This is a genomic window from Sphingomonas sp. PP-CE-1G-424 (assembly GCF_004341085.1).
GTDB lineage: Bacteria > Pseudomonadota > Alphaproteobacteria > Sphingomonadales > Sphingomonadaceae > Sphingomonas.
In genome coordinates, this window is sequence record NZ_SLXW01000004.1 from 335,712 (window position 1) to 392,913 (window position 57,202).

Annotated in this window: 52 protein-coding genes and 1 tRNA gene (2 of these 53 only partly in view); 35 read left to right on the forward strand and 18 right to left on the reverse strand. The window is 65.9% G+C overall.

Features of this window, described 5'->3' with window-relative positions:
* From rplP to C8J43_RS15830, 18 genes are all read left to right on the forward strand, one after another.
* Positions 1–263, forward strand: the 3' portion of a protein-coding gene (gene rplP / locus C8J43_RS15745; RefSeq protein ID WP_031393758.1) for a 50S ribosomal protein L16. The gene continues 172 nt to the left of window position 1, outside the view; only the last 263 of its 435 coding nucleotides appear in the window; the start codon falls outside the window, past its left edge; it ends in the stop codon at positions 261–263.
* 4 nt (positions 264–267) lie between these two features.
* Positions 268–474: a 50S ribosomal protein L29 gene (gene rpmC, locus C8J43_RS15750; RefSeq protein WP_055872644.1), complete on the forward strand. Its 207-nt coding sequence runs from the start codon at positions 268–270 to the stop codon at positions 472–474.
* A 10-nt stretch (positions 475–484) separates the two neighbouring features.
* Positions 485–757, forward strand: a complete 273-nt coding sequence (gene rpsQ / locus C8J43_RS15755; RefSeq protein WP_031393756.1) for a 30S ribosomal protein S17 — start codon at positions 485–487, stop codon at positions 755–757.
* A 301-nt stretch (positions 758–1,058) separates the two neighbouring features.
* Positions 1,059–1,427: a 50S ribosomal protein L14 gene (rplN, locus tag C8J43_RS15760; RefSeq protein ID WP_031393755.1), complete on the forward strand. Its 369-nt coding sequence runs from the start codon at positions 1,059–1,061 to the stop codon at positions 1,425–1,427.
* Complete coding sequence (rplX, locus tag C8J43_RS15765) at positions 1,427–1,744, forward strand: 50S ribosomal protein L24 (RefSeq protein WP_056047623.1); 318 nt, start codon at positions 1,427–1,429, stop codon at positions 1,742–1,744. The genes rplN and rplX overlap by 1 nt, the downstream gene beginning before the upstream one ends.
* A gap of 52 nt (positions 1,745–1,796) precedes the next feature.
* Entirely contained in the window at positions 1,797–2,360 is a 564-nt protein-coding gene (gene rplE / locus C8J43_RS15770) for a 50S ribosomal protein L5 (RefSeq protein WP_082441396.1), read from the forward strand.
* A 65-nt stretch (positions 2,361–2,425) separates the two neighbouring features.
* Positions 2,426–2,731, forward strand: coding sequence for a 30S ribosomal protein S14 (gene rpsN / locus C8J43_RS15775; RefSeq protein WP_056015537.1), 306 nt, complete (start codon positions 2,426–2,428; stop codon positions 2,729–2,731).
* A 10-nt stretch (positions 2,732–2,741) separates the two neighbouring features.
* Positions 2,742–3,137 (forward strand): 30S ribosomal protein S8, encoded by a 396-nt coding sequence (gene rpsH, locus C8J43_RS15780; RefSeq protein WP_031393751.1) that lies wholly within the window; start codon positions 2,742–2,744, stop codon positions 3,135–3,137.
* Positions 3,137–3,670, forward strand: a complete 534-nt coding sequence (gene rplF, locus C8J43_RS15785) for a 50S ribosomal protein L6 (protein WP_056047628.1) — start codon at positions 3,137–3,139, stop codon at positions 3,668–3,670. The genes rpsH and rplF overlap by 1 nt, the downstream gene beginning before the upstream one ends.
* Positions 3,670–4,026, forward strand: a complete 357-nt coding sequence (rplR, locus tag C8J43_RS15790) for a 50S ribosomal protein L18 (protein ID WP_031393749.1) — start codon at positions 3,670–3,672, stop codon at positions 4,024–4,026. The genes rplF and rplR overlap by 1 nt, the downstream gene beginning before the upstream one ends.
* A 3-nt stretch (positions 4,027–4,029) precedes the next feature.
* Positions 4,030–4,824 carry a 30S ribosomal protein S5 gene (rpsE, locus tag C8J43_RS15795; RefSeq protein WP_060524133.1) on the forward strand — a complete coding sequence of 265 codons (795 nt, stop codon included), beginning with the start codon at positions 4,030–4,032 and terminating at the stop codon, positions 4,822–4,824.
* 6 nt (positions 4,825–4,830) lie between these two features.
* The gene (gene rpmD / locus C8J43_RS15800; protein ID WP_055872633.1) at positions 4,831–5,007 is read left to right on the forward strand and encodes a 50S ribosomal protein L30; all 177 of its coding nucleotides are present in this window, start codon (positions 4,831–4,833) and stop codon (positions 5,005–5,007) included.
* Between the two features lie 120 nt (positions 5,008–5,127).
* Positions 5,128–5,670 (forward strand): 50S ribosomal protein L15, encoded by a 543-nt coding sequence (rplO, locus tag C8J43_RS15805; protein WP_056047631.1) that lies wholly within the window; start codon positions 5,128–5,130, stop codon positions 5,668–5,670.
* A 393-nt stretch (positions 5,671–6,063) separates the two neighbouring features.
* Positions 6,064–7,428 carry a preprotein translocase subunit SecY gene (secY, locus tag C8J43_RS15810; RefSeq protein ID WP_055872627.1) on the forward strand — a complete coding sequence of 455 codons (1,365 nt, stop codon included), beginning with the start codon at positions 6,064–6,066 and terminating at the stop codon, positions 7,426–7,428.
* A gap of 52 nt (positions 7,429–7,480) precedes the next feature.
* The gene (locus tag C8J43_RS15815; protein ID WP_056050247.1) at positions 7,481–8,131 is read left to right on the forward strand and encodes an adenylate kinase; all 651 of its coding nucleotides are present in this window, start codon (positions 7,481–7,483) and stop codon (positions 8,129–8,131) included.
* A gap of 397 nt (positions 8,132–8,528) precedes the next feature.
* A complete protein-coding gene (locus tag C8J43_RS15820; protein WP_133031707.1) occupies positions 8,529–9,221 on the forward strand; it encodes a response regulator transcription factor in 693 nt (230 codons plus the stop codon).
* Positions 9,218–10,564, forward strand: a complete 1,347-nt coding sequence (locus tag C8J43_RS15825) for a HAMP domain-containing sensor histidine kinase (RefSeq protein WP_056486867.1) — start codon at positions 9,218–9,220, stop codon at positions 10,562–10,564. Before C8J43_RS15820 ends, C8J43_RS15825 begins: the two co-directional genes overlap by 4 nt.
* Before the next feature lie 172 nt (positions 10,565–10,736).
* Positions 10,737–11,996, forward strand: a complete 1,260-nt coding sequence (locus C8J43_RS15830) for an MFS transporter (RefSeq protein ID WP_133031708.1) — start codon at positions 10,737–10,739, stop codon at positions 11,994–11,996.
* Positions 11,997–12,029: 33 nt separating this feature from the next.
* Here C8J43_RS15830 and rsmD read toward each other — a convergent pair whose 3' ends face one another.
* Positions 12,030–12,572, reverse strand: a complete 543-nt coding sequence (gene rsmD / locus C8J43_RS15835) for a 16S rRNA (guanine(966)-N(2))-methyltransferase RsmD (RefSeq protein ID WP_133031709.1) — start codon at positions 12,570–12,572, stop codon at positions 12,030–12,032.
* Positions 12,572–14,152 (reverse strand): pseudouridine synthase, encoded by a 1,581-nt coding sequence (locus tag C8J43_RS15840; protein ID WP_133031710.1) that lies wholly within the window; start codon positions 14,150–14,152, stop codon positions 12,572–12,574. Before C8J43_RS15840 ends, rsmD begins: the two co-directional genes overlap by 1 nt.
* Positions 14,153–14,270: 118 nt before the next feature.
* Between C8J43_RS15840 and C8J43_RS15845 the strand changes: the two genes are divergently transcribed.
* From C8J43_RS15845 to C8J43_RS15860, 4 genes are all read left to right on the forward strand, one after another.
* The gene (locus C8J43_RS15845; RefSeq protein ID WP_133031711.1) at positions 14,271–14,720 is read left to right on the forward strand and encodes a response regulator; all 450 of its coding nucleotides are present in this window, start codon (positions 14,271–14,273) and stop codon (positions 14,718–14,720) included.
* 178 nt (positions 14,721–14,898) lie between these two features.
* Complete coding sequence (locus C8J43_RS15850; RefSeq protein WP_133031712.1) at positions 14,899–16,233, forward strand: MFS transporter; 1,335 nt, start codon at positions 14,899–14,901, stop codon at positions 16,231–16,233.
* Between the two features lie 254 nt (positions 16,234–16,487).
* The gene (locus tag C8J43_RS22375) at positions 16,488–16,682 is read left to right on the forward strand and encodes a hypothetical protein (protein WP_243645603.1); all 195 of its coding nucleotides are present in this window, start codon (positions 16,488–16,490) and stop codon (positions 16,680–16,682) included.
* A 197-nt stretch (positions 16,683–16,879) separates the two neighbouring features.
* Positions 16,880–17,698 carry a response regulator gene (locus tag C8J43_RS15860; protein ID WP_133031713.1) on the forward strand — a complete coding sequence of 273 codons (819 nt, stop codon included), beginning with the start codon at positions 16,880–16,882 and terminating at the stop codon, positions 17,696–17,698.
* A gap of 167 nt (positions 17,699–17,865) precedes the next feature.
* On the opposite strand, the gene C8J43_RS15865 is transcribed toward C8J43_RS15860, so the two are convergent.
* The 3 genes from C8J43_RS15865 to moaA all read right to left on the reverse strand — a co-directional run bounded on the left by C8J43_RS15865 (position 17,866) and on the right by moaA (position 19,847).
* Positions 17,866–17,940: transfer RNA gene (locus C8J43_RS15865), tRNA-Asn, on the reverse strand.
* A 102-nt stretch (positions 17,941–18,042) separates the two neighbouring features.
* A complete protein-coding gene (locus C8J43_RS15870; RefSeq protein ID WP_133031714.1) occupies positions 18,043–18,822 on the reverse strand; it encodes an NAD kinase in 780 nt (259 codons plus the stop codon).
* A complete protein-coding gene (gene moaA / locus C8J43_RS15875; RefSeq protein ID WP_133031715.1) occupies positions 18,819–19,847 on the reverse strand; it encodes a GTP 3',8-cyclase MoaA in 1,029 nt (342 codons plus the stop codon). Before moaA ends, C8J43_RS15870 begins: the two co-directional genes overlap by 4 nt.
* Between moaA and C8J43_RS15880 the strand changes: the two genes are divergently transcribed.
* The 5 genes from C8J43_RS15880 to C8J43_RS15900 all read left to right on the forward strand — a co-directional run bounded on the left by C8J43_RS15880 (position 19,837) and on the right by C8J43_RS15900 (position 27,088).
* A complete protein-coding gene (locus C8J43_RS15880; protein ID WP_243645604.1) occupies positions 19,837–21,645 on the forward strand; it encodes an EAL domain-containing protein in 1,809 nt (602 codons plus the stop codon). The two genes, moaA and C8J43_RS15880, sit on opposite strands and share 11 nt — an antisense overlap.
* A complete protein-coding gene (locus tag C8J43_RS15885) occupies positions 21,645–22,070 on the forward strand; it encodes an SgcJ/EcaC family oxidoreductase (RefSeq protein WP_133031716.1) in 426 nt (141 codons plus the stop codon). The genes C8J43_RS15880 and C8J43_RS15885 overlap by 1 nt, the downstream gene beginning before the upstream one ends.
* Positions 22,071–22,100: 30 nt before the next feature.
* The gene (locus C8J43_RS15890) at positions 22,101–23,087 is read left to right on the forward strand and encodes a DUF2891 domain-containing protein (RefSeq protein ID WP_133031717.1); all 987 of its coding nucleotides are present in this window, start codon (positions 22,101–22,103) and stop codon (positions 23,085–23,087) included.
* Between the two features lie 81 nt (positions 23,088–23,168).
* Positions 23,169–25,292: a prolyl oligopeptidase family serine peptidase gene (locus C8J43_RS15895; protein WP_133031718.1), complete on the forward strand. Its 2,124-nt coding sequence runs from the start codon at positions 23,169–23,171 to the stop codon at positions 25,290–25,292.
* Between the two features lie 17 nt (positions 25,293–25,309).
* Positions 25,310–27,088, forward strand: a complete 1,779-nt coding sequence (locus tag C8J43_RS15900; RefSeq protein ID WP_133031719.1) for a DUF885 domain-containing protein — start codon at positions 25,310–25,312, stop codon at positions 27,086–27,088.
* Between the two features lie 139 nt (positions 27,089–27,227).
* Here C8J43_RS15900 and C8J43_RS15905 read toward each other — a convergent pair whose 3' ends face one another.
* Positions 27,228–28,250 carry a N(4)-(beta-N-acetylglucosaminyl)-L-asparaginase gene (locus tag C8J43_RS15905; RefSeq protein ID WP_243645605.1) on the reverse strand — a complete coding sequence of 341 codons (1,023 nt, stop codon included), beginning with the start codon at positions 28,248–28,250 and terminating at the stop codon, positions 27,228–27,230.
* A gap of 200 nt (positions 28,251–28,450) precedes the next feature.
* Between C8J43_RS15905 and C8J43_RS15910 the strand changes: the two genes are divergently transcribed.
* The 5 genes from C8J43_RS15910 to C8J43_RS15930 all read left to right on the forward strand — a co-directional run bounded on the left by C8J43_RS15910 (position 28,451) and on the right by C8J43_RS15930 (position 33,834).
* Positions 28,451–31,558 carry a TonB-dependent receptor gene (locus C8J43_RS15910; protein ID WP_133031721.1) on the forward strand — a complete coding sequence of 1,036 codons (3,108 nt, stop codon included), beginning with the start codon at positions 28,451–28,453 and terminating at the stop codon, positions 31,556–31,558.
* 131 nt (positions 31,559–31,689) lie between these two features.
* Positions 31,690–32,697 carry an NAD(P)-dependent alcohol dehydrogenase gene (locus tag C8J43_RS15915; RefSeq protein ID WP_133031722.1) on the forward strand — a complete coding sequence of 336 codons (1,008 nt, stop codon included), beginning with the start codon at positions 31,690–31,692 and terminating at the stop codon, positions 32,695–32,697.
* A gap of 14 nt (positions 32,698–32,711) precedes the next feature.
* A complete protein-coding gene (locus C8J43_RS15920) occupies positions 32,712–32,957 on the forward strand; it encodes a glutaredoxin domain-containing protein (RefSeq protein WP_133031723.1) in 246 nt (81 codons plus the stop codon).
* A complete protein-coding gene (locus C8J43_RS15925) occupies positions 32,954–33,493 on the forward strand; it encodes a TspO/MBR family protein (protein ID WP_133031724.1) in 540 nt (179 codons plus the stop codon). Before C8J43_RS15920 ends, C8J43_RS15925 begins: the two co-directional genes overlap by 4 nt.
* Positions 33,490–33,834 (forward strand): DUF393 domain-containing protein, encoded by a 345-nt coding sequence (locus C8J43_RS15930; RefSeq protein ID WP_060524149.1) that lies wholly within the window; start codon positions 33,490–33,492, stop codon positions 33,832–33,834. The genes C8J43_RS15925 and C8J43_RS15930 overlap by 4 nt, the downstream gene beginning before the upstream one ends.
* A gap of 13 nt (positions 33,835–33,847) precedes the next feature.
* Here the strand turns inward: C8J43_RS15930 and C8J43_RS15935 are convergent, their stop codons facing one another.
* From C8J43_RS15935 to C8J43_RS15965, 7 genes are all read right to left on the reverse strand, one after another.
* Positions 33,848–34,744: a glycosidase gene (locus tag C8J43_RS15935; RefSeq protein WP_133031725.1), complete on the reverse strand. Its 897-nt coding sequence runs from the start codon at positions 34,742–34,744 to the stop codon at positions 33,848–33,850.
* Between the two features lie 3 nt (positions 34,745–34,747).
* Complete coding sequence (locus C8J43_RS15940; protein ID WP_133031726.1) at positions 34,748–35,521, reverse strand: SDR family oxidoreductase; 774 nt, start codon at positions 35,519–35,521, stop codon at positions 34,748–34,750.
* 131 nt (positions 35,522–35,652) lie between these two features.
* Complete coding sequence (locus C8J43_RS15945) at positions 35,653–36,948, reverse strand: glutamate-5-semialdehyde dehydrogenase (protein ID WP_207893431.1); 1,296 nt, start codon at positions 36,946–36,948, stop codon at positions 35,653–35,655.
* 116 nt (positions 36,949–37,064) lie between these two features.
* Positions 37,065–37,361 (reverse strand): putative quinol monooxygenase, encoded by a 297-nt coding sequence (locus C8J43_RS15950; protein ID WP_133031728.1) that lies wholly within the window; start codon positions 37,359–37,361, stop codon positions 37,065–37,067.
* A gap of 64 nt (positions 37,362–37,425) precedes the next feature.
* Complete coding sequence (locus C8J43_RS15955) at positions 37,426–39,603, reverse strand: GDSL-type esterase/lipase family protein (protein WP_243645606.1); 2,178 nt, start codon at positions 39,601–39,603, stop codon at positions 37,426–37,428.
* Positions 39,600–40,823, reverse strand: a complete 1,224-nt coding sequence (locus C8J43_RS15960) for an endo-1,4-beta-xylanase (RefSeq protein ID WP_243645607.1) — start codon at positions 40,821–40,823, stop codon at positions 39,600–39,602. The genes C8J43_RS15955 and C8J43_RS15960 overlap by 4 nt, the downstream gene beginning before the upstream one ends.
* Positions 40,824–40,896: 73 nt before the next feature.
* Complete coding sequence (locus tag C8J43_RS15965; RefSeq protein ID WP_165899647.1) at positions 40,897–42,960, reverse strand: alpha-glucuronidase family glycosyl hydrolase; 2,064 nt, start codon at positions 42,958–42,960, stop codon at positions 40,897–40,899.
* A gap of 257 nt (positions 42,961–43,217) precedes the next feature.
* On the opposite strand from C8J43_RS15965, the gene C8J43_RS15970 reads away from it, so the two are divergent.
* Positions 43,218–45,533 (forward strand): glycoside hydrolase family 3 N-terminal domain-containing protein, encoded by a 2,316-nt coding sequence (locus C8J43_RS15970; protein ID WP_243645635.1) that lies wholly within the window; start codon positions 43,218–43,220, stop codon positions 45,531–45,533.
* A gap of 45 nt (positions 45,534–45,578) precedes the next feature.
* On the opposite strand, the gene C8J43_RS15975 is transcribed toward C8J43_RS15970, so the two are convergent.
* Positions 45,579–47,636, reverse strand: a complete 2,058-nt coding sequence (locus C8J43_RS15975) for a M13 family metallopeptidase (protein ID WP_133031730.1) — start codon at positions 47,634–47,636, stop codon at positions 45,579–45,581.
* A 364-nt stretch (positions 47,637–48,000) separates the two neighbouring features.
* Here C8J43_RS15975 and C8J43_RS15980 point away from each other — a divergent pair, with 364 nt between their 5' ends.
* Positions 48,001–49,542 (forward strand): alpha-L-arabinofuranosidase C-terminal domain-containing protein, encoded by a 1,542-nt coding sequence (locus C8J43_RS15980; RefSeq protein WP_121886223.1) that lies wholly within the window; start codon positions 48,001–48,003, stop codon positions 49,540–49,542.
* 47 nt (positions 49,543–49,589) lie between these two features.
* Here C8J43_RS15980 and C8J43_RS15985 read toward each other — a convergent pair whose 3' ends face one another.
* On the reverse strand, positions 49,590–52,235 hold the full coding sequence (locus C8J43_RS15985; protein ID WP_133031857.1) for a glycoside hydrolase family 3 C-terminal domain-containing protein: 2,646 nt from the start codon (positions 52,233–52,235) through the stop codon (positions 49,590–49,592).
* Positions 52,236–52,534: 299 nt separating this feature from the next.
* Between C8J43_RS15985 and C8J43_RS15990 the strand changes: the two genes are divergently transcribed.
* The gene (locus tag C8J43_RS15990) at positions 52,535–54,448 is read left to right on the forward strand and encodes an NPCBM/NEW2 domain-containing protein (RefSeq protein ID WP_060524158.1); all 1,914 of its coding nucleotides are present in this window, start codon (positions 52,535–52,537) and stop codon (positions 54,446–54,448) included.
* A gap of 107 nt (positions 54,449–54,555) precedes the next feature.
* Here C8J43_RS15990 and C8J43_RS15995 read toward each other — a convergent pair whose 3' ends face one another.
* The 3 genes from C8J43_RS15995 to xylB all read right to left on the reverse strand — a co-directional run.
* The gene (locus C8J43_RS15995) at positions 54,556–55,311 is read right to left on the reverse strand and encodes a FadR/GntR family transcriptional regulator (RefSeq protein ID WP_060524159.1); all 756 of its coding nucleotides are present in this window, start codon (positions 55,309–55,311) and stop codon (positions 54,556–54,558) included.
* Positions 55,312–55,468: 157 nt separating this feature from the next.
* Positions 55,469–56,779 carry a xylose isomerase gene (gene xylA / locus C8J43_RS16000; protein ID WP_121903487.1) on the reverse strand — a complete coding sequence of 437 codons (1,311 nt, stop codon included), beginning with the start codon at positions 56,777–56,779 and terminating at the stop codon, positions 55,469–55,471.
* Positions 56,776–57,202 carry the 3' end of a xylulokinase gene (gene xylB, locus C8J43_RS16005; protein WP_133031731.1) on the reverse strand. The gene runs 1,034 nt beyond the window's last position, so the window shows 427 of its 1,461 coding nt (coding positions 1,035–1,461); the start codon falls outside the window, past its right edge; it ends in the stop codon at positions 56,776–56,778. Before xylB ends, xylA begins: the two co-directional genes overlap by 4 nt.

Consider the following 57,202-nt stretch of genomic DNA (forward strand, 5'->3'; position numbering starts at 1 on the left):
TGAAGCGCCAGGGGCGTTTGTGGATCCGCATTTTCCCAGACCTTCCGGTCTCGGGAAAGCCAGCCGAAGTCCGCATGGGTAAGGGCAAGGGCGCGCCGGAATACTGGGCCGCTCGCGTCAAGCCGGGTCGGATCCTGTTCGAGCTCGACGGCGTCGACGGCAAGATTGCCGCCGAGGCGTTCGAGCGGGCGGCCATGAAGCTGCCGATCAAGGTAAAGGTCGTTGCCCGCCTGGGCGACACCTCGCATCTGGGAGGCGAGTAAGATCATGGCTCGTATCGACGACATGAAGACCAAGAGCGACGACCAGCTGTCGGAGTCGCTCGGCGAACTGAAGCGCGAGCAGTTCAACCTGCGCTTCCAGGCCGCCACGAACCAGCTCGAAAAGCCGAGCCGCGTTCGTGAGGTCCGCCGCGACATCGCTCGCATCAAGACCCTGCAGGCTCAGCGCACCAGCGCTGAAGCCGCGAAGTAAGGAACGTATCATGCCGAAGCGCGTGCTGACCGGTCTGGTCGTGTCCGACAAGGGCGACAAGACGGTGGTCGTGAACGTCGAGCGTAAGGTGAAGCACCCGCTCTACGGGAAGATCATCCGTCGCTCGAAGAAGTATCATGCTCATGACGAGAGCAACGAGTTCAAGCAGGGCGAGACCGTGCGGATCGAAGAGACCGCACCAATCTCCAAGCTGAAGACCTGGAAGGTGATCGAGCGGGTCAACACCCACGCGACGCCGGAGCGGGCTTCGGCCGAGGGCTGAACTGGTACGCTCCAAACCCCGTCATCCCAGCGAAAGCTGGGATCTCGTGGAAAGGGGTGATCGGCTCGAACCGGTTCCCGTCATCCTGACGAAAGTCAGGATCCAGAGCCAGGAGCGTAACGCTTCATAACTCTGGATCCCAGCTTTCGCTGGGATGACGGTTTACATTGGAACCTTGTGTTCCATCGATGGAACGGCTAAGCGGCCGCTCCTCCCCGCTGCGGTTCGTCCGTGGCGGGGTGATTTTTTAGGCGGGGTTCGGTCGGTATCGACCCCAGAGACAGAGAAGGGATACGGATCCATGATCCAGATGCAGTCCAATCTCGACGTCGCTGACAACAGCGGCGCGAAGCGGGTGCAGTGCATCAAGGTGCTTGGGGGTTCCAAGCGTCGGGTTGCAGGCGTTGGCGACATCATCGTCGTCAGCATCAAGGAAGCGCAGCCACGTGGCCGTGTGAAGAAGGGCGACGTTCACCGCGCGGTGATCGTACGTACCGCCAAGGATATCCGCCGTGCAGACGGTACGGTCATCCGCTTCGACGGCAACGCCGCGGTGCTGGTCAACAAGAACGAGGAGCCGATCGGCACCCGTATCTTCGGCCCAGTCGTTCGCGAGCTGCGCGGCAAGAAGCACATGAAGATCATCAGCCTTGCGCCGGAGGTGCTGTAATGGCGTCGCAGCGTATCAAGAAGGGTGACAAGGTCATCGTCCTGTCCGGCAAGGACAAGGGCAAGACCGGTGAAGTCACCGTCTCCATGCCGAAGACCGACAAGGTCGTCGTATCGGGCGTCAACATCGCCGTGCGCCACACCAAGCCGACTCAGGGTGACCCGCAGGGTGGCCTGATCCGCAAGGAAGCACCGATGCACGTTTCGAAGGTCGCGCACGTGACCGCCGACGGCAAGCCGACCCGCGTCCGCTTCGAGGAGCAGGACGGCAAGAAGGTCCGCGTCGCCGTCAAGACCGGGGAGAAGATCAATGGTTGATCAGAACACTGGCGCTGAGAACACCGGCACCGAGGCCGTCTACGTCGCGCGCATGCGCAAGCTGTACGACGAGACGATCATCAAGGCGATGACCGAGAAGTTCGGTTACAAGAACGTCATGGAGATCCCGCGGCTCGACAAGATCGTGCTGAACATGGGCGTCGGCGAAGCCACGCAGGACAAGAAGAAGGTCGACCAGGCTGCTTCCGAAATGGAGCTGATCGCCGGCCAGAAGCCTGTCGTGACGAAGGCCAAGAAGTCGATCGCGCAGTTCAAGCTGCGTGAAGGCATGCCGATCGGCGTGAAGGTCACCCTTCGCCGCGAGCGCATGTACGAGTTCCTCGACCGTTTCATCACGATCGCTCTTCCCCGCGTCCGCGATTTCCGCGGCCTCAACCCGAAGAGCTTCGATGGCCGTGGCAACTATGCCTGCGGTATCAAGGAGCAGATCGTGTTCCCAGAAATCAGCTATGACCGGGTCGACAAGGTCCGCGGCATGGATGTGATCGTAACGACGACCGCAAAGACCGACGACGAGGCTCGCGAGCTTCTCCGTCTGTTCGGTTTCCCGTTCCCGATCGAAGACGACGCTGCTGACGAGAAGAAGGCAGCTTAACTACCAACCGCCGCCCCTGACCTCGTGTCACGGGCGGCGCTTCAGGAAAGAAAGAACTTAAGTCGATGGCGAAACTGAGTTCAGTCAACAAGAACGAGCGCCGCAAGCGCATGGTCAAGCAGTATGCCCCGAAGTACGCGGCACTGAAGGCAATCGCAGCGGACAAGACGCTCGACGACGGTGAGCGTCTGATCGCTCGCCTCAAGATGGCGGCACTGCCGCGCAACGCGAACCCGACCCGCATCCGTAACCGGTGCGAGCTGACCGGTCGCCCGCGCGCCTATTACCGCAAGTTCCGGCTCTGCCGTATTCAGCTGCGTGATCTGGCCAACAAGGGCCTCATCCCCGGCGTCACGAAGTCGAGCTGGTAAGGACTAAATCATGGCAGTGACCGATCCCCTGGGTGATTTGCTCACCCGTATCCGTAATGGCCAGCGCGCGAAGAAGGACTCCGTCCTCACGCCGGCGTCGAAGCTGCGCGTCCGCGTGCTCGACGTTCTGCAGCGCGAAGGCTATATCCGTGGCTACAGCGAAGAGCAGATGGGCCCCGCGGCCGGCCTTCGCATCGAGCTGAAGTATTTCGAGGGCCAGCCTGCGATTAAGCACGTTGCGCGCGTCTCGAAGCCCGGCCGTCGCGTCTATTCCGGCTCGCAGGAACTCCCGCGCGTCCGTAACGGCCTCGGCATCACCATCGTCTCGACGCCCCGCGGCGTGCTTTCGGATTCCGAAGCGCGCGAGCAGAACGTCGGCGGCGAAGTCCTCGCGGAGGTGTTCTGATGAGCCGCATTGGTAAGAAGCCGGTCACCGTACCGGCAGGCATCACGCCGACCATCGAGAACAAGCAGCTGACGATGAAGGGCCCCAAGGGTACCCTCAAGATGCCGCTTCGCGACGAGATCAGCTACACGATCGAAGACGGCGGCATTTCGGTGCAGCCGGCCAACGACACCAAGCGTGCTCGCGCGTTCTGGGGCATGCAGCGGACCATGGTGCAGAACCTGGTCACCGGCGTGTCGGAAGGCTTCACCAAGAAGCTGCTGATCACCGGTGTCGGCTATCGTGCCGCCGCGCAGGGTCGCAACCTCAAGCTGCAGCTCGGCTACAGCCACGACGTCAACATCGACGTGCCGGAGGGGATCGAAGTCAAGACCCCCGACAACACGACGATCGAGATCTCGGGTTCGGACAAGCAGATGGTCGGTCAGCTGGCCGCGGAAATTCGTCAGTGGCGCAAGCCCGAGCCTTACAAGGGCAAGGGTATCAAGTACGACGGCGAGTTCATCTTCCGCAAGGAAGGGAAGAAGAAGTAATGACCAAGGGACTTTCTCTTTTCGCCAAGCGGCGTCGCCGCAACCGTACCGCGCTCCGCGCACGTGCAGGCACCCGTCCGCGGTTGTCGGTGCATCGCTCGGGCAAGCACATCTATGCCCAGGTGATCGACGATGCCGCCGGCACGACGGTCGCATCGGCCTCGACGCTGGAGAAGGACGTGCGCGGCACGTCCGGCGCCAACATCGACGCGGCGACTTCGGTCGGCAAGCGCGTCGCCGAGGCTGCCAAGGCAGCGGGCGTGACCCAGGTCGTGTTCGATCGCGGCGGCTTCCTCTACCACGGTCGCGTGAAGGCTCTTGCCGATGCCGCGCGCGAAGCCGGATTGGAGTTCTAAGACATGGCTGACGAAAACAACACGCCGGCAGTAATCGCTCCCGAGACGACCGCACAGGACGTCACGGCTCAGAATGTCCCGCAGAGCACTGGCTACCAGGGCAACAACGGTGGCGGTCGCGGTCGCGGCGGTCCCGGTGGCGGCGGCGGCGGTGGTCGTGGTGGCCCCGGTGGCAACCGCAGCGGTGGCCCAGGCGGCAACCGCGGTGGTCGCGACGGCGGTCGCGGTCGCGACAATCGTGGCGGTCGTCCTGGTGCGGACGATGGCGGCGAAGAGCTGATCGAAAAGCTGGTGCACATCAACCGCGTCTCGAAGACGGTCAAGGGCGGTAAGCGCTTCGGCTTCGCAGCGCTGGTCGTCGTCGGCGACGGCAAGGGTCGTGCAGGCTTCGGCCATGGCAAGGCACGCGAAGTGCCGGAAGCCATCTCGAAGGCGACGGCTGCTGCCAAGAAGAAGATGGTTCGCGTTCCGTTGAAGGACGGTCGCACGCTGCATCATGACGGCAACGGTCACTTCGGTGCCGGCAAGGTCACGCTGCGGTCGGCGCCTCAGGGTACGGGCATCATCGCCGGTGGCCCGATGCGCGCAGTCTTCGAATCGCTGGGCGTTGCGGACGTTGTGACCAAGTCGGTCGGCACGTCGAACCCCTACAACATGATCCGCGCCACGTTCGAGGCCCTTGGCGAGCAGACCTCGCCCAAGGCCGTCGCACAGCGTCGCGGCAAGAAGATCGCCGACCTGCTCGGCCATGGTGGTTCGAAGACCGCCGAGGCCGATGCAGCTGCGATCACGGAGTAAGCGATCATGGCAACCATCAAGATCACGCAGACCGGTTCGCCGATCCGCCGCGAGAAGGACCAGCGCGCAACGCTGATCGGTCTCGGTCTCAACAAGATGCACAAGACCCGCGAGCTGGAAGACAGCCCAGAGGTCCGCGGCATGATCCGCAAAGTGCAGCACATGGTGTCGGTAGAAGGCTGAGCCTTCACGCTACCTAGTGACAAATACCGGGAAGGGGGCTAACGGCCCCCTTTCTTATTTCCGGATTCGAACCCGGCGATTTCAAACCAGCGCGTAACAAGCGAAAGCGAGTGCATTACCATGAAGCTCAACGAACTCCGCGATAACGAAGGTGCCCGTAAGTCCAAGATGCGCGTCGGACGCGGCATCGGCTCGGGCAAGGGCAAGACCGCAGGCCGCGGCCAGAAGGGCCAGAAGAGCCGCGAGGGCGTGTCCATCGCCGGCTTCGAAGGCGGCCAGATGCCGTTGCACATGCGTCTGCCTAAGCGCGGCTTCAACAACATCTTCCGCAAGGACTTCGCAGAGGTCAACCTCGGCGCGATCCAGCTCGCGGTCGACGCCGGCAAGATCGAGGCTAACGCCACGCTCGACCACGACGCGCTGAAGGCCGCTGGCCTGGCACGCGGCGGCAAGGACGGCGTCCGCCTCCTCGCCAAGGGCGAGCTGACCACGGTCCTCTCGTTCACCGTCGACGGCGCGTCGAAGGGCGCGATCGAAGCGGTCGAGAAGATCGGCGGCAAGGTCGAGGTGATCCACTTCGTCCCCGCAGCCGAGAAGGCTGCCGCCAAGAAGGGCGTGAAGTACAAGGAGCGTGCGGCGCACAAGGCGTCGTTCAAGGCCTGACCTTGATGGGGGAGGGGGCGCCGAATGCGCCTCCTCCCTTTTCGTTTGTGGCGCCTGAGACGCTCCGCCGCGGCACCCTTCACCATCTCTCCCCATCCCGTTCGTGCCGAGTAGAGGTCGAGCGCAGTCGAGAACTCGTATCGAGGTACAAGACCCAAGCGGGCAGTCCTTCGATACGCCGTCTCGACAAGCTCGACGTCTACTCGGGACGAACGGGATGGGGTTTCTTGGTCCGGGGTAACCCGTGTGGCAGGGTAAATCGATGGACGAGATGGTTCCCCCACTCGTCCATATGCCACCTAGCCATTAGACAAGCGCGCCCGTGCGCCTATATGAGCGGCGGGGGCGGTCACAACGCATCCCGCCTTCTTTGTTTCCAGGACGATCACACGCATGGCATCCGCAGCCGACCAGATGGCGCAAAGCATCAGCCTTTCGAAATTCGCGAAGGCGACCGACCTCAAGAAGCGGTTGTGGTTCACGATCGGTGCGCTGATCATTTTCCGCCTGCTCAGCTATGTCCCGCTGCCGGGTGTCGACCCGACCGCGCTCGGCCTGCTCTCGCAGCAGACGCAGGGCGGCGTGCTCGATTTCTTCAACACCTTCTCGGGTGGTTCGCTCAGCCGCATGTCGCTGATCGCGCTCGGCGTGATGCCCTACATCACCGCCTCGATCGTGGTGCAGCTCGCGACTTCGCTGTCGCCGACGCTCGCCGCCATCAAGAAGGACGGCGAATCGGGCCGCAAGCGCCTCAACCAGTACACGCGCTACGGCACCGTCGGCCTGACCGCGGTGCAGGGCTATTTCATCGCCGTCGGCCTTGAGACGCTCGGCGCGGCACAGGGCATCCAGGCGGTCATCGAGCCCGGCATGATGTTCCGCGTCGCGGCGGTCATCTCGCTGATCGGCGGTACGATGTTCCTGATGTGGCTCGGCGAGCAGATCACCAGCCGCGGCATCGGCAACGGAGTCTCGTTGATCATCATGGCCGGCATCGTCGCGCATCTGCCCGTTACGCTGGTCAACCTGCTCGAAGGCGGCCGCTCCGGCTCGCTCGATCCGATCAAGCTGATCGGCATCGTCGTCGCGGTGGTCGTGCTGATCCTGTTCATCTGCTTCATGGAGCGCGCGCAACGCCGCATCCTGATCCAGTATCCCAAGCGCCAGACGCAGCGCGGCATGCAGGCCGATCGCAGCCATCTCCCGCTGAAGATCAACACTGCCGGCGTGATCCCGCCGATCTTCGCGTCGTCGCTGTTGCTGATGCCGCTGACGATTTCGCAGTTCGCCGGCCAGCGCGTCGCTGGTGAATCGAAGTGGGGTGACTTCATCATCACCCTCAACCAGTATCTGCAACACGGCAGCCCTGTGTACATGCTGCTGTACGGCGCCGGCATCATCTTCTTCTCGTTCTTCTACACCGCGGTCGTCTTCAACCCCGAGGAAACCGCCGACAATCTGAAGCGCAACGGCGGGTTCATCCCCGGCATCCGCCCGGGCAAGAACACCGAGAACTACTTCGATTACGTGCTGACGCGCATCACCGTGATCGGTGCGGCGTATCTGACGATCATCTGCCTGTTGCCGGAATATCTGGTGACCGCGTTGCAGATCCCGTTCTATCTCGGTGGCACCAGCCTGCTGATCGTCGTCAACGTGACGATGGACACGGTGACGCAGATCCAGTCGCACCTGCTGGCGCACCAGTATGGCGACCTGATCAAGAAGGCGAAGCTCAAGGGCAATCGACTTCGCTAAGCCGCGCGTCTAACGCGGTAAAAATCCTGCACGAACGAGGGGAGTGCGTTTCGTGAATATCATCCTTCTTGGACCGCCCGGCGCGGGCAAGGGCACCCAAGCCGCCACGCTCGTCAGCGAGCGCGGCATGGTGCAGCTTTCGACCGGCGACATGCTGCGCGCAGCGGTCGCCGCCGGAACCCCGGTCGGCCTTCAGGCGAAGTCCGTGATGGAGTCCGGTGGTCTCGTTTCGGACGAGATCGTCTCAGGCATCATCGGCGAGCGTCTCGACCAGCCGGACACCGCGAACGGCGTCATCTTCGACGGCTATCCGCGCACGGCCGCGCAGGCCGAAGCGCTCGACGGTCTTCTCGCCGATCGCGGTCGCACGCTCGACTACGTCATCGAACTGGGCGTCGACGAGGCCGCATTGATCGACCGCGTCGTCGGCCGCTACACCTGCGCCAAGTGCGGCACGGGCTATCACGATCGCTACAAGAAGCCGGTCGTTGCCGGCGTCTGCGACGTCTGCGGCTCGACCGAGTTCAAGCGCCGTCCGGACGACAATGCCGAGACGGTCCACAACCGCATGGCCGAATACCGCGCGAAGACGGCACCGATCCTGCCGATCTACGACGCCCGAGGCTTGGTCCACCGCGTCGACGGGATGGCCGACATCGCGCACGTGGGCGCTGCGATCGCTGCGATTCTAGACAAGAAGTAAGGGCGTTCCGCCCCCCTCTCCGTCATCCCGGCGAACGCCGGGACCCACGGATACGGCGGACCATGTGATGGCGCGCGACCACTACCCACTCCGCAACCATGGGTCCCGGCGTTCGCCGGGATGACTGGGAGGGGGATCGTGTGTCCGCGTCTTGAAGTGCTTTATCGAACAACCATCAACATGACGAAATTGTCACCCCTCGGTCATCGCCCTGACCCCTGCCCGATCCTAGAGCGAACACGGGGCCAGCAATGGCAACGCGAGTTTCCAGAGATCGGTGCCCGTCACTCCCGGGGGTACCGTGGGGGCCGGCGGGAAGGGTTCTTTCCGCCGGCCTTTCCGTTTATAAGGGCAGGAGATGGTGACCGAAATCGGTGGCAGGGAAGGTGATACCGCGTTGAGCCGCAAGATCCTGATCGTCGAGGACGACGCCTCGACATCCGCCTATCTTGCCAAGGGTCTGGCTGAGGCCGGCCATGCAATCGAAGCGTGTGCAGACGGCCGCGACGGCCTGTTCTTGGCAAGCGAAGGCATCTTCGACCTCATCATCGCCGACCGCATGCTGCCGGGCCTGGATGGCCTGTCGATGGTCAGCGCGATTCGTGCCGCCGGTATCATCACGCCGGTCCTGATCCTGTCCGCGCTCGCCGCCGTCGACGACCGCGTCGATGGGCTCAAGGCCGGCGCCGACGACTATCTCTGCAAGCCCTTCTCGTTCGCGGAACTCTCCGCACGAATTGAGGCCATGCTCCGCCGCTCCGACCGCGCCGCGACCGAGCCGCAAAAGACTAAGCTCTCCGTCGGCGACCTTGAGATCGACCTGCTCGCCCGCGCGGTCTCGCGCGCTGGCCGGTCGATCCCGCTCGGCGCACGCGAATTCAACCTGCTCGAATTTCTTGCCCGCCATGCGGGCCAGGTCGTCACTCGCACGATGATGCTCGAGAAGATCTGGAACTATCACTTCGACCCGGGCTCCAACGTCGTCGACGTCCATATCGGCCGTCTCCGCCGCAAGCTGGAGGAAGGTTTCCCGACGCCGATCTTGCACACGGTCCGCGGCGCAGGCTACCGGCTCGCCGTAGAAGGGTGATTCGCCTTTCGGTAACAGCCCGAATCGCGCTGCTTTCGATCGCGCTGGCGCTGATCTCCAATCTCGCGCTGGTCGGCTTCGTCTGGAAGACCACCAGCGCGGACGCGATCGACGCGATCCGGCGCGAGACCACCGAACAATCGGAAGCCCTGCGCGCGGTCTGGCGGAACGGTGGCCTCCCCGCGATCCGTCAGGCGATCGACAGCGCAGTCGTCCCCGGCGACGTCTCGCTGGTCCTCGCGGTGGTCGACCCGAAGGGCAGGGCCGTCGTCGGCATCGCGCCCGAACGGCTCGCAGTCCCGCTTCGCATCACGCAGTTCCGCATCGCACGACTCGGCGCCGACGAACTCTGGTCAGCACGCGAGACGGGATACGCGCTCCACCCGCTTGGCAGCTACTGGCTGCTGACCGGCCGCAATCTCGACCTCATTGCCGCGGAGGAACGCGCGATCGAACGTGCCCTCGCGGTTGCCGTGTTCCTGTCGCTCGCGCTCGGCGTGGTCGGCGGGCTGGTCCTCACGCGATACGTCAGCCGCAGGCTCGACGGCATCGCCAAGGCCATCGAGGCGGCTGGCGAGGGCGACCTCTCTCGCCGCGTCGATATGATCGCGGGCGGGGGTGACGCGTTCGACCGCCTTGCCGCCCGCCTCAACGTCATGCTGGGCAAGCTCGAAGGGGTGATGGCCGAACTTCGGATCGTCACCGACAGCCTCGCCCACGACCTCCGCTCGCCGCTAGCGCGTCTGCGCACGAAGACCGAGCAGGCGGTGCTCATCGCCGATCCCGACGCTCGGGAAGCTGCGCTGGGCGGCCTCCTGGTCGAAACCGACCTAGTGATGCGCATGCTGACGATGGTGATCGAGATCAGCCGCTCGGGCTCGGTCTCGCGCGATCGCTTCATTGAGGTATCGCCCGCGAACCTGCTCGAGGAGATCGGCGAACTCTACGCGCCGGTGGCGGAGGATGCCGGCCTCGTCTTCACGATCGCGATCGACGACCGCCCGCCGCCGATGAAGCTCCACCGCGAGTTGATCAGCCAGGCGATCACCAACTTGATCGACAACGCGCTCCGTCACGGCGCCGGCGGTGGCGAAGTCACGCTCCGGATCGTCCACCGCACCGACGGCGTGGCGATCCAGGTCGAGGACCGCGGCCCCGGCATTGCCGCCTCCGACCGCGCTCAGGCGTTGAAGCGCTTCGGCCGCCTCGACAGTGCGCGGTCCACCCCCGGTGCGGGCCTCGGCATGGCCCTGATCGAAGCCGTCGCGCGGCTGCACGACGGCCATTTCGAACTCGCTGACAACGCCCCCGGCCTCGTCGCCCGCATAGTCCTCCCAGTCTGATCCTCCCCCGCAAGGGGGAGGTGGCGGGCGCTTGCCAGACGGAGGGGGAGGAAAAGGTAACCTCGGTCGCGTGTCCTCCCCCTCCGTCGCTACGCGCCACCTCCCCCTGGCGGGGGAGGATTAGCAGTGGCAACCGGTTGACCTACACAGCGACCGCGGCGAGACCGTGCCCATGACGACGCTTGCCTCCCACCGCCGCATCCTCGCCGCCAGCTTGGTCGGCACCGCGGTCGAGTTCTACGATTTCTATATCTACGCGACCGCCGCGGCACTGGTGTTCGGGCCGCTGTTCTTTTCGGGCCAGTCCGCGTCGGCGCAGTTGCTGTTGAGCTATGCGACGTTCGGCCTCGCCTTCGTCGCCCGCCCTGTCGGAGCGATCGTGTTCGGGCACTTCGGTGATCGCATCGGGCGCAAGTCCACCTTAGTCGCGTCGCTGTTGCTGATGGGCGGATCGACCGTCGGCATCGCGTTCCTGCCGACTTACGCGCACGTGGGCTGGATCGCCCCCGCGCTGTTGTGCCTGATGCGGCTTGGGCAGGGGCTCGGGCTTGGCGGCGAATGGGGCGGTGCGGCGTTGCTCGCGGTCGAGAACGCGCCGCTGCACCGCAAGAACACCTGGGGCATGTTCCCGCCGCTTGGCGCCCCGGTCGGCTTCCTTGCCGCGAACGGGCTGTTCCTGATCATCGGACTCGTGCTGGACGAGGCGCAGTTCTTGGCCTGGGGCTGGCGCATCCCGTTCCTGCTCAGCGCGATCCTCGTTGGGCTCGGTCTGTGGGTGCGGTTGAAGCTGACCGAGACGCCCGCCTTCCTGGAAGCGGAGGCGACTGAGGCGCTTCCCAAGGTACCGATCGCGACGCTTCTCACGCAGCACCTCCGCGCGACGCTAGCGGGTACGTTCGGGGTCATCGCATGCTTCGCGCTGTTCTATCTCGCGACCGCCTTCGCGCTTGGCTACGGCACCAAGACGCTCGGCTATTCACGCGAGGCTTTCCTCGGCGTTGAACTCGTCGCGATCTGGTTCCTCGCGGGCGGCGTCATCGTAGCCAGCGTGCTCGCGGACCGGCATTCAGCAGCACGGATGCTCGCAATTGGGTTTGCCGGGTGCATTGGCGTCGGCGCGCTGATGGGGCCGATGCTTGGCTCGGGATCGCTGTTCACGGTGGGGCTGTGGTTGTCGGGCGCGCTGTTCGTGATGGGGTTCGCGTACGGGCCGCTCGGTGGCTGGCTGCCGAGCCTGTTCCCGGCGGGGGTGCGCTACACCGGCGTGTCGATGACGTTCAACCTCGGCGGGGTGCTCGGCGGTGCGCTCGCGCCGATCGTCGCGGAGGCGTTGGCCCCGCATGGGTTGTGGCTGGTCGGCGGGTATCTCATGGCGGCCGGGATGCTGAGCCTTGGCGGGCTGTTGATCCTCGGCCGCACGACCGACAAATAGCATGCTCTCCCGCCTCTGCGGGAGAGCATGCCTTTACATGGACACTGGCCGCAAGAGCGTCAGCCGCGCCTTGCCGTGCACGCGCGTGGCGTCGACCTCGAAACCAGCAAGTTCGACGACCTCGGCCTTCGCCGTCTCCAAGCTGATCCACGTCGCCGGTCCGACCCACCCAAGCCGCGACAGCTTGTCGAGCGCAACCAGTCCGGCGCCGGTGTTGTAGGGCGGATCCATCAGGATCACGTCGAGCGGCGCCGGTGCGGGCCCAAGCGCCATCACCGACGTTGCGCGGACATCACCACGGATCTCCAGCTTCGCGAGGTTGGCCTTGAGCGCGTCGACCGCCAGCTTGTCCGATTCGACGAACATGCACGTCGCCGCGCCGCGCGAGAGTGCCTCGATCCCGAGCGCGCCCGAGCCCGCGAACAGATCTGCGACCGCCAACCCCTCGAAGCTCCCGACGCGGCTCGTCAGCATCGAGAACAACGTCTCGCGCATCCGGTCCGCGGTGGGACGGGTGGAATCACCCTTGGGCGCGACGATTGGGCGCCCGCGCCACTGGCCTGCGATGATCCGCATCAGCGCTTCCCTCCCCGTGGTGCACGGGGCGGATGACCGCGCCCTCCCGACGGACCCTTGCCAGGCGCAGTAGGACGACTGCCGCGTTCAGGCCGCGCCGGACTCTCCGACCGCACTGGCCGTGGCTCGGCACCCGGACGACCGCTGGCACTCCGCGCCGCACGCTTGTCGAGCGAACTGCGCCCCCGCGTATCGTCGGCCTGCGGACGAAAGCCCCGCGGCTGCTCCTGACGCTGCACCGTAGCGCCCGCGCCGACGCGCGACGGCGCAGCTCGCTCCCGCGGTGGCTTGGCGGCGCGGAAATGCTTGATCTTGGGGCTCGTGCTCAGCTCCTCGCCGCGATCCGCACGCTCCTGCCGCACATACGGCTTGGACATCTCGCCACTCGTCGGCCGGGCGTGATGCGTTCCCGCCGGCCGAGCGGCGTTCCGCACATCAGGCCGCGCCCAGGGATCGTTGACGTCGCCGCGCTGCATCGCCGCGGTCGGACGGATCCGCTCCGGACGTGCCGGTCGCGAAGGCCGGTCGGTCGGTATCGCGCCGCTCGAAAAGCCCGAGCTTGCAGGCGCCGCATACGGACTGCGAACCGGCGTACGCGCACCAACAGCAGGCCGCGCACCCGAAACCGGACGCGCACCCGGCGCCGGTCGCGTCGTCGGAGCAGGCCGCGGCGCATTGCTGCCCCGCTGGCTAGACCGCGCGCCGATCCCGGCCCCCGCACCGGCACTCGCGCTGATCCCGATGTTCGCGCGCGCGCCCGGACCCTCGGGTCGACCCTTGGCCAGTTCCTTCTGGAACGCGACGACGTCGTGCTGCAGCACTTCGCCGATCTGCCCGGGCGGCAGGTCGCCGAGTACGAACGGGCCATAGCGCGTCCGGATCAGCCGCGAGACCTGCAACCCGAGATGTTCCAGCACGCGGCGGACTTCGCGGTTCTTGCCCTCGGTCAGGATCATCTCGATCCAGACGTTCGCGCCGGTGCGCCGCTCGATATTGGCATTGATCGAGCCATACCGCACGCCCTCGATCTCGATCCCCTCGATCAGTTCCTCGAGCTGCGGCTGCGTGATGTTGCCGTAAGCACGCGCACGATAGGCACGCTCGACGCCGGTCGCGGGCAGTTCGAGCTGGCGCTTGAGGCCACCATCGGTGGTCATCAGCAACAGGCCCTCGGTGTTGAGATCGAGGCGGCCGACGGGCACGAGCCGGGGTAGATCCTGCGGCAGGCGATCGTAGATCGTCGTGCGCCCCGCGGGATCACGCTCGGTGACGAGCAGCCCGGTCGGCTTGTGATACAGGAACAGTCGCGCCGAACTCGGAGCCTCGACCGGGTCGCCGTCGACCGTCACGCCGTTGAGGTTGCGCAGGATCGTCGCCGGCGTGTCGAGAATGCTGCCGTTGAGCGCGACGCGGCCCTCGGCGATCATCCGCTCGATATCGCGGCGCGAGGCGATCCCGGCGCGCGCGAGCAGCTTGGCGATACGGTCGCCCTTGATCGGTGCCGCCGGCGTTTCGTGGGAGGTTGCGGGCGCGTCGTTCGACGGGCTGGCAGTCGGGTTATCGTCTTTTGAAGTCGTCATGGCGCGGCTGATACTATGGATCGGCGTCCAGCGCGAAATATTTGCGACCGTTCGTGTTGCAGTGCGTTAGACCCACAAGCGTAACGATCGTTCGGCACGCTGTGGGGTCTCGACCATCATGTTGTTCGGCAAGAAGAAGCGAAACATCGTGCGCCTCCTGCTGGTCGAGGACGAGCCGCTGATCGCGTTCGACAACGAGCATTTCCTGACCGAGGCGTCCTACACGATCGTGGCGACGGTCGACCGCGTCGCCGATGCGCTCGCGATCATCGCCAACAGCACCGATGTGGAGGGCAATGCGGAAATTGATCTGGTGCTGGTCGACGTTCATCTCGCAGACGGCTCGGGTCTCGATGTGGCGCGCGCGGCGCAGGCGCGCGGCGTGCCGGTGATGTTCGTGACCGGCAACTTTCCGGACGAGGCGATGGCGCTGGCGACGGGTTGCCTGGCGAAGCCCTATGCGCCGCGCGACCTGATCGGTGCAATCGCGGTCATCGACGCACGGATCGGTGGCGCGACGCCGAAGCGCCTGCCGCCGGGGTTCAGGCTGTTCGCGACGCTGACCTAGCTGGCAACCATCGGAGCCGCGGGGAGAGACGGATTTCGGATCATGTCGAAACACGATCTTTCAATGCCCTCGCACTCAGGGCGCCGTCCGACTACTCTGGGCGTTGATCAGTGCCACGATGACCATCCGGCCTTGGCTTACTGCTTCCCTAGCGCGGACAGCGCGCTATTGTCAGCGCATGTCCACTGATACCGTCGAGCGCCGTTCCGTTCTTGCCACCCTCGCGCCGTATCTTCGGCCGAGACCGATAGCGGCCCTGCTGCTCGGCATATCTAGCGGATTTCCGCTCGCATTGTTGCTTGGTACGATGGGCTATTGGCTGTCGAAGGTCGGCATCGACAAGAAGACGATCGGGTTCGCGATCGGCCTCACCACGCCATATACGCTCAAATTCCTGTGGGCGCCGTTCATCGATAGGTTCGAGATTCCGGTGCTGACCCGCTGGGTCGGACAGCGCCGCGCGTGGCTGTTCGTGGTCCAGGCGCTGCTGTTTGGATCGGTCTGGATGCTCGGGTTCAGCGCGCCGCAGGAGCACCTCGGCGTGTTCGCGTTCTGGGCGATCGTCACCGCGTTCCTGGGCGCGACGCAGGATATCGTCATCGACGCCTACCGGATCGAGATCCTGCCCGAAGACGAACTCCCGCATGGCACCGCGAACAACCAGTTTGGCTACCGCCTCGGCAATCTCGCCGCAGGCGTTGGGACGATCGCGATTGCCTCGTCCGAAGGCCTCGGCCTCGGCTGGGCACTGGGCTACGGCCTGACAGCGTTTTGCGTTATTCCCGGCGCGCTCGCCGCTCTTTGGGCGGGCCGCGGCCTGCACGACCGCGTCCTGGCCAAGCAACCGCACGAGACCGGCGGGCGCTGGCTGGAAGACACGATCATCGGCCCGTTCCGCGAGTTCTTTCAGCGGCGTGGCGCGGTGCTCATCCTGCTGTTCGTCCTCATCTACAAGCTTGGCGACGCGATGGGGCAGGGGATGCTCAACCCGATGATCGTCGAACTCGGGTTCAGCGACACCGAATTCATCGCGATCAACAAGCTCGTCGGGTTCTGGGGGCTGATCGTCGGTACCGCGCTCGGTGCGCCTTTCATGGCGTGGCTCGGCCTTGGTCGCGCGCTGTTTGTATCGGGCGTGCTGATGATGCTGAGCAACTTCACCTTCGTGATCCTCGCCTGGCACGGCCATTCGAACGCGTGGCTGACGATCGCGGTGGCGACCGAGCAGGTTACCAGCGGGATCGGCCTTACCGTGTTCGTGACCTACCTGTCGGGCTTGTCGAACCTTGCCTACACCGCAACCCAATTCGCGTTGCTGTCGTCGTTCGCCGCAGTCGGGCGGACGTGGCTGGCAGCGCCGGCGGGCTATGCGGCCACCGCACTCGGGTGGCCGGGGTTCTGGATGCTGACGATGGTCGTCGCGCTACCCGGCCTAGTGCTGCTATGGATATTGTGGCGGCAGGGTTTTGTCGTCGAGAGCGTCCGACGGGCGAGAGCGGAGGGAGCCGCGTAACTCCATCCTTATCGGTCGCCCCTCATCGCGGCGCGCTCTCTCGTCCTGGCTGGCCCTCTTACACCGCGCGCCTCACGCGACGGTCGACCGCAAGGTCGAGCCGTTCGCTGTAAGCAAGATATCATGCGCGTAGAGATCAAGGGCGTGCCGACAGCGGCCACCGTGCCGTCGCAGGCTTTGCCCCCGCTGATCGACAACCCTTTCGCCCCGAAGTCTTCGCCACCGGGCTTGCCGGTTTTGCGAACCTGAATGGTGTGATCGTCGTGACCCTGAAAAGCGCAAGCTGCGATCATGCCAGCCAGCCACCGTCGCTCGAGCGTGTCGTCGTCGGGCGAGTCGCGTTCACCAGCGTTGCCGCGCAGGCGTTCGTGGCGGGGCTCAACCAGTTTTTCGAGCAGCAGGGGCTCAGTCCCAGCAAGGCGATGGCGAGCGGCGCGACGTTCCAGTGATCGCGCCGCGCCGATCTCTGGGCTCATGAAAGAACCGAGGGTCCTGCGCGCAAACCCTGCCTTGGACAGCGACGGCCGTGATCCCCAGCTGCATCACGTCGTTGCTGCATAACAGATCATCGCAAACCGTGTCGCGCGCACGACGTGAGCGTTACGCCTGAAATATCCCGGACAAACACGCGATGCAGGGCGTCGGCATGATCACACTCCATCCAGGCTTTCCCGAAAGCTCAGCCGCTCCGAGCGATGTCGATGACCATGTCGTCGGCGGTGCGCGGATCGTCATCGTCGACGACGATCCCGGTCTGCGGGAACTGCTCACCGAATTTCTCGTCGATCATGGCCTGCGTGCCGAGGCGGTCGAGAGTGGGGCAGCGCTACGCGCGTGGCTGGCGCATTATGCGTGCGATCTCGTCGTGCTGGACATGATGATGCCGGGCGAGGACGGCCTGTCGGTGCTTCGCGGTCTGACGCAAAGCGGCGATGCGCCGGCGGTCATCATGTTCTCGGCGCTTGCGGGCGAAGTGGACCGGGTGGTCGCGCTCGAGCTCGGCGCGGACGACTATGTAACGAAGCCGTCCAGCCCCAGGGAGATCCTGGCGCGAATCCGGTCGGTGTTGCGGCGGCGCGGGGCTGCGACGCCTACTCCCTCGGGAGCCCATGAGCCAGTAACGAGCGAGGCAGCGCATTCAGCCCGGGTCGAGGCCTACACGTTCGCTGGATGGACGCTGAACTGTCGCATGCGGACGCTGCACACGCCGGACGGTACCGCGGTTCGTCTCACCGACGGCGAGTTCCAGCTGCTCAACGTGTTCGTGTCGCAGCCGCAGGTCGTGCACACGCGCGACGACATGATCGCGCAGTCGGGCAGGGCGGAGAGCCTGTCGCGGGGGCGGACGATCGACGTGAACATCAGCCGCCTCCGACGCAAGCTGCAGGCGTTCGATACGACCGAGATCATCCGCACGGTGCGCGGCAACGGCTATATCCTGATGCCGGACGTCGTTCGAAGCTGATCGGAAAATAGCGACTGGCAGCGGCCTGGCGGTACGACGAGAAAGCGCGCCAGAGGCCGGAATTTACACGGCGCCAACGGCAAAGCTGTAAGATCAGCTCTTGAGGCCAAAGGCGCGCATCGCGCCGTTTTCGATATCGGCCAACTCCGCCCTTTTCCAAGGCGGGGTGGCTCCCTGAGTAGGATTCGAACCTACGGCCACTCGATTAACAGTCGAGAGCTCTACCGCTGAGCTATCAGGGATCGTTGCCGAGGGCGGCTCTATAACTGGCCCTCCGGATCATGCAAGCGGGTTTCGACGCAAATCCATAAACTTTCGTTCCGGCACTGCATCGGGCAACCGCGTCAGGAGATGAACTGCTCCATCGTGATGCGGTCGTCGAGCGCATGCTCCGGATCGAACAGCAGTGTCAGCTCGCGAGCGCGGTCCATGCAGATGTCGACGCGGGCGATATCGCGGATCTCACGCTGGTCGGCGACCACCGATACGGGCCGCTTGGCGGCATCGAGGACGCGGACGCCGATCCGGGCCTTGTCGGGCAGGATCGCCCCACGCCAGCGCCGCGGACGGAACGGGCTGATCGGGGTCAGCGCGATCATCCCCGAGCCCAGCGGCAGGATCGGGCCGTGCGCGGACAGATTATAGGCTGTCGAGCCGGCCGGCGTGGCGACCAGGATGCCGTCGCAGGCGAGTTCGGGCAGCACGATCCGCTCGTTTACCGTGATCTCCAGATTGGCGGTCTGGCGGGTCTCGCGCAGGAACGACACCTCGTTGATCGCGGGCAAAGTGTGGGTCCGGCCATCGACGCCGATCGCGGTCATCGTGAGCGGCACGACCTTGAACGGCTTCGCGCGCTCGAGACGATCGAGCAGGCCATGATGGCGCCACTCGTTCATGAGGAACCCCACCGTGCCGAGGTTCATGCCGAAGACCGGCACCGGCGGCCTGCGGCGCTCCAGCATGGCATGGAGCGTCTGGAGCATGAAACCATCGCCGCCGAGCGCGATGATCGCGTCGGCTTCGTCGACCGACACCCAGTCGCCCGTATCGGCAAGCTGGCCTTCGGCGGCGCGAGCAGGCGGTGTCGTGGATGAGACCAGCGCCAGCCGCTCGAACCGGCTCATCCTCCGGTGACGCTCATGTGACGCGATACCGCAGGGCGCTCACCGACGCCGATGCGGAAATCGTGCGCCTTTGGCTTCGCGAAGAGCCCGGCATCGATCGCTTCGTCGAGCCCGGCCGTTCCGCCCTCACGCAACGCGGCCTTCAGATCGACCTGATCATCGTGGCCGAGGCACATGTAGAGCTTGCCCTCGGTCGTCAGGCGAACGCGGTTGCAGCCGTCGCAGAAATTGGCGGTCAGCGGCGATATCAGCCCGAGCCGGGTGCGCGTGCCATCGACGTTCCAGTAGCGCGCCGGGCCACCGGTCTTGTACGCATCGCGCCCCAACGTGAACTGCCGGCCGAGCTCGTCGAACACCTTGGTCAGCGGCAGGAACCGATCGGTGCGGTCCTCGTCGATAGCGCCGAGCGGCATGGTCTCGATCAGCGACAAGTCGAAGCCCTCGTCGCGACACCATGCGAGCATGGGCGCGATCTCGTCTTCGTTGAAACCTTTCAAAGCGACCATGTTGATCTTGATCGCCAGCCCCGCATCGCGCGCCGCCATGATCCCGCCGATCACCTGCGATACGTCGCCGTGACGGGTGATGTAGCGGAACCGCTCCGGGTCGCGGCTGTCCATGCTGACGTTGACGCGGCGGATGCCAGCATCGACCATCGCCTCGGCATGCTGCGCGAGGCGCGTGCCGTTGGTGGTCATCGTCAACTCTTCCAAGCCAGATCCGATGTTGTGGCCTAGCCGCTGGACGAGTTCGGCAACATCGCGGCGGACGAGAGGCTCACCGCCCGACAACCGGATCTTGGTGACCCCGCGTGCGATGAACCGCTCGGCGATGATCGCGATCTCTTCGAGGCTCAGCAACTTGGCGCGCGGCAGAAAGGTCATCTGCTCGGCCATGCAATACCGGCACCGAAGATCGCACCGGTCCGTCACCGAAATCCGGAGATACTTGATCGTCCGGCCATGCGTGTCCCGCAACGGCTTTTGCGCCGGAACGCCGGGCAGGGGATTGGCGGTGTCGATCATCATAGACGAGCTAAGCACAGGCGGGGCCTCGAACAAGGCCGAACCGGACGGTAATGGATTGGCGGGCAGCGACGCTGCGGCTAGGCTCGCACCGATGGGGTGGGGTGCGACGGATATGGAAGACATGCAGACGGCAACGACGCTGTTCGCGGTATCGTTCCGTCAACGCGATGAGATCGCCAGGATTCTCGCCGATGCCGGCGCTGGCGCGGACTGGCATGCGGCAGTGACGAGCGATGCCGTGGCGATCGAAAGCCGCTTTCTCGCAAGTGGCGCGGCAGTGGCGCTGATCGACGCGCGCGGCGCGCTCGACGAGGGTATCGCAGCGACGCTTGCGCTGGGCGGGCTGGTCGCCACCAACGGCGCGGCGCTGCTGGTGCTGGTGTCGCGCGGCGATGTCGAGGCGATCGGCGAGTTCTTCGATGCGGGCGCAACGCAATTCCTGACAAGCCCGGCAGCCGATAGCGAGTTGATCCAGGCGCTCCGCTTCGCCGGGCGCCATGCAGTCCGCTCTTCTGGGAGCGCGGTCGACCGGCGCAGGATTCCTGGCGCAACGCTGTACGACCGCGAAACCGGCGACGTTCGCCGCTGGATCATCGGCCGGATCGCCGCCGACTGCCCGGTCGCGGTGGTGCTGGTGTCGTTGTCGCGGCTCGATATCGTCAACGCGGCACATGGGCGGCCGATGGTGGACGCATTGATCGAGACAGCGGTGCGGCGGACCGAGACGATCGCGCACGCGGCGATCGACGTAGATTCGATGGTCGCGCGACTTGGCGGGTCGGAATTCGCGCTGGTGATCGAGGCGTCGGGTGCAGCGGTGACGGCAGCGATCACCGCGCTCGACGCGGCGCTCGCGCGGCCGTTCGCTGTGGCCGATACGCGTGCGGTGCTCGGCTGTCGGTTCGGGGTGGCGCAGCGGCAGCCGGGCGACGACGCGGCGGCGTTGCTGCGCCGGGCGAGCGAAGCTCTGGCGGAAGCCAAGGCAAGTGACGGATCGGTGTTGCATGTCGCGCTGCCCGACGGCGTCGCGCCGATCGATGCGCTGGCGATCGACCTGCATCACGCGATCGAGCGCGACGAGATCGACCTGCGCTGGCAACCCCAGGTCGAGATCGCCAGCGGCCGGATCACCGGCGTCGAGGCGCTGGCGCGGTGGAGCCACCGGACGCTGGGGCCGCTCGGCGCGGATACGCTGTTCGATGCCGCCGACCGCGCCGACCTGGGAATCGCCTTGTCCGATCATATCCAGCGGCTCGTGCTCGCGCGTGCGGTTGCCTGGCCGGCGGCGCTGAACACGTTGCGGGTTTCGCTGAACCTGACCGCGGCGGATATCACGCGGCCGGGGTTCGCGGCGCTGTTCCTGGCACGGATCGACGAAAGCGGCTTTCCGCGCGGGCGGTTGACCGTCGAGATCACCGAGACCGGGCTGATCGAAGACCTGGCGGCGGCATCGGCGTTGCTGGCGGAGCTACGCGGGGCAGGGTGCCGCGTTGCGATCGACGATTTCGGCACGGGCTATTCGAGCTTGGCCTATCTGAAGTCGCTGCCGCTCGATTACGTCAAGATCGACAAGTCGCTGGTGCGCGATATCGACGGATCGGCGCGCGACCGGGTGGTGGTCGCCGGTGCGATCACGATGGCGCGGTCGCTCGGGCTCGCTGTGATCGCCGAAGGGGTGGAAACGCCGTCGCAGCTCGAATTGCTCACGGCGGGTGGCTGTGGTCTGTACCAGGGCTTCCTGTTTTCGGAGCCCGTCGACGAGCCGGCGCTGCTCGAACTGGTGGGGAAAGAATGATGCGTGCTCTGCTGGTGCCGATCGTCATCATGAGCGCCGCCGCGGCGCCTGTGCCTGCGCAGGTCCCGGCCGAGACCGCGATCCGCCAGACGATGGCGGACAGCGCGGCGGGCTGGAATGCGGGCGATCTCGCGCGGTTCATGGCGGTGTATGCCGACGATGCCGTGTTCGTGACGCCCAAGGGGTTGCTGCGCGGCAAGACGGCGATCGCGGCCAAATATCAGCCGAGCTTCCGCGGCGTCGGCAATGCGCGTGGCGCGCTGTCGTTCGCTTTCCTCGAGATGCGCGGGATCGATCCGCGGCATGCGATGCTGTTCGCACGCTGGACGCTGACCGGGGCGTCGACCGTGGAAAGCGGGATGACGACGCTGGTGTTCGAACGGCGCGGGACCGCGTGGCAGATCATCGCGGACCACAGCAGCTGACACCCGACCTGCACAATACGGGATGATGGAATGACCGATACGCTCGATCGCGCGACCGCGGCGCGGTTCGCCGGGCTGACGCTGGGGCATCTGACGCGCCAATGGCCGTACAAGCTCGATCAGGTGCTGGACGGCCCCGGCGACCTCGCGCTGCCGAAGACGCTGCACCCGGTATTCCACGGCAGTTTCGACTGGCACAGCTGCGTGCATGGCTGGTGGCAGGTGATGCGGCTCGCGCGGCTATATCCGGACATGCCCGAAGCCGCCGAGGTCGAGGCGCTCGCGGATCGGATGCTCGTTCCTGCGCTGATCGCGGGCGAGGTGGCCTATCTCGATCGGCCGGGCACCGGCGGGTTCGAGCGGCCGTACGGCTGGGGCTGGCTGCTCGCGCTGCACGACGAGCTGGCATTGCGGCCCGATCGGCCGTGGGCGGCGGTGGTGGAGCCGTTGGCACGCGCGTTCGCAGACCGGTTTGCGGCGTATCTGCCGAAGCTCGTCTATCCGGTGCGCAGCGGCAAGCACGACTGCACCGCGTTCGCGCTGGTCCACGCGCTGCGCTGGGCGCGGGGGCACGATGCGTCGCTCGCCGCACTGATCGAGACGCGCGCGCGGGACTGGTATGGCGACGATCGCGACTGCCGCCCGTTCGAGCCGAGCGGAGAGGATTTCCTGTCGGCGACGCTGTGCGAGGCGGCGTTGATGAAGGACGTGCTGGGCGACGAGTTCGCGCCGTGGCTGGCGGCGTTCCTGCCCGATCGGTTTGGTCCGGCGACGGCGTGCCTGCGCTCTCCCGCGATCGTCAGCGACCGGTCGGACGGCCGGCTCGCGCATCTCGATGGCGTGAACCTGTCGCGCGCGTGGTGCTGGCGGACGATCGCCGACGCGCTGCCCGACCCTGCCGCCGCGCGCGCGATTGCCGACGCGCACCTGGCGGAGGCGCTGCCGCATCTCGCGGACGATTATATGGGCGAGCATTGGCTGGCGACGTTCGCGCTGCTCGCGTTGGAGACAGACTGATCGCGAACTGCTTTGAGAGAAGGGGTTAGCAGAGTGGACTGCGCTGCCTAAGGTCGCATCATCGAACGAAAGAGAGTGATGATGCAAAGACGCCTGCCGTTCCTGGCCTTGCTGGCCCTTTCGACCACCGCGCTGGCACAGACGTCCGCACCGCCTTCGGCCGCCGACCCGAACACGTATCTCGAGGACATCCACGGCGCGCGGGCGCTCGATACGGTCAAGCGGTGGAACACGCGGTCGCTCGCCGCGCTCGAAGCCAAGCCGGGTTATGCCGCGTATCGCCAGCGCGCGCTCGATCTGCTGCAGGACGCGCGCCAGATCGCGACGCCCGATCAGATCCTCGGCGATCAGGTCGTGAACCTCTGGCAGGACAAGGCAAATCCGCGCGGACTGTGGCGGGTCGCGTCGCTCGCCTCGTTCGGCAGCGGTAAGCCGGTGTGGCGGACGCTGATCGACGTCGATGCGTTGGGCAAGGCCGAGGGCAAGAGCTGGGTCTGGAAGGGCGCGACCTGCCGATCGCCCTCGTACGATCGCTGCATGGTCGCGCTGTCGAACGGCGGCGGCGACGCGGTGGTCGAGCGCGAATTCGACATCCCCTCGGGCAAGTTCGTCGCGGATGGTTTCGTCGTGCCGATGTTCAAGTCCGGGGTGAATTGGGCCGGGCCGGACGCGCTGTATGTCGCGACCGATTTTGGGCCGGACAGCCTCACCACCTCGGGTCTGCCGCGGACAGCAAAGCTGTGGCGACGGGGCACACCGCTGACCGCCGCGACCGAGATCGCGAGCGCTGCGCCGAGCGATGTCGGGATCAATACGGCGGTCTTCACCGAGGGCGACCGGCGCTATGCGCTGGTGTCGCGCGACGTCGATTTCTTCCATTCGAAGCGTAGTCATGTCGCTGCCGATGGTCGGCTGGTGGCGACGCCGTTGCCTGACGATGCGGTTATCGACACGGTGCTCGACGGGCGGCTGATCGCGACGCTGTCTTCGGACTGGCGCGACATTCCTGCCGGCGCGGTGGTCGCCTATGCGATCGCCGACGTGCTGGCGGGCCGCGCACCGACGATCGAGCGCGTGCTGGTGCCGACCGCCAGACAGGCCGTCGAACAGGTCGATTCGAGCAAGTCGGTGCTGTGGGTAAAGATGCTCGACGACGTGTCGGGGCGGCTGGTGTCGCTGACGCGCGGCGCGGACGGTGTCTGGACCCAGTCGGTCGCGGCGTTGCCGACCGCGTCGACGATCCATCTCGAGGCGACCGCCGGCAAGGACGATCTGGCCTATGCGATGGTCGAGGGGTTCCTCAGCCCGCCTGCATTGTATGCGGTCCGGCCAGCCGCCAAGCCGGTCGCGGTCGACACGCTGCCGGCGCGGTTCGATGCGTCCAGGATGCAGGTCGAGCAGCGGTTCGCGACGTCGAAGGACGGCACCAAGATCCCGTATTTCCTGGTGCGGAAAAAGGGCACGCCAGGTTCAGCGGCGGTGCCGGTGCCGGCACTCGTCCACGCGTATGGCGGGTTCCGCAACGCGCAGACGCCGACGTATCTGGTCGATCAGCCCTATCGCTCGGGCCCGGCCGGGCTGTTCTGGGTCGAGGAGGGCAATGCGTTCGTGCTCGCCAACATCCGCGGCGGCGGCGAGTACGGCCCGCGCTGGCACCAGGCGACGCTGCGCGAGAATCGCCAGAAGGCGTATGACGATCTCCACGCGGTCGGCGACGATCTGGTCCGGACCGGCGTCAGCGCAAAACGGAAGATCGCGGTATCGGGCCGGTCGAACGGCGGCCTGCTGGTGGGCGTCGCGATGGAGCAGCGCCCCGATCTCTACGGCGCGATCGTGATGGGATCGCCGCTGCTCGACATGCAGAAATATTCGCATCTTTCGGCCGGCGCGTCGTGGATGGGTGAATATGGCGATCCCGACAAGCCGCAGGACTGGGCGTTCATCTCCAAATATTCGCCCTACCAGAACCTCAAGCGCGGCGTGAAGTACCCCACGCCGTTCATCTACACCTCGACCGAAGACGACCGCGTCCACCCCGGCCACGCACGCAAATTCGCCGCGAGGCTGGAGGCGTATGGCGACCCGTTCTTCTACTACGAGAACCCCGAAGGCGGCCATGCGGCGGGCGCCGACAAGATCGAGGACGCCAAGCGCGCCGCGCTCGTCACCGTCTATCTGAACGCGCAACTCGCGCCACAACGCTGATCGTCAGGAATTCCAAGATGCGTAATGTCCGTCTGTTGCTCGGCGCCGCGATGCTTGCGCTGCCCGTCTCGTCGATCCCCGCGCCCGTGCTGGCCGCGCAAGCCGAGACGAGCGCGTTCGCGTCGCTCTCGAAGCGCTATGTCGATGGCCTGGCGCGGCTCAATCCGTCATCGGCGACTGCGCTCGGCGATCACCGGTTCGACACGCAGATCACCGACATGTCCGCCTCAGGACGCGCCAGGCGAGAGGCGTTCTCGAAGGCGATGCTTGCCGATCTCGAGCGGATCGACCGCAAAGCCCTGTCGCGCGAGGAGCAGGTCGATGCGGCGCTGCTCGACAATGCGCTCCGCTACGACATCTGGGATACCGAGACGCTCGGCGGGTGGGCGTGGGATCCGCAGGTCTACAACGACATCGCCGGCAGCTCGCTCTATTCGCTCGCCGCACGCGATTTCGCGCCGTGGCCGCAGCGCCTGAACGCGGCGACCGCGCGGATGGTGGCGCTCCCCGCGTTGCTGGCACAGGCGCGCGCGAACATCGTGGTAGCGCGCGTGCCATCGATCTACGCGACGACCGTGGCGAAGCAGAACAGCGGCATCGTCGACATCGCCGAGAGCATGCTCGCCCCGCACAAGAGCGAATTGTCCGTAGCCGATGCCAAGCGGTTCGACGCGGCGCTCGTCAAACTGAAGGCGGCGGTCGCCGAGCATCAGGTCTGGCTCGACAAGACGCTCGTCCCCGGCGCGAAGGGCGACTTCCGCCTCGGCGCTGCGCTCTACGACAAGAAGCTCGGCTTCGCGCTGCAATCCGACCTCACCCGGACCGAGATCAAGCGCCGCGCGCAGGCCGCGATCGTCGACACGCGCGCGCAGATGTACACGATCGCGCGCCAGATATTCGGCGCCAAAAAGGGCGCGCTGCTGCTTCCCGACAAGCCGTCCGAAGCGCAGCAACAGGCGGGCATCCAGCTCGCGCTCGAACTTACCTACGCCAAGCGCCCCGCCCGCGACGGCATGATCGACGCCTCAACCAAGGCTCTGGCACAGGCGACCGCCTTCGTCCGCGACAAGGGACTGGTCGGGATGCCCGCCGGGCCGGTGAAGATCATCACCATGCCCAAATTCCAGCAGGGCGTCGCGGTCGCCTACTGCGATTCCCCCGGTCCGCTGGAGAAGAACCTCGGCACGTTCTTCGCCGTCTCGCCGATCCCCGACGACTGGACCGAGGCGCAGGCGACCTCGTTCCTCAGCGAATATAACGACTACATGATCCACGATCTCGCTGTGCACGAGGCGATGCCGGGGCATTACCTTCAGCTCGCGCATGCCAATGCGACACAGTCGACGCTGCGCGCGGTGCTCGGCTCGGGGCCGTTCATCGAGGGCTGGGCGGTCTATGCCGAGGGCATGATGGCGGACGAGGGCTTCATGAACGGCGATCCGCTGTTCAAGCTGACCGTGCTCAAGATGCGGCTGCGCTCGATCTCGAACTCGCTGCTCGACATCGGCATCCACACCGAAGGCATGACGCGCGAGCAGGCGATGCACCTGATGACGCACACCGCGTTCCAGCAGGAGCGCGAGGCGGCGGGCAAATGGGTCCGCGCCTCGCTCGGCTCGACCCAGCTGCTGAGCTATTTCACTGGTTATTCGGAGCACATGGCGATGCGTGAGGAGGCTAAGAAACGGCAGGGCCCGGCGTTCGACCTGAAGCGGTACAACGACGCGCTGCTGAACCACGGTTCGCCACCGGTCCGCTACGTCCGTGAACTGCTGTTCGACCTGCCTATCCAGTGAACGGCGTCATTCGGTCCAGTAGATCGCGACCGGGCCGCTGAACCCCAGTTCGCGATCGGACGACGGATATTCCGCCACAAGAAATTCTGTGGGGCGTGATTGGTATTGCGGTCAGTCGGCGGTCTGCTTCAATCTCGTGTCAGGCCTGAAACAGCGAAGCGGCCTTGAGAACCTTCGTTACGCCGTGCGCGTCGGTAACGGCGTATGTAAATCCCGGAAGCAGGCAGAACGCGCCGACATTGCCCTTCGGGTCGAGCGCGAGGAAGCCGACTTGGACGCCACGGATGGCGTCGCCGCGCAGATGGGCGATATGGCGCACGACCTCTTCGCACGCTTTTTGCGGGGAGGCGCCCGACCGCATCGATGCGACGACTCGCGCCGACCCTGCGACCCGGGTGACTTCCTCGCCTAGTCCGGTCGAGGTCGCGCCGCCGATACCGGCCTCGACATAGAGGCCCGAACCGACCTGCGGCGAATCGCCGACGCGGCCGCGCATCTTGAACGCCATCCCCGAGGTCGTGCAGGCGCCGGCGAGACGGCCGTCCGCGCTGCGGGCGAGCAGTCCTATCGTATCGTGGTCGAGCGCACCGCCGGGAGTGCGCGTGCGGTTCTCGCTATTGGCTTCGGGCTGATATTTCGCGGTCTTGAGCCAATCCCGCCACGCCTTCTCGGATTCGGGAGTCAGCAGAGATTGCTGGGGAAACCCCTGATCGCGCGCGAACCGCGTCGCGCCTTCTCCGACCAGGAAGGTGTGCGGCGTCCGTTCCATGACCCGCCGTGCAACGGAGATCGCATGGACCGTATTCTCCAGCGCCGCGACCGCGCCGACCCCGCCTGCATCGTCCATGATGACCGCGTCGAGCGTGACGTGCCCGTCGCGGTCCGGATAGCCGGCATAGCCGACGCTGTGGTTGGTCGGGTCCGCTTCGGGCACCATCGCGCCGGCCTCGACCGCATCGATCAACGTGCCACCTGCTCTCAGCTTGGCAAATGCCGCTGCGTTCGCCGCCGCGCCGAAATCCCATGTCGAGACGATCATCGCGCCTTGGCCCCCGGACGTGCCCCCGGGGGCGGGAACGCCTGCCGCCTGCGCGTAGGATGCGGCCAGTGACAGAGTTCCACAGGTTCCCAGACCCGCGAGCAGTGAGCGCCTTGTCGTCAACGGTCGATCCTCCATCGGGTGTATGTGCAGCATGCTACGCAGGCGCAGCCGACGCGCCAAGAGGTGACGCACATTTGCAACAATCCATCGTAAATGTTCCATAAAGGTATTGCATAGGTATTGACGGAACCAATTATCTGATCAAGCGTGCTGGGAGGAACTGCGCGGTCGTACGGCGCTGTCGGCCATAGGGGTAGGATATGAATTTCAGTCATTCGGTATCGCGCGTTGCGCTTGTGGGATCGCTCATAATCTGGGCTACGCCCGGAGTGGCGCAGGATGCCGCAGCGAGCCCGGTCGCTCCGGCTCAGGCCCCAGTGCAGGCTCCGGTTCAGGCCCCAGCCCAGGACAGCGCCAACACGCCCGCCCAAGCCAAGGTTCAGGCCGACGCGACCACCGCCGTCGCTCCCGCCAATGCCGATAGCGGCGCGAACCAGTCGATTGTCGTCACCGGATCGCGCATCCAGCGCCCCAACACGACCTCCGCCGCGCCGATCACCTCGGTGACCTCGCAGGACATTCGCGCGCAGGCGGCGGTCAACGTCGAAGACGTGCTGAATCGCCTGCCGCAGGTCGCGCCCGACAGCCAGCAGACCTATGCCGATTCGGACGGTCGCCAGCGGATCAAGCTGCGCAGCCTCGGGTTCGAGCGGACGCTCGTGCTGATCGACGGCAAGCGCATCGGCACGCAGAATGGCCAGGACGTCGGCATCATTCCCGCGACCCTGCTGGAGCGCGTCGACGTGCTGACCGGCGGCGCTTCGTCGGTGTACGGTTCGGACGCAGTCGCTGGTGTCGTCAATTTCATCCTCAAGAAGGATTTCGAGGGCATCCAGCTCGACGGCAACTATAATTTCTACAACCACAACAACAAGGACACGGTGGTGTCGCCGCTGGCACGCGCCGCGGGCTTCAACAGCGTGCGTGGCCTGACCAACGACGGTGGCCGTGCCGACCTTACGCTGACCGCCGGCAAGAAGTTTTTCGACGGCAAGCTGCGGATTTCCGGGTTCGCCAACTACAAGCATACCGACCCCGTGCTGCTGTCGGACCGGTCGAACACCGGCTGCTACCTGACGCAGACGACCCTGAATGCGCCGATCTCGTGCGGCCTGACGCCGAGCAGCTCGACCAGCGGTCTCGTCACGCCGCTCAGCGGCGCGAACAAGGACGCGCAACTTGTCAACAATCCCAATGGTTCGCGCACCTTCGTCCCGTTCGGCGCGGGCCCCGGCAACGCCTCGAACTATTTCAACAATTACTCTTATCAGCGCCCCTCGGAGCGGATCAACGCCGGCGGCTTCGTCAGCTTCGACATCTCGCCCAACGCCGAGCTGTACGGCTCTGGTATCTGGTTCCGCGATAAATCATACACTAACTATCCGGGAATCGCGGGCGGCAACGTCCAGGTCAACTGCAACAACCCGTTCCTGTCGGGCTCGCAGGCGACCGCGATCTGCGGGGCGGCTGCCGGCACCGCCACGACCGCACCGATCAATATCGCCTATCGTCTCGGCGATAACAACGATCAGCCGGATACCTATCTGAACACCGGCGCCCGCTTTACCGCCGGTATCCGCGGCAAGGTCGGCAGCGCGTGGACCTATGATGTCGGCGGCGTCTATGCCCGCAACCATCAGGACTACACGCCTACCTTCGTCAACTCGACGCGGTTGCAGAATTCGATCAACGTGGGTGGTACGCTCGCGGCGCCGACCTGCGCCACGACCGCCGATGCCGGCTGCGTTCCGTTCGACGCGTTCAGCGCCGGCAACACCAATCCGGCGCTGGTCAACTATCTGTTGAACACGGGTACCGCCGTGACCACCGGCACGCTGTATGACGTGCAGGCCAACGTCACCGGCGACCTCGGCAAATACGGCATCACCTCGCCGTTCGCCGAGCAGGGTGTCGCGATCGCGCTGGGGACCGAGTATCGCAAGGATACGCTGAAATCGACCGCAGACGCGGCGTATCGCGGTGCTCTGGGCGGTACCGACAGCTATCTCAAGCAGGACGTCTGGGAAGCGAACGCTGAACTCCAGGTCCCGCTGGTCGAGCATAAGCGATTTGCCGACCTGCTTCAGGTGAACGGTGGCTATCGCCTGTCGAAGTACAGCAGCAATCCGGACACCTTCAACACCTGGAAGGTCGAGGGCATCTACGCGCCCGTCAGCGATTTGACGTTCCGCGCCTCGTTCAACAAGGCGCAGCGCGCGCCGACAGTCACCGAAATCCGCCAGGCAACGAATATCGACTTCGCATCCGGCGGGGCTGGCACCTTCAGCGACTTCTGTGCGCCGACGGTCACCAATGGCCCCAACGGCGTGACGTTCGGCGCGCCGGTTGCGTCCCGTGACGTATGCCGGGCAACCGGTTTGTCCGATGCGCTCTATGGCAGCCAGTCCTTGCTCTGCAGCAACGGCACGACGCCGAACGGTTCGGCAGCGTGCACCGTCCGTTCGGGTGGCTTCACCGCCGAGCCGGAGACCGCCTACACGCAGACCTATGGCCTGATCGTGAAGCCGCGGTTCGTCCGTGGGCTGTTCTTCTCGGTCGACCGCTATCGGATCAAGATCAACGACTCGCTCGGCTTCAACGACTACAGCTACTACACCGATGGCTGTCAGCGCTCGAACGGCGACGCGTTCTTCTGTCAGGGCATCGTCCGTAACCCGGGCACGGGCACGTTGTTCTCCAATGCCAGCACCAACCCGACGACTGGCTTCATCCGCCAGGGCACGACCAACTACTACACGTCGATCGCGCGCGGCTATGATTTCCAGGCGCAGTATACGATGGATCTCGCCACGGTCGGCAAGATCGACTGGAACTTCAACGGGTCGTTGACGACGTTTGCGGGTGGCCAGGACTCGCCGGTCCAGCCGCAGCGCAACTGCGCGGGCTATTACGGCAATGGCTGCGGTCAGCTGATCCCGAAATGGTCGCACGGCCTGCGCGCGACCTACACGACGGTCGGCCGCGGTTTCAGCGCGTCGTTCAACTGGCGCTATGTCGGATCGCTGACCAATGCGGACAATTCGGGTGATCCGGCGATCGGTGGCACCGACGCGCGGGCACGGACCAGCTACTACCGGGTCGCACCGCAGAGCTATTTCGATCTCGCGCTGAACTTCGCGATCGCCAAGCAGTTCTCGCTGCGTCTGATCGCGAACAACCTGTTCGACAAGAATCCGCCGATCGTGGTGGACTCGTACAACGTCGCACTCGCACGGACCAATACGATCCCGTCGCGCTACGACTCGCTCGGCCGCAACATCGCGATCGGTACGACCATCAAGTTCTGATCCTTCCTCTCCCCGACCTGAGGGCTCGCCAGCGATGGCGGGCCCTTTTTTTGTGCCGGACGACGTGGCGAAGGATTTACAGACCGGGCCAGTTCGGCGGGGCGGTGCGTTACAGCATCGAAGGAGCCGACATGAAGATCATGACGCTACGATCCCCCGCGGGTCTCGACAATACCGCGATCGCCGAGCGGGACGATCCAGGCACGCCGCCGCCGGGCGCGATCCGGGTCGCGATGCATGGCAGTTCGATCAATTTCCACGATCTCGGCGTTGCGCTTGGCCGGATGCCGACCGAAGATGGTCGCGTGCCGCTGTCCGATGGCGCGGGGATCGTTGAAAGCGTCGGCGAGGGCGTGACCGAGTTCGCGGTCGGCGATCACGTGGTCTCGTGCTTCTTCCCGGACTGGCAGGACGGCGCGCCCACCATCGGTGATTTCAGCCGCACCCCGGGCGACGGTATCGACGGGTTCGCGCAGACCCACGTCGTGCTGCCCGCAACCGCATTCACTAAGGCACCCAACGGCTATGACTCCGTCGAGGCCGCCTCGATCACGACCGCGGGCCTCACCGCGTGGCGCGCGCTGGTGGTCGACGGCAAGCTGAAGGCGGGGGACACGGTGCTGTTGCTCGGCACCGGCGGCGTCTCGATCTGGGCATTGCAGATCGCCAAGGCGATGGGGGCGACGGTGGCGATCACATCGTCGTCCGACGAAAAGCTTGCGCGCGCGCGCGACCTGGGGGCCGACTTCACGCTCAACTATCGGAGCGAGCCGGGCTGGGGGCGTAAAGTCGCGGATTGGACCGGCGGGCGCGGCGTCGACCATGTCGTCGAGGTCGGCGGCCCCGGTACGCTGGCGCAGTCGATCGATGCAGTCAGGGTCGGCGGGCACATCTCGTTGATCGGCGTGCTGACGGGGATCGGCGGCGAGGTGCCGACCGCGGCACTGATGGGCAAGCAGGCGCGGCTGCAGGGCCTGATCGTCGGTAGTCGGCGCGAGCAGCAGGATTTCGTCCGTGCGCTGGAAGCGACCGCGATCCGCCCGGTGATCGACCGCCGTTTTGCGTTGGACGATCTCGCCGAGGCGTTCGCGTTCCAGCAGAGCGGCGAGCATTTCGGCAAGATCGGGATCGAGTGGTAAGGAGGATGACGAACATGGCCGAGACGAAGAACGCAATACTGTACCGGATGATCCTGCCGGATCACACTTGCCCGTTCGGCGTACGCGCGAAGACGATGCTGGAGCAGAACGGCTTCCAGGTCGACGACCGGATCCTGCCGTCACGGGACGAAGTCGATGCGTTCAAGGACGAGCACGGCGTCGCTACGACTCCGCAGGTGTTCATCGATGGCGAGCGGATCGGTGGCAGCGACGATCTCGAGCGGTATCTTGCAGCATGACGACCAGCGAACCCGTCCCATCGGTCACAGGTCTTTCGCGCACCGCATCGGTGGCGATCGTCGCAGCAGTATTAGGCGTGAGCGCTGTGCTTGGTCGACGCAATGCCCCGGATCCGTCGCATCCGCGGATTCGGCGTTGGTACAAACGCCTCGACAAACCGAGCTTTACGCCACCCGACGCCGTCTTCGGCGCGGTCTGGCCGGTGCTCGAAACCGGGCTTGCGGTCGGCGGCTATCGTCTGCTTCGTCAACCCGCCGACAGCACGCGTAACGCCGCGGTAGGCCTCTGGCTGCTCAACACCGGCATGATCGGCGCGTGGACCGAGATCTTCTTTCGCAAGCGCGATCTCGATGCCAGTGCGATCGCGTCGGGCGCGATGATCGTCAGCGGTGCCGCGTATGTCGCGACCGCCGCGAAGGTCGATCGTCCGGCGGCGATCCTTGGCGCGCCGTTCGTGGCGTGGCTGGGGTTCGCAACGGTTTTGGCCGCGCGGATTTCGGCGCGGAACGAAGATGGAGCCGAGACGACCACATGACCAAATTGACGGTTTGGCATGACGGTTCCTGCCCGCTGTGTCGGCGCGAAATCGCGCTGATGCGACGGCTGGATCGTCGCGGTGCGATCGAGTTCGTCGACGCGAGTGAACCGGGCACGGTCTGTCCGACCGACCGCGATGCGCTGCTGGCACGGTTCCATGCATCGGAAGACGGTCGGATGCTGTCGGGCGCGGAAGCTTTCGCCGCGATGTGGCGCGCCATACCGGTGCTACGGCCGCTCGGGCTCGTGGCCAAAAATGCCGTAGTCCTGGCGATCCTCGAGCGAACGTATCGGGGATTCCTCCGCGTCCGCCCGAGGCTTCAAACGCTGATGCGCTGAGTCACTACGCGGCTCAGCGCTGGTATCTGGCGATCAGCGCCCGGCGCAGCATCCGGTCTTCCAGCGAGTAATATAGCGCGATCTGGTCGCCATGCGCGACCGTCGAGGCTGCGAACGCGATATCGGTGGCATCGCGGCTGACGGCGGGTGGGGGTAGCAGCAATGGCTCGATCCCGCGGCCGGTGACGCGCGCGAAGTCCGGGCTGAAGCTGATCCAGCCGATCCGCCAGCGGGCGTCGTGCGTCGCGCCATTGTAGAACATCACCGGATCTTCGCCCGGCGCCTGCCACATCGGACCGGTCGAGAGGTGCCAATTGTCCCAGCTGTCGTCGCGGATGCCGAACGGGTCGGGCTGGACGGTCCACGGTCCTTTGGCGGTCGGCCCGGAGGCCATGCCGATCCGCGACGCGCCCTGCGCGGCATATTCGTAGAACAGCCGCCAGTCGCCCGCATCGGTCTGCGCGAGCGTCGCTTCCTTGATGTTGCCTTCGCCGGGCGGGGCTTTCAGGACCAGATCCTGCTTGGTCAGCGCGGTGAGGTCGAGCCCTGCCGCCAGGATCATGCAGCCCTGCGACCGTGCCGCATCGACGCCGGTGTAATAGACGAGATATTCGTTGTTCGGGGTCACCAGCACGGTTGGGTCTTCGCATCCGCCGAGATCTTCGGCGCCGGGGCCGGGGACGATCGCAAGCCCCGGATCCATCGTGAAGGTCAGGCCGTCGCGGCTTTCCCCGCGCGCGATGACACCGGTCGGATCATGCGGTCCGAGCGGGTAGGGGACGCCGCGCACCATGATCCGGTGGAGATTGCCTTCCTTCCAGACGAAGGGGCTCATCAGGTCCATGCCATCGATCACCGAGCCTGCGGAAATGGCGACCGTGTCGAGCTGTTCGACCGCGTAGGTGATCATCGGTCAGGCGCCCTGTGCAACGGTCAGCGACAGCGCGCCGTCGATCGTGACGGTGGTGCCGGTGATGTAGTCCGCGGCGGGGGACAGCAGGAACGCGACGAGCGCCGCGACCTCGTCGGGACGACCGGCACGCCTCCACGGAATCGCGGCTTCCTTGGTCGCCAGCTCCTTCGGATTGTCGACCGCGGACTGGTTCATCGGCGTCAGGATCATGCCCGGTGCCACGCCGTTCACCGCGATGCCCTTGGGCGCCAGTTCGAGCGCAAGCGTCGCGGTCAGCTGAGCCAGCCCGCCCTTTGCCGAATCGTAATCGACGCCGCCGGGGCGGGGCGCCCGCTCGTGGATCGAGGAGATGTTGACAATGCGGCCCTTGGCGACCTTCGCTTCGAGCCCGCGCACCAGTCGCCGACAGGTGAGGAACGGCCCGTAGAGATCCGAGCGGATGACGCGGTCGAACTGCGCCAACTCCATGTCGGCGAGCATCACGCCGCTCATGTTGAGCCCGGCCGAATTGACCAGCAGGCTGACCGTGCCGAAGGTGGATTCGGCTTGTGCGAACAGCCGTTCGATCGCCGCCTCGTCGCCGACGTCGGTCTGGACGGCGATCGCGCGATCGTTACCGCCGATCGCCGCACAGACGGCATGCGCTGCGTCGGCATCCTTGAAATAGGTGATGACGACGCGCGCGCCGGAGTCACCCAAAGTCTTGGCGCAGGCGGCGCCGATCCCGGACTCGCCCCCGGTCACAATGACCACCTGATCGTCGAACAGGCTCATCGTATCGTTCTCCGTAAAACATGACGGCTAAGGGGGCGTCATTTCGGAGGTGCAACGCACCATCGATACCAAGGATGCGTCTGTATACGATGACATCTATGTCACGATCCGCACCGTTCGAAACGGCCGGATCAAGGGCGGATCTGGCCGCTCCCCTGGACGAGATATTTGTAGCTCGTCAGCTGCTCGACGCCGACCGGGCCGCGCGCGTGCATCTTGCCGGTGGCGATGCCGATCTCGGCGCCCATGCCGAATTCGCCGCCGTCCGAAAACTGCGTCGACGCGTTGTGCATCACCACCGCGCTGTCGATCGCGAGCATGAACCGGCGCGCGGCGGCGGCGTCGCGCGTGAGAATCGCGTCGGTATGCCCCGACGAATGCTCGGCGACGAAGGCGATCCCCGCCTCGAGCCCATCAACGATCTTGACCGAGGCGATCGCGTCGAGATATTCGGTATCCCAGTCGTCCGCGCCTGCGGTCGCGAGCCTTGGTTCGATCGCGACCGCCTCGGCGTCGCCGCGCAGTTCGCAATCGGGCATTGCGTCGACCAGCGCGGGGAGCAGCGCGGACGCGATCGCACGATCAACGACGATGCTTTCGGTCGCGCCACACACGCCGGTCCGGCGCAGCTTGGCGTTGCGGATGATCGCGACTGCCTCGGCGACATCGGCGTCGGCGTGGACATAGCTGTGACAATTGCCGTCGAGATGGAGCAATGTCGGCACGCGCGCCTCGCGCTGCACCAGTTCGACCAGACTACGACCGCCGCGCGGGATGGCGAGATCGACATGGTCGACCGCACGGAGCAGTTCGCCGACGACCTGGCGGTCAGGCGTGTCGACGGTCTGGACCGCGGTTTCGGGGAGACCGGCGGCCCTGAGCCCGGTCTGCATGCATGCGACGATCGCAGCGGTCGAACGGCGGCTCTCGGATCCGCCACGCAGGATGATCGCATTACCCGATTTGACGCAGAGCCCGCTGGCGTCGGCCCCGACATTGGGGCGCGATTCGTAGATCATCGCGATCACGCCGATCGGCACGGCGACGCGGGTGATCTCCAGTCCGTTCGGCCGCGTGAACCGGGCCAGCTCGCGACCGACCGGGTCGGGCAGTTCGGCAATATCGTCGAGCGCCTGCGCCATCGCCTCGATCCGTGGTTCGTCGAGCCGGAGCCGATCGAGGAAAGACTCGGGTTTGCTGTCGGCGACGCTCGCCACGTCCGCGGCATTGGCCTCCAACAGCGTCGGCACGGCATCACGCAGCGCAGCGGCGGCGGCGCGCAGAGCCTGGTTTCGCGCTGCGCCGTCGCTGACGGCAAGGCGGCGCGCCGCGCGTCGCGCGTTATCGCCCAGCCGTCTCACCAGTTCGACGGCGGGGCCGGGGCCGGGGGCGGGGTCGCTTGCGGCGCGGGCAGGGATCACGTCCATCACGGTCATCGACAGTCTTTCCAGTCGGCAGGTTGCGGCACTCGCCCAGACCCTGCCGACCTCTTACCGTCGCGACTGCCCATGGCGCAATCGCGAGGGCAGTCTCGACGGCCGCGTCAGTCGATGTCGACGGGGTTGGTCACGATGATCGTCGGCCGTCCCGCGGCGAGATCGCGGGCAGCCAGACTGAAGGCCTTGAAATGGTCGGAGGCCATGTGCTGCTGCACGGCGTCGTCGTCGACATAGAGCTCGTTGAACACGAAGCGCTGCTCTCCCTCGGCTTCGCGCCACAGCTCGTAGTGCAGAACGCCGGGTTCGGCCCGCGAGGCGGCGACGCAGGTCTTGGCAGCGGCGATGAAGGCGTCATCCTTGCCCGGCAGCACGGACACCAGCGCGACGATTTTCACGGTCATGTATCTCTCCTGTTTTCGTAGCGTCCGCCGTGCTCCCGCCGCCGCCGCGACGCAACCGTCTCGTTCACGCGCACAGCCCTGCCGGCGGACCGACGGGTGCCGCCACCGAGGGCGGACCTTGCAGCGAAGGCGAGGCGGTCGGACCGGTGAGGTCCGTGGCGGCGGCGTAATAGGGGTCGGCCTCCGCGTCGGCGAGCGTGACGAAGCGGAATCCCATCGACGTGTATAGTCTCAGCAGTCTGGGCAGTATGCGTGCGTCGAACGCGCCGACGTGCATCAGCAGCACATAGGGGATGTCGTGGCCCAGTTGTGCCTTGGCGCGCGCGCGCGATGCGAGCGCCGCGGTGCGCGCCGCCGCGAGATATCCGGTTTCGAGCGTCGTGATCGCCGCCGGATCGCGCTTGGCGGCGCACGCGGCGTAGGGCGGGTTCCAGTTATAGTCGTCGAAGCTCATCGTGACCGCGGCGACGCGGTAGCCACGCGCCTTCAGCGCGGCGCGGACGGCGTCGCGGTCCGCAAGTGTCTTGCCTTCGGACAGGAACGGATAGCGGAACCAGTGCCATTCGGTGCCTTTGGCGACACGCTCGAGCGGGGCTTCGTTGCGGACGATATCGGCGACGAACGCGCTGGCGCCGACCTTCGCCAGATCGCCGTGCGAATAGGTGTGGTTGCCGAGCGGTAGTCCCGCGGCACGCCATGCCGCGATCGCGGCTGCGGCATCCGCCGAATTATCCAGCCCGAACCCCGCATTCATGAACCCGAAGGCGGGTGCTCGGGCCGCAGCGAGCGCAGTGGTGATACCGCGGATCACGTCGACCCGTGTCTGTCCGGGCGCAAGCGGACCGTGGGCCGGGATATCGTCGAAGGTGAGTGCGATTGCCGGGCGCGTATCCGTGGTGCTCTTCAAGGGCACTGGGGCGACGGGAACCGGGGCGGCAGGAACCGGGGCGACCGCACCTATTATTTGGCGCGTCGCCTTGTCGAACAGGGTCAATGGAACCGCCTCGCCCATCTTGCGATATCCCGCCTCGGACGGGTGGAGGTGGTCGCCCGAATCATACGCCGGGGCGAGCCGGTCAGGATGCTCGGGGTCGCGCATGACGCGGTCGAAATCGATCACCGCGTCGAACGTGCCGGACGTGCGGATGAAGGTGTTGATCGCCTGGCGGTCGGCTTCGGTGGCGGGGCCGGGGTGGTAATAGTCGTTGCCCCCGAACGGCGTGATCGTGCTCCCAATCATCTTGATGCCGTGAGCATGCGCGCGCGCGACGAGCTGGGTGTAAGCTCCGGTGACCTGCGCGACGATCGCCGCGTGCTGAGCCGGTGTCGCGGGGGCTTCTCGGGTGAGCACGCCGAGATCGTTGACCCCTTCGAGCAGGATCGCCCAACGGACTCCGCTGCGCGCGACGACATCGCGGTCGAACCGCGCCATCAGATTGGGACCGAGCCCGTCGAGCAGGATGCGATTGCCGCCGATCCCGGCATTGACGACGCCGATCCCGCGCGTCGCCGCGGTACCACGGAGGCGTTCGGCAAGAACGTCGGTCCACCGCGTGTTGTGGTTGGGCTTTACGCCATAGCCGTCGGTGATCGAGTCGCCGATCGCCACGATCGTGCCGGTGTTTGCGCCTATGGTCGTGGCGCCCGACACTTCGAGATCGGCTAGCGCGTACCAGTGGGTCGTCTGCGTCGCGCCGGTAAACCCCGGATTGGCGACGTGATCGCCGGCCAGCGTGTAGCTGAACGCTCGGGCGCCGGGGTGGCCGGTCTGCGGGGTCGCGGCCTCGGGCAGATACAGGCTGATGGCAACGTCGGCGCCGGGCGCGACCGGCATCGCGACGGGGTCGGAGTAGAGTTCGGCGCCCGCCGGAATGACCGCTCCCGTCTGCCCGGCGAACGTCAACGCCGCGCCGCCGCCGACCTGGGGTGTGGCGGGCGCGGTCGTTCGGGCGATCCGGGCCGAGCCGATCGCGAGTGGCTGCGTCCCGAACGCGTTCGACAGGCGCACGCGGACCCGGTCTCCGCCTGCCGATAGCCGGATGATCTGGCGAAGCGTGACGGCGGCGGCGCGATCGGCGGGCAGCGCATTGTCGCCGTCCGCGATCATCTGCGACGATCCCCAGCTGGCGATCCAGTGCGGGGCGGACACGTGCCGGGTGGAGACGTGGCGGGCGGTATCACGCGCGTCGGCGCTTGCTACCATAAGCACGCCGGCGAGAATTGCGGTTGCCCAACGGCTCATCGATCGATCCTTGCAGTCTTTGCATCGTGGCGAGGCGTGCGGGCAGGCGCTGCTGCGATCGCGCCCGCAATGGCTGCGCGCATCGGCTTGGCGACGAATGCCGCGTCGTACGGGCAGGGCCGGCGCCGCGCTTTGTCCGCCCTCGGCTCGAACCCTTCGATCCAGCTGTAGCGATCGGTCATCCCCCACAGCATGATGTCTCGCAGCGAGGGGTAGGCGAGCATCAGGTCGAGATAGCCGCGCGTATAGTCCGCGACCGCGCGATCGCGGACCGCGATATCCGCGGGCAGCGCGTTATCGCGGACGTCGAGTTCGGTGATGACCAGCTCATAGCCCATCGCCGTCACCGCATCGAGGAAACGTCGCCACTCCCCTTCGAGCACGGCGATGGTCGCGCGCGTATCGATGCCCTGCGTGACGAGATGCGATTGCACGCCCAGCGCATCGACGGGGATTTTTCGCCGCCTGAAACCCTCGAGCAGCTTGAGCACGCCGGCGCGGTGATGCGCGTTGCCGGGCTCCCAGCTCATATAGTCGTTGTACACGAGCTGCGCATGAGGCGCCGCGGCGCGCGCGGTGTGGAACGCGAGATCCAGCGTCGCCTCAGGCCCGCCCAGCGCGCGTGACAATGCGGTCTGGTACAGGCTTCCGTCCGCCGGGGTGACGGCCTCGTTGACGACATCGTAGCTGCCGATCCGGGACCCGTAACGTTGGCAGACGGTGGTGATGTGCGCGACGAGCATCTGCTCCGCAGCCCGTTGCGGATTTGCACCGAAGTCGTGCGTTTCCTCCCAGCGAGGCATCCATTTGGGCTGGTGCCACAGGAGATTGTGGCCGCGCACCGGCAGTCCGTTCGCCTCGGCCCAGGCCATCATCGCGTCCATGTGGGTAAAGTCGAAACTGGTCGCGGTGGGCCGGATCGCCTGCCATTTCATCTGGTTCTCGGGGACCAGAAGTCCGCAATCGCGCTTCAGCAGCGCGGCATAAGCGGGGTTCGCGAACGAGCCTCGATCGGCGCCTGGGGGGCTCCAACCGAAACAGGATCCCAGTCGCATGCCTTGCGGCGCCGCGATCGACTGAAGCCCGGTCCCGTCCGTCCTTGGTGCTTTTGAACTTTGGAACGGAACCTTGGCACTGGCGCACGCCGAAACCGCTATTCCGCCGAGCATCGCAAGCCCGCGGCGTCGCGTGATCTCACCCGACATCTGCCGATTTCTCATGCGTTTGCGCCTTCCTTCGAACGACAAGCCGGGCGGCATGGCTGGGGGCCAAACCTGTGGGATATCAGGTACATCATTGCGGGTTGCCCGGAGCATAGGGAAAACGCTGCGCCTTGTACCACCCGAGGTCATGCGCGGGCGGCGCGGTACCGGCGGGGAGCGCCCGACCGTTGACCGACATCCAATAGGCAAGGCTCGCATCGCGCCACCACTGAGCTTCGCGCTGTTGCACGGCCAGATAGGTGGCGGTCTTTGCCCAGCGCTCGGCATCGATATCGGGTTTGAGCGCGTCCCATTTGCGGCTCATGTCCGCGACGTAAGAGACGCCTGAGTCGTAATCATGGACCATCTCCGCCCATAATGTCCGGCCCGACGCCATTCGCCGATCCCAGGTAACATGGTGGAACCACAGCAACGCGCGTTCCGGCGTCGTTGCCGAATCGGCAAGTCGGTGGGCGAGGGCGGGGGCGTATTGCGCGACCGCGTTGCTGCCGGTGCGGGTGCGGTCGAAGCCGATCCCGGCCTTGTCGGCGCGGTGGTAATAGACCGGGTTCCATTCGGGACGCTTGAGATCGGCGACCCACGGACCCGGACCGTAATGATGCCCTGTCGCCATCACGTGCGCGAGCCCCAGCGGCGTCATGTAGTCGACCACCGCCTCGCGCGATCCCATCATCATCGCGACGACCGGATCGACGATCCTGGGCGAGGGGGCAAAGGTCATCGCCGCCCATTCGCGCGCGACCGGCGCGGCGCCGAGCGTCGGATCCCATGCCATCCGACCGAACGCGTACCAGTTCGCCTGGTTGAAGGTGGAGCCCGCCCAGTCTCGGTCGCGGCCGATATTGGCGACCCCTGCCATCCCGGTGAGCGTGTGACCCTCGACCGAGCCGTCGACGACATCGGCGACGGTCTCGCCCGGCCGTTGCATCGTCTCGCTGCCGAGCGTCTCGGCGAATAGCGGGCCGAGATACGCAAGATGCGTGGCGAAACCGAGATATTCCTTGGTGATCTGGAATTCGATCATCAGCGGAGTCTTGGGCATCGCGCCGAACAGCGGGTGGAACGGCTCGCGCGGCTGGAAGTCGATCGCGCCGTTCTTGACCTGGACGATGACGTTGCTCGCGAACTGGCCGTCGAGCGGCTTGAACTCGGTATAGGCCTGCTTCGCACGGTCCTCGGGGTCGGTTTCCGCGTAGACGAACGCGCGCCACATCACGATGCCGCCATGCGGGCGCACCGCGGCAGCGAGCATGTTGGCACCGTCGGCGTGGCTGCGATGATAGTCGCGCGGACCGGGCTGGCCCTCGCTGTTCGCCTTGACCAGGAACCCGCCGAAATCGGGGATGCTGCGGTAGATCTCGTCGCTCTTCGCCTTCCACCATGCCGCGACCTGGGGATCGAGCGGATCGGCCGTCTTCAGGCCGCCGAGTTCGATCGGGGCCGAAAACCGCGCCGACAGATACACCTTGATCCCGTAGGGGCGGAACACGTCGGCGAGCGCGGCGGCCTTCACAATATATGGCGCGGTGAGGCTGTCAGCCTTCGCGTTGACGTTGTTGAGGACGGTGCCGTTGATCCCGATCGACGCGTTGGCACGGGCATAGTCCGTGTAGCGCGGGTCGTGGAAATCGGGGAGCGTCCACCAATCCCACAGCGATGCGCCGGCATAGCCGCGCTCGACCACGCCATCGAGATTGTCCCAGTGGTTCAGCACACGCAGTTTCACGCGCGGCGTCGAGGTCAGGTCGATCCGGTCCAGGCTGCCGCCGGTCTGAAGGTGACGCAGCAAGGCGAAGCTGCCGTAAAGCACGCCACGATCGGTGTTGGCGGTGACGAGGAGCACCCGGCGGTTGCCGAGCGTGACCTGGCCGACGCGGTACCCCTCGTCGCCAAGCGCTGCGAGCGGAAGATGCAGCGCGGCGACGGCGCGGTCGTCGGCGGTGGCTAGCAGGATGGTCGGCGTGCTTGTGCCGAACAACGCCGCGCCCCGCCGCAGTTCCTCGGCCGCTGCGCGGAACGTCGGCGTATCGCCGCGCACCTCGATCGTCGGAACGCGGTGCGTACTCGTGGTCGCCTGCGTTCGATAGCGAAGCCAGAGGTCGTAACCGTCTTCGGCATAGGCCGTGTCGGTCATACCAATTATTGCCGCAAAAAGCAGCGCGAACCTAACGAACGATCGGCTGAGTGCCGTCATAATCCTCTCCCGCGGTTCCACGATCGATTGACAGGATCGCGGATGACCAGTCATGGTATCGCTATCACGACGATGGCTTCGACAGCAATGCCGCGTTTCAGATCGGGAGATGAAGATTGCCGGGCACACCAACTGTTACGATCGCACCGACGCGGCGCGACCTTCTTGGGTTGCTCGGATCGGTTTCCGTCGGCGGATTGATCCCCGGTATCGCGCAGGCTGCGACTGCGTTGCCGATCTACCGTGACGCGAGTGCGCCGGTCGATCTCCGGGTTCGCGACCTGATGGCGCGGATGACGCTGGAAGAGAAAGTTGGCCAGACCATTTCGCTCTGGGCGACCAAGGCGGACGTGATGACACCGGGCGGGCTCGATTTCGATCCGGCGCGCGCGTCGGCGGCGTATCCGGCGGGGTTCGGGCAGGTCACGCGTCCTTCGGACAAGCGCGGGGGGCCGTCGGTTGCTGCGGTCGCAGGCGGTACCGGTGCGCAGTGGCGCGGGTCCGCCTCGACGATCGCTTTCGTCAACGCGGTTCAGCGCTGGGCACGCGGCACGCGGCTCGGCATCCCGGTGATCTTCCATGAAGAATCTCTGCACGGCTATATGGCGCCTGACGCGACGATGTTCCCGCAGGCGATCGGCATGGCGGGTACGTTCGACCGCGACCTGATGCGGCGCGGGCAGGCGATCATTGGGCGCGAAGTTCGTGCGCATGGCAGCCACCTCTCGCTGTCACCGGTCGTCGACATCGCACGCGATCCGCGCTGGGGGCGGATAGAGGAGACGTTCGGAGAGGATCCTTATCTGTGCGGCGAGATGGGGGTGGCCGCGGTCGAGGGCTTGCAGGGCGACAGCACGACGCTGGCCCCCGGCAAGGTCTTCGCCACGCTGAAGCACATGACCGGCCACGGCCAGCCCCAGGCGGGCAACAATATCGGCCCCGCCCCGATCGGCGAACGCGAACTGCGCGAGAGCTTCTTCCCGCCGTTCCGCGCGGTCGTGACGCGGACCGGGATCGGCGCGGTGATGCCCTCGTATAACGAGATCGACGGCGTACCGAGCCATGCGAACCACTGGCTGCTCGGCGAGGTGCTGCGCGGCGAATGGGGATTTTCGGGCGCAATCGTCAGCGATTACGGCGCGATCGAGGAACTCGACACGATCCACCATGTCACGCGCGACCTGAACGGAGCGGCGAAGCTCGCCTTGGCTGCTGGGGTAGACAGCGCGTTGCCGGACGGGATCGCGTTTCGGACGTTGCCTGCGCAGGTGCGGGCGGGGACGGTGCCGATCGCGGCGGTCGATGCGGCGTGCGCGCGGATGCTGGCGTTGAAGTTCCGCGCTGGTTTGTTCGAGCAGTCAGCAGTCGATCCCCGCGCCGCCGCTCGCCTGACCGGTAACGCGGAAGCACGCGGCGTCGCGTTGGACGCGGCGCGCAAATCGCTGTGCCTGCTGACCAACGACGGCACGCTGCCGCTCGCGCCCAAGGGAAAGATCGCGGTGATCGGCCCGAACGCGGCGATCGCGCGGCTCGGCGGCTATTCCGCGCCGCCGCGCCAGACGGTGTCGCTACTCGACGGCGTTCGGGCGCTCGTGGGTAACGCAGCGACGATCGTCCATGCGCAGGGCGTGTTCATCACGCAGAGCGAGGATCGGTCGCAGGATGCGGTGCTGCTCGCCGATCCGGCCCGGAACCGCGCGCTGATCGCCGAGGCGGTCGAGGTCGCGCGCGGTGCCGATACGATCATCCTCGCGATCGGCGATACCGAGCAGACCAGCCGCGAGGGGTTTTCGAAGAACCATCTCGGCGATCGCACGACGCTCGACCTGATCGGCGAACAGAATGCGCTGTTCGATGCGCTGCACGCACTGGGCAAGCCGATCGTGGTCGCCGCGATCAACGGGCGTCCGCCGAGCTGGCCCAATGTGATGGCGAAGGCCAACGCGGTGCTCGAATGCTGGTATCCGGGGCAGGAGGGCGGCACCGCGATGGCCGAGGCGCTGTTCGGGCGGATCAATCCGGGCGCCAAGCTGCCCGTCACCGTGGTCCGCGAAGTCGGGCAGGTGCCGCTCTATTACAACCGCAAGCCGTCGACCGAGCGCGGTTATCTGTTCGCGGAAACGGCGCCGCTGTTCCCGTTCGGCCACGGCCTCAGCTACACGCGCTTCGACGTGAGCGCACCGCGGCTGTCGGCGGCGAAGATCGGCATCGCCGGCAGCGTCGGGGTCGAGGTCGACGTCGCCAATATCGGGCAAAGGGCTGGCGACGAGGTCGTGCAGATCTACGTCCGCGATCAGGTGTCGTCGGTGGCGCGGCCGGTAATGGAGTTGAAGGGGTTCGAACGCGTAACGCTCTCGCCCGGCGAGCGGCGGACACTGCGGTTCACGCTGGGGCCGGACGCGTTCGCGCTATGGGACGTCGATATGCGCGAGGTCGTCGAACCCGGCCTGTTCACGATCATGGCCGGACCGAGTTCGGCGCAGGTGAAGACCGCGGTCCTCGAGATCGCCTGACCCATCGAGCGAGGGGGCGCGGGCAGGCCGCGCACCCTCCGCAGATTACCAGATGTGAACGCGTTGCGCCGGCGTCAGGTACAGTGCATCGCCGGGCTTCACGTTGAACGCGGTATACCAGGCGTCGACATTCCGGACGATGCCGTTGACCCGGTAGAAGGGCGGTGAGTGCGGATCGGTCAGCAGGCGCGCGCGCGCCGCGCCTTCCCGGAGCTTGGCCTGCCAGGCCTGCGCATAGGCCAGGAAGAACCGCTGGTCGCCGGTGAGACCGCCGATCACCGGTGCCTTGCCGTGCACCGACTGGTATTTCCGATACGCGGCATAGGCGGTTTCGACGCCGCCGAGATCGCCGATGTTCTCGCCGAGCGTCAGCGCGCCCTTCACGTGCACGCCGGGAATCGGCTCATACGCGTCGTACTGCTTCGACAGCGCGGCGGTATGCTTCGTGAAGGCGGCGCGCGCTTCGGGCGTCCACCAATTCTCGAACTTGCCCGATGCGCTGAACTGGCTGCCCTGATCGTCGAAGCCGTGGCCCATCTCGTGGCCGATGATCGCCCCGATCGCGCCGTAATTGACCGCCGCATCCGCGTTGGGATCGAAATAGGGCGGTTGCAGGATCGCCGCGGGGAAGGTGATCTGGTTGTTGAGCGGATCGTAATAGGCGTTCACCGTCTGCGGCGTCATGCCCCACAGGCTGCGATCGACCGGCTTGCCGAGGCGCGACAGGTCGAGCTGGTGGTCGAACTCGCCCGATCGCAGCGAATTGCCGAGCGGATCGCCGCGCACGATGGTGAGCGCGCTGTAATCGATGTATTTCGTCGGATGACCGATCCTCGGATCGAAGGCGGCGAGCTTGGCGAGCGCCTGCGTCTTGGTCGGCGCGTCCATCCAGGTGTTGGCACCGATCCGCTCCTTGTAGGCGGCGCGCAGATTGGCGATCAGTTCGCCCATCTTGGCTTCGCTCTGCGGCGGGTAGTGGCGCTTCACGTAGACTTCGCCGACGGCCTCTCCCATCGTGCCGTTGACGACGGCGATGCCGCGTTTCCAGCGGGCGCGCTGTTGCGGCTGGTCGGCCATCGTTTTGCCGTAGAAGTCGAATGTCGCCTGATCGAATGCCTTGGGGAGGACCGGTGCGCTCGCCGACGCGAGACGGAACTTCATCCAGTCCTGCCAGGTCGAGACCGGCGTCGCGGCGAACAGCTTGGCCAGTTCGGTCAGCGCGGTCGAGTTCGTCATGTATACGATCGGGAAATTGCCATAGCCGGCGGTCGTCAGCAGCAGCGGCCAATCGAAACCGGGCGCCAGCGCCTTGCGGCCGGCAGCGTCCATCGGCTTCAGCATCGCCTTCAGGTCGCGCGATTGGACGGGGGACCACTGCACCTTCGCCATCGCGGTTTCGAGCGCGACGATCCGGTCCGCCTTGGCCGACGCATCGGCAATCCCCGACAGCGTCAGGATTTTCTCGACATAGGCGCGGTAGGCGGTGCGGAAGGTGTCGTACTTCGCGCCCTGTTCGAGATAGTAATCGCGTCCGCCCATCCCGAGCGAACCCTGTCCGGCGGCGACTGCGTAGCGCGTCGGATCGGCAGGATCGGGCAACTGGCCAATCTCGACCGGCGAGGCATAGCCGACCGTCGAAAACAGCGTCTGCAGTTTCTGCTTGTCGCCGGCCGCATCGATCTTCGCGAAATAGGGCTTCAGGGGTGTCGTGCCGGCGCGTTCGATCGCCGCCTCGTCCATGAAGCTGGCGTAGAGATCACCGAACTGTTTCGCGCCCGGCCCGACCGCCGCAGGATCGCGCGCGGCATCGTCGAGGATGGCGCGAACCTGTTGCTCGGCCTGATCGGCCAGGACGACGCTGCCGCCGGCCGAAGTCCGGTCCGCGGCGATCTCGGTACGCTTGTTCCAGTTGCCGTTCGCGTAGGTCCAGAAATCGTCGCCGGGTTTCACCGATTTGTCGGCGGCGGTCAGATCGATTCCGAAGGTTCCGTAGCGCGTGCCGGTCGCGGCGGCGGTTGCGGGCGCCGTCTGCGCGAGCGCGGGTGAGGACAGCGCCAGCACGGCGACGCTCAGCGACAGACGCGAAACATGGGTGAACAGCATCGAGGCTCCTGTGGGAATTGCCGACCGAGTCCAGAGGTGTCGGGGCGGGGATCGAATGAGGTCGGGCTCTCGCCCTGCTGGGGGAAGCTGACGCGGAACAGGGACGGTAGCAATATGAATTCGATCGCGATTGGATCGGTCGTCTGTCTCGGCACGACGGTCTGCTCGGACAAGATCAACCAGTGGCAGATTGGTTTGTTCGGCCCTCGTTGCAGGCGAAGGCGGTCTTGCCGTGAGATCCTGTCACGCAATTAGTCTTACATATTGACCGCGCTTCGACGGCCCAATATCGGTTGCGGCAGATAAAAACGGGAGGATCGAAATGCGCCAACTGTATCGCAACGTCGCGCTGGCAATGACTCTGATGACGACCACGGCGATGTCCGCCTCCGCGCAGGACGCGCCCGCGGCCGCTCCGGCTAGCGCCACGGCGACGGTCGGTATCGACGCGAGCCGGCCCGGCCCGGTGATGAACCGACAGGTGTTCGGCCAGTTCGCCGAGCATCTCGGCCACGGCATCTATGGCGGGATCTGGGTCGGTGAGAAGTCGTCGATCCCCAACGACCACGGTTATCGTCGCGACGTGCTGGAGGCGCTGAAGGCGGTCAAGGTGCCGATGGTGCGCTGGCCGGGCGGGTGCTTCGCCGACGAATATCACTGGCGCGACGGCATCGGCACGCGCGGCAAGCGGCCGATCAAGATCAACACCAACTGGGGCGGCGTGAACGAGGACAACGCGTTCGGGACCAACGAGTTCATGGGGTTCGCCGAGCGCTTGGGCGCCGAAGCGTATATCTCCGCCAACGTCGGCAGCGCGCCGCCGAGCGAAACCGCGCAGTGGCTCGAATACATGACCTCGCCGAACGGCTCGACGCTCGCCAAGGAGCGCGCGGCGAACGGCCATCCTGCGCCGTACAAGGTGCCGTATGTCGGCATCGGCAACGAGCTCTGGGGCTGCGGCGGCAACATGCGCGCCGAATATGCCGCCGACCTGACCAACCGCTACGGCGTGTTCGCCAAGTCGGGGAACGGCAAGATGCTCCGGATCGCCAGCGGCCCCAGCGAGGGGGATTACGACTGGACCGACACGATGATGCGGATCGCCGGCAAGAACATCGATGGCCTGTCGCTGCATTACTACACGCGGCCGCGCGACAAGGTCTGGACCGACAAGGGCCCGGCGCTTGGCTTCTCGGAGCATGAATGGGCGCTGACGATGCAGCACACGCTGCAGATGGACGAGTTCGTCACCAAGCATTCGGCGATCATGGACAAATATGACCCGGGCAAGACCAAGTGGCTGGTCGTCGACGAATGGGGTACGTGGTACGATCCGACGCCGGGCAGCAACCCCGGCTTCCTGGTGCAGCAGAACAGCGTCCGCGATGCGGTGGTCGCCGGGCTCAACCTCAACATCTTCGCGCATCACGCCGACCGGGTGAAGATGGCAGCGATCGCGCAGATGGTGAATGTGTTGCAGGCGATGCTGCTGACCGACGGCGCGAAGATGGTGAAGACGCCGACCTATTGGGTGTTCGACCTGTACAAGCCCTGGCAGGACGCGACGACGCTGCCGGTCGATCTGAAATCGCCCTGGTATCACGAGTCCGAAGTGGCGGTGCCGGCGGTCAGCGTCTCGGCGGTCCGTGATGTCGCGGGCAAGGTGCACGTCGCGCTCGTTAACCTCGATCCGCATCGTGCGATCCCGGTGGCGATGACGCTCGCGGGCGTTCAGGCGAGCGGCGTGACCGGGCGGATCGTCACGGGCACGACGATGGACGCGCATAACAGCTTCGAGCAGCCCGATACGGTACGCCCGGTCGCGTTCAACGGCGCGCAGGCGGCGGGCGGTACGGTGTCGGCGACGTTGCCGCCGATGTCGGTGGTCGTGCTCGACCTGCAATAAGACGGCGCCCTACCGCTCCCGGTCGGGAGCGGTAGGGACTTTCGTATTCAGAGCGGTAGCGGCAACGCGCGCGTGGTGGTGAACGCCGCCGACTGGCCGGGGACGCCTGTGCCGGGTTGGCCGCTGCCGACCGTCACGCGGTATCTACCGGCGATTACCCGGCGCGTGCCGTCGGTCGCGACGCTGCTGAGATCGCGCGGCGACAGGTCGAAGCTGACACTGCGGCGTTCGCCCGGCTTCAGCGCAATGCGCTTGTATCCGCGCAATGCCACGCGCGGGGTGCCCGGATGGTCGGGGAAATTGAGATACAGCTGGACCACCTCGTCGCCGGCCCGCGCGCCGGTGTTGCGGACTTCGGTGGTGACCCGCAGTCCCGTTTCGGCGCCGTCGGCGGCGGGGGTGACGGTCAGCGGCGTGTAGGCGAAGCTGGTGTAGCTCAGGCCGTGGCCGAAGGCGTAGACCGGCTTGCCCTCGAAATAGCGGTAGGTGCGGCCCTTCATCGCGTAATCGCTGAACGGCGGCAGGTCGGCGACGCTGCGATAGAAGGTAAGCGGCAGGCGACCTGCGGGGTTGGTCCGGCCGCTCAGGACGTTGGCGATCGCGAGGCCCCCCGATTGGCCCGGATACCAGGCCTCGACGACCGCGGCGGCATTATCCTTCGCCCAGGCGAGGTTGATCGGGCTGCCGTTCATCGCGACGACGATCACCGGCTTACCGGTCGCCTTGGCTTTGGCGAGCATCGCCACCTGGTCCTCTGGCAGGCCGAGCGTCGTCTTGTCGCCACCCTCGAAGCCCGGCACCGTGACGCCGGTTTCCTCCGCCTCCAGGTCGGAGGTGAGGCCAACGACCGCGACCAGCACATCGGCGGTCGAGGCGGCACGCGCGAGGTCGGCATCGGGGGAAGCCGAGATCCGCTTCCACACGAGGTCTGCGCCATCGTTCGACGTGACGCGGAACGGATAGCGGCGGCCCTTGACGAGGTCGATCGTGGTGAAGGTCGGCAGGTCGTTCCACTGTGAGTTCTTGCGATCGGACGCGACCGCGCCGGCGAACTCGAGCACGCCGCCTTTGCCCGAGAGCCCGATCCGGTAGGTGCCGCTTTCGGGGGGAGTCAGCGATCCCGCCCACACGGTGCGGTGGTGCGGGTCGACCTTGGCCAGCGAGAGGTTGTAGTCGCCGACGTCGCGCTCGACCCGTTCGGCGACGGGCGTGTCCTGATAGCGGATCGCGTCGAGCTGCTGCTTCATCGTCGCGGGATCGAACAGCGCGGGCAGCTTTTTGGTCGGGTTGTAGTAGCGCACGAGGACGCCCGGTTTGCCGTCGGGCGTGCGTAGCGCCGACTTCGGTACGCGGTCGCCGTCGGTGACCGAGGGGGAGAACGGCACCAGCGTGACGTCGCCCGCCGGCATCACCGACCGTAAGCCATCGAGGACCGACACCGGCAGCGCGGACAACGGTGACGAATAATTGCCGCGCAGCACGCGCGTCGCGTCGCCGAGCGGGCCGATGACCGCGAGTTTCGTGCCCGGCTTGAGCGGCAGGATGCCGGCGTTCTTGAGCAGGACGAGGCTTTCCTCGGAAGCCTTCAACGCCAGCGCGTCGTGCGCGGGCGTACCGATCTGCGCCACCGGCACGACCCGATCGCGCCCGGTCTGTATCCCCGGCAGGTCGCCGTTGCGGATGCGCGCGGAGAACAGCCGGACAAGCGACCGATCGATGTCGCCGACCGAGATCAGGTTGCGGTCGAGCGCCTCGCGGAAGCGTTCGCCGAGCCCCGCCTGATCGCCGAGCGTGGCCGTGTTGCATTCATTGTCGACGCCGGTTTTCAGCGCGGTAGCGACGGCGCTTGCCTGATCGGGGGCGTAGTGGTGGTTGTCGGCGATATCCTTCACCGCATCGCAGTCGGATACGACGAAGCCGGTAAAGCCCCAGGCCTGGCGCAGATGATCCTTGAGCAGCAGGTCGCTCGCGCACGCCGGCTGCCCGTCGATGCGGTTATACGCGCACATGATCGAGCCGGCGCCGCCCTCGACGATCGCCGCGCGGAAGGCAGGGAGGTAGGTGTCCTCAAGATCGTGCGGCGAGACGAACACATTGGCCTTGTGCCGCGTCGATTCAGGGCCGCTGTGCACCGCGAAATGCTTGGGCGTGGCGATCACGTCGGGCAGCGACGGATTGGGCCCTTGCATCCCGGTGACGAAGGCGACCCCCATATGCGCGGCGAGGAACGGATCCTCGCCATAGGTCTCCTGGCCGCGACCCCAGCGTGGATCGCGGAAGATGTTGACGTTGGGCGACCAGGTGTCGAGCCCGGTCCCGATCCGCCCAAGCCGTCCGGTCTGGCGCCCCAGCGTGTGCAGCGCGCGGACCTCCGTGCTGATCGCACCGGCGACATCGTGGACGAGCGGTGCATCGAAGCTTGCGGCGAGGCCGATCGGCTCGGGGAAGTTGGTGGTCGGTACCGGCCCGAGCGCGCCGTGAAGCGATTCGGTCCACCAGTTGTACGCAGGGATACCGAGCCGTGGGATTGCCGGCGCGACGTTGAGCAACTGCGGGAGCTTCTCGTCGACGGTCATCCGCGCGACGATCGCCGTGGCGAGCTCGTCGGCCTGGGTACGCGCGGCATCAGTCTGTGGTGCTGGCGACGTCTGCGCCTGAAGGGGCAGGGTGGCGAACGCAGCTCCGGTCAGCATGAGTGCGCGCAGTGCGCCGAACGTCGATTTGCCCTTCGCAGTGTTTCGCGACTGTATCACCCCAGCATCCTCCTGTATTTTGTAGGAGTGACCTTAAGCCGGGCGGCAGCGCAATGGCTACGACATTTCGTAGGTTCGACTTGGAAGTTGAGATTTTCTACTGGCGAGCGGAATATCGAATACTATCCTGCTGCGTTGACAGCGCCGCTATATAGCCTGACAAGATCCCGCATAATCAGGGGATACGCTCGCTGACGCGCAGGTCGTGCGTGACGATCGGCACGGATGAGGATCACACAATGCGCGCTACTCGCCGACACGGGATAACGGCTGCTCTGACGGTTTTGCTGTCGACCGCTGGAGCGCAGGTCGCGGCGGCGCAGGCCGATCCGCTGACGCCGACCGGCCGCTGGAGCGCGAACCAGCGCGGCGATGCCGCGCTGCCGCCGATGGGCTGGAGTTCGTGGAATGCGTTCGCCACCGACATCACCGAGGACAAGATCCTCGCATCGGCGCGGGTGATTGCGGACACGGGACTGGCGGCCAAGGGCTATCGCTATATCAATATCGACGATGGCTGGTGGCTGAAGCGTCGCCTGTCGGATAGCCGGATGATGATCCGATCGGCGAATTTCCCGTCCTCGGTGATCGCGGGCAAGGACCCGAGTTTCCGGCCGTTCACCGACAAGCTTCACGCGATGGGGTTCAAGGCGGGGATCTACAGCGACATCGGGCGCAATTCCTGTGGTCAGGTCTTCAGCTCGACGATGCCCAACCAGCCCGAAGGCAGCGTGATGGAGCGCGAGATCGGCCTGTACGGCCATGTCGATCAGGATATCCGGCTGTATTTCAAGGACTGGGGGTTCGACTTCATCAAGGTCGATGCGTGCGGTATCCGCGGTTTGCCGGCGAGCAATCCCGCCGTGAAAGCCGGCAAGTACCGCGCGTTCGTGCCACTGATCGACGCGGACTCGCTAGCGCGCACCGACATCCCCGCGGTGCGCGGGCTCTACACCCAAGTCGCCGACGCGCTGGCGAAGTATAACGACGCGAACGACTATCTGTTCTCGCTGTGCCTGTGGGGATCGGCCGATGTCCGCGCCTGGGGCAAGAATGTTGGCGGGATATCACGGACCAGCGAGGACATCTCGCCGCATTGGGGGCGGATGCTGCACAATCTCGACACCGTGTCGCGGCGCGCGCTGTATGCGCATCCCGGATCGTGGAACGACCCGGACATGCTGTTCGTGGGCAGCGGCGATTTCGACGAACGGCATATGACCGAAGCGAAATCGCATTTCGCGCTGTGGGCGATCGAGAACGCGCCGCTGTTCATCGGCTACGATTTGCGCAAGGCGTCGCCCGCCTTGCTCGACCTGATCGGCAACGCACGGATCATCGCGGTCAATCAGGATCGCGCGGGCAACCAGGCGACGCTGGCGTTCGATACCGACGAGGTGCAGATCTTCGTCAAGACGCTGGCCAACGGCGACAAGGCGGTGGCGGTGTTCAATCGCGGCAGCGGCGCGGCGGACGTCGTCCTGACCGCCGATCATCTCGCGTATCGCGATACCGCCGATGTCGAACTGACCGATCTGTGGACCGGCGCGCACAGCAAATTCCGCAAGCAGCAGAGCCTGAAGCTGGCCCCGCGTGAGACGCTGATCTTCACCGCGAAGGGCGATCGGCAGTTGCGCGATGGCGTTTTCCTGTCCGAGCAACCGGGCAGCGTCAATCCGGCGGTCGACGGGGTGGAAACGCCGCAACCCGATCCGCTGGTGCACCGTGCACCGTTGGCGTGGCAGGGTACGCGAGGAGCGGGGGACTTCCCGCGCTATGGCGGCTGGGGTGGCGCGCGCGTCGATCGCACGCCGTACGACCAGCCGCTGGGGGTGGCGGGGGAGGCACTGCCGCACAGTCTCGGCGTGCTCGCCAATTCGCGGCTGGAGGTACGCAACACCGGCTATCGCACGCTGCGCACGCGTGTCGGGATCGACGATTCGACGACCGACCGTGCGCGGGCGGTGACCTTCCTGGTGTACGGCGATGGGCGGCTATTGGCGCAGTCGCGGGCCGCGCGGGGCGGCGAGGCGGCGCAGGAGCTGTCGGCGAACGTCGCTGGGGTGAAGATCATCGAACTGGTCGCACGCAGTCCGGGTGCTGGCGGCGCGCAAATCTCGGTCGATTGGGGATCGGCGGCTCTCACGCCCTGACTTTTGGTTTTGCGGTGCCGTGGATGCCGGAACGAGCCCGGCATGACGAAGAAAAGGGCTGATCTGTCGGTCTCAAACGTGAATGGCAATCCGCCTTGGCACGTTGCTCAGCGCTCCATCGCGCTGCGCGTATCCTCCAGCGCCAGCGTGACGAGCGCGGTCATCGCCGCGCTGGCGCCTTCGGCATCCTCGGCGGCGATCGCGTCGAAGACCTTGACGTGATCGGGGATCGGATCGCGCGGCAGCGCGCGCAGGCGTTGCTTGTACTGCGTCGTCCAGTTGACCGCCGCACCGATCGACGCGCTGAGCACGACCATCGCGTCGTTCTGCGTCGCCTGCAATATCGTGTCGTGGAACGTACGGTCGGCCTGGCGGCCCTGCTCGGTCGCGAGCGAGAAGCGCTTCATCGCGGCAAGCGCGTCGCGCATGATCTTCAACTCGGCCTTGTTGCGCCGTGCCGCCGCCATCGCCGCGGCGGCGGGCTCGATCACCATCCGCATCTCGAACAGGCTGCGGACGAGTTGCGGATCGGGTTCGCCGGTAAACGCCCAGGCGAGCACGTCGGGATCGAGCAGGTTCCAGCGGTTGCGCGGCAAGACCCGCGTTCCGGCCTTGGGGCGACTCTCGACCAGCCCCTTGGCGGTCAGGACCTGGATCGCCTCGCGGTAGGCACCGCGCGACACGTTGAGTTCCTCGGCGAAGGCGATCTCGCCCGACAGCGTCTCACCCGGCGAGAACTCGCCCGACAGGATCGCCACACCGAGCTTGTTCGCCACCGCCCCGCGCAACCTGCGGCCCGACGATCGCAGCGGCAACGTCGCGTCTGAGATGGGCTCGGGTGTCGCGGAGAGGGGTTCGTCCATAACTTCGCATTATGCCTTTATCGTCGCATACGACACTATCAATTGCTCGGAGCAATCTGAACAGGTGTTTGACGCGCGCGGCGGTCGCTGTCGTCGACGCAAGGCAGCGACCCGGCGATACGGGTCCCTTGGTGGGACCGCATCGCCGGGCTGATGATCACATGAAGCGGTTCATCAGGTTCTCGATCCGCTCCTGCCGGCCCGAGCGCGGCTTCGGATCGATCGCGCGGTCGCCTGCCAGATCGGCGATCGTCGCGAGATCGCTGGTGCCGATCATCTTGCCGAGCTCACCGTTCCAGCCGGCGTAACGCTCGGTCTTGAACGCATCGAGACGGCCGTCCTCGATCAGCGCGGCGGCGTTGAGCAGGCCCTTGGCGACGACGTCGATCCCGCCGACATGACCGTAGAACAGGTCGATCGGGTCCATCGACTGGCGACGGACCTTGGCGTCGAAGTTGAAGCCGCCGGTCTTGAAGCCGCCGGCACGCAGGATCTCGACCATCGCGAGCGTGAGTTCCTCGACCGAGTTGGGAAACTGATCGGTGTCCCAGCCATTCTGCGGATCGCCGCGGTTGGCGTCGATCGAGCCGAAGATGTCGAGTGCGGCGGCGGTGGCGATCTCGTGCTCGAAGGTGTGGCCCGACAGCGTGGCGTGGTTCGCCTCGATGTTGACCTTCACTTCGTTCTCGAGGCCGTAGCGCTTGAGGAAACCGTACACGGTGGCGGTGTCGAAGTCGTACTGGTGCTTGGTCGGCTCGTGCGGCTTGGGTTCGATCAGGATCGTGCCCTTGAAGCCGATCTTGTGCTTGTGCTCGACCACCAGGTTGAGGAAGCGGCCGAAATTATCCAGCTCGCGCTTCATGTCGGTGTTGAGCAGCGTCTCATAGCCTTCGCGACCGCCCCACAGCACGTAGTTCTCGCCGCCGAGACGGTGCGTCGCCTCGAGCGCATCGCGAACCTGCATCGCGGCGAACGCGAACACCTCGGGGTCGGGATTGGTCGAGGCACCGGCGGCGTAGCGCGGGTGGCTGAACGCGTTGGCGGTGCCCCACAGGAGCTTGCGACCCGACGACGCCTGGAGCTTTTCGAGATGGTCGACGGCTTCGGCGAAGAATTTGCGATGCTCGGCGACCGAGTTCGCGTCGGCCATCACGTCGACGTCGTGGAAGCAGTAGAAGGGCACGTCGAGGCGCGTGAAGAAATCGAATGCCGCCTCGCGCTTTTCCGCCGCCGCCGCGCTGTCGTTGGCGCCGCGATGCCACGGGCGATCGAACGTGCCGCCGCCGAACACGTCGGAGCCGGGCCAGCAGAAGGTGTGCCAGAAGCACGCGGCAAAGCGCAGATGCTCTGCCATCGTCTTGCCGAGCACGACCCGGTCCTTGTCGTAGAAGCGGTAGGCGAGTTCGTTGGTCGTATCCGGGCCCTCGTACTTGATCGGGGCGATGTCGGCGAAGAAGTCGGCCATCAAAAATTCCTTGGCGAGTTTTTGGGGGTGATGCGGGAATAGGCGGCACGGAACGCGTCGCGCTTGGCGGCGAGCGTATCCGCGATGGCGGGATCGGGAACGATGGTGCGCGCGACGGGCGGCGCGACGCAGACCGAGGCCGGATCGCCGCCGTCGACCGCGAGCTGCGCGAGCCGGGCGGCACCGAGCGCCGGGCCGACCTCGCCGCCTTCGAGATAGACGAGTTCGACATCCATCGCCGCGGCGATGATCCGGCCCCAATAGCCCGAGCGCGCGCCGCCGCCGATCACCGACAGGCGATCGACCGTGGTGCCGGTCTCGCGCAGCACGTCGAGCCCGTCGGCCAGCGCGAAGGCGACGCCCTCCAGCACAGCCTGCGCGAGGCGGTTGCCGTCGGTGTCGTTGTCGAGCCCGAGGAACGCGCCG

Bases quoted from the DNA above. Each gene is read 5' to 3' on its own strand.
- rpmC (WP_055872644.1), top strand. From the start codon at position 268: ATGGCTCGTATCGACGACATGAAGACCAAGAGCGACGACCAGCTGTCG.
- rpsQ (WP_031393756.1), top strand. From the start codon at position 485: ATGCCGAAGCGCGTGCTGACCGGTCTGGTCGTGTCCGACAAGGGCGAC.
- rplN (WP_031393755.1), top strand. From the start codon at position 1,059: ATGATCCAGATGCAGTCCAATCTCGACGTCGCTGACAACAGCGGCGCG.
- rplX (WP_056047623.1), top strand. From the start codon at position 1,427: ATGGCGTCGCAGCGTATCAAGAAGGGTGACAAGGTCATCGTCCTGTCC.
- rplE (WP_082441396.1), top strand. From the start codon at position 1,797: ATGCGCAAGCTGTACGACGAGACGATCATCAAGGCGATGACCGAGAAG.
- rpsN (WP_056015537.1), top strand. From the start codon at position 2,426: ATGGCGAAACTGAGTTCAGTCAACAAGAACGAGCGCCGCAAGCGCATG.
- rpsH (WP_031393751.1), top strand. From the start codon at position 2,742: ATGGCAGTGACCGATCCCCTGGGTGATTTGCTCACCCGTATCCGTAAT.
- rplF (WP_056047628.1), top strand. From the start codon at position 3,137: ATGAGCCGCATTGGTAAGAAGCCGGTCACCGTACCGGCAGGCATCACG.
- rplR (WP_031393749.1), top strand. From the start codon at position 3,670: ATGACCAAGGGACTTTCTCTTTTCGCCAAGCGGCGTCGCCGCAACCGT.
- rpsE (WP_060524133.1), top strand. From the start codon at position 4,030: ATGGCTGACGAAAACAACACGCCGGCAGTAATCGCTCCCGAGACGACC.
- rpmD (WP_055872633.1), top strand. From the start codon at position 4,831: ATGGCAACCATCAAGATCACGCAGACCGGTTCGCCGATCCGCCGCGAG.
- rplO (WP_056047631.1), top strand. From the start codon at position 5,128: ATGAAGCTCAACGAACTCCGCGATAACGAAGGTGCCCGTAAGTCCAAG.
- secY (WP_055872627.1), top strand. From the start codon at position 6,064: ATGGCATCCGCAGCCGACCAGATGGCGCAAAGCATCAGCCTTTCGAAA.
- C8J43_RS15830 (WP_133031708.1), top strand. From the start codon at position 10,737: ATGACGACGCTTGCCTCCCACCGCCGCATCCTCGCCGCCAGCTTGGTC.
- rsmD (WP_133031709.1), bottom strand. From the start codon at position 12,572: ATGCGGATCATCGCAGGCCAGTGGCGCGGGCGCCCAATCGTCGCGCCC.
- C8J43_RS15840 (WP_133031710.1), bottom strand. From the start codon at position 14,152: ATGACGACTTCAAAAGACGATAACCCGACTGCCAGCCCGTCGAACGAC.
- C8J43_RS15845 (WP_133031711.1), top strand. From the start codon at position 14,271: ATGTTGTTCGGCAAGAAGAAGCGAAACATCGTGCGCCTCCTGCTGGTC.
- C8J43_RS15850 (WP_133031712.1), top strand. From the start codon at position 14,899: ATGTCCACTGATACCGTCGAGCGCCGTTCCGTTCTTGCCACCCTCGCG.
- C8J43_RS15860 (WP_133031713.1), top strand. From the start codon at position 16,880: ATGATCACACTCCATCCAGGCTTTCCCGAAAGCTCAGCCGCTCCGAGC.
- C8J43_RS15870 (WP_133031714.1), bottom strand. From the start codon at position 18,822: ATGAGCCGGTTCGAGCGGCTGGCGCTGGTCTCATCCACGACACCGCCT.
- moaA (WP_133031715.1), bottom strand. From the start codon at position 19,847: ATGATCGACACCGCCAATCCCCTGCCCGGCGTTCCGGCGCAAAAGCCG.
- C8J43_RS15885 (WP_133031716.1), top strand. From the start codon at position 21,645: ATGCGTGCTCTGCTGGTGCCGATCGTCATCATGAGCGCCGCCGCGGCG.
- C8J43_RS15890 (WP_133031717.1), top strand. From the start codon at position 22,101: ATGACCGATACGCTCGATCGCGCGACCGCGGCGCGGTTCGCCGGGCTG.
- C8J43_RS15895 (WP_133031718.1), top strand. From the start codon at position 23,169: ATGCAAAGACGCCTGCCGTTCCTGGCCTTGCTGGCCCTTTCGACCACC.
- C8J43_RS15900 (WP_133031719.1), top strand. From the start codon at position 25,310: ATGCGTAATGTCCGTCTGTTGCTCGGCGCCGCGATGCTTGCGCTGCCC.
- C8J43_RS15910 (WP_133031721.1), top strand. From the start codon at position 28,451: ATGAATTTCAGTCATTCGGTATCGCGCGTTGCGCTTGTGGGATCGCTC.
- C8J43_RS15915 (WP_133031722.1), top strand. From the start codon at position 31,690: ATGAAGATCATGACGCTACGATCCCCCGCGGGTCTCGACAATACCGCG.
- C8J43_RS15920 (WP_133031723.1), top strand. From the start codon at position 32,712: ATGGCCGAGACGAAGAACGCAATACTGTACCGGATGATCCTGCCGGAT.
- C8J43_RS15925 (WP_133031724.1), top strand. From the start codon at position 32,954: ATGACGACCAGCGAACCCGTCCCATCGGTCACAGGTCTTTCGCGCACC.
- C8J43_RS15930 (WP_060524149.1), top strand. From the start codon at position 33,490: ATGACCAAATTGACGGTTTGGCATGACGGTTCCTGCCCGCTGTGTCGG.
- C8J43_RS15935 (WP_133031725.1), bottom strand. From the start codon at position 34,744: ATGATCACCTACGCGGTCGAACAGCTCGACACGGTCGCCATTTCCGCA.
- C8J43_RS15940 (WP_133031726.1), bottom strand. From the start codon at position 35,521: ATGAGCCTGTTCGACGATCAGGTGGTCATTGTGACCGGGGGCGAGTCC.
- C8J43_RS15945 (WP_207893431.1), bottom strand. From the start codon at position 36,948: ATGGACGTGATCCCTGCCCGCGCCGCAAGCGACCCCGCCCCCGGCCCC.
- C8J43_RS15950 (WP_133031728.1), bottom strand. From the start codon at position 37,361: ATGACCGTGAAAATCGTCGCGCTGGTGTCCGTGCTGCCGGGCAAGGAT.
- C8J43_RS15955 (WP_243645606.1), bottom strand. From the start codon at position 39,603: ATGAGCCGTTGGGCAACCGCAATTCTCGCCGGCGTGCTTATGGTAGCA.
- C8J43_RS15960 (WP_243645607.1), bottom strand. From the start codon at position 40,823: ATGAGAAATCGGCAGATGTCGGGTGAGATCACGCGACGCCGCGGGCTT.
- C8J43_RS15965 (WP_165899647.1), bottom strand. From the start codon at position 42,960: ATGACCGACACGGCCTATGCCGAAGACGGTTACGACCTCTGGCTTCGC.
- C8J43_RS15975 (WP_133031730.1), bottom strand. From the start codon at position 47,636: ATGCTGTTCACCCATGTTTCGCGTCTGTCGCTGAGCGTCGCCGTGCTG.
- C8J43_RS15980 (WP_121886223.1), top strand. From the start codon at position 48,001: ATGACGACCACGGCGATGTCCGCCTCCGCGCAGGACGCGCCCGCGGCC.
- C8J43_RS15985 (WP_133031857.1), bottom strand. From the start codon at position 52,235: ATGCTGACCGGAGCTGCGTTCGCCACCCTGCCCCTTCAGGCGCAGACG.
- C8J43_RS15990 (WP_060524158.1), top strand. From the start codon at position 52,535: ATGCGCGCTACTCGCCGACACGGGATAACGGCTGCTCTGACGGTTTTG.
- C8J43_RS15995 (WP_060524159.1), bottom strand. From the start codon at position 55,311: ATGGACGAACCCCTCTCCGCGACACCCGAGCCCATCTCAGACGCGACG.